The following is a 56,547-nucleotide window of genomic DNA, read 5'->3' on the forward strand; positions in this document are numbered from 1 at the left end:
GCGTGCGAGCTCCGCGTTCGTCAGCCCCATGGCGACGAGACGAGCCACGTCGAGCTGCCGGTTCGTGAGCCCCGAGGGGTTCCCGCGCGTGCTCGTGCGTGGCCGTGGCGGCACCCTGGTGAGCCCGCGTGCTCGCAGCGCCCCCCGGGCGCGGTCGGCCGTGGCGAGCGCCCCCATCGCGTCGAGCTCCCCGACTGCGTGCGCCGCCACGGCCTCGTCTGCTGAGCCCAGCGCCGCAAGCGCGGACTCGAACGGCGAGCCGAGCGCCGTCCAGCGCGCCGCGGCGTCGTCTGCGCGGCCGTCGAGCTCGATGGCGAACGGCTCGGCCGCGCGCAACGCCAGGACGGGCCGGCCGAGACGGGCGAGCCAGACGGCCAGGTCACCGGTCGCCCACTCGACTCCCGGCAGGTCGCCGATCTCGGCGATGAGCGCATTCGCGTCGTCGAGCCGCGCGTCGTCGCGATCGAGCAGCCACGCCTGCTCGGCGACCGCCGACATCACCTGGAGCGTCGCGAACGGCTCATCGAGCCGATGCGCGAGGTCCCACGCCAGCTCGAGATGACGATCGACGATCTCGCTCGAGCCCCCGCGGCGCATCAGGACGAGCGCCGCCACGACGTGGGGCCACAGGAGTGCCAGTGGAGCAGCTTCGACGTCGAGCACGGTGTGGGCGTCCTCGAGCGCGGCCTCCCAGCGCCCGCGGAGGAAGTGCAGACGGGCCCTCACGCCGGTCTGCCACTGGTTGCAGATCGGGATGTCGCGATCGACGGTGAACGGCAGCGCGCGGGACAGCAGCTCCCCGGCTTCGCGGAACCGGCGGTGGTCCACGTCGATCGCGGCGAGGTTGGAGTTGCCGGTGGAGGCCGCCTCGTCGAAGCCGAGGACGCGCGCCTCGTCGACCCGGTCGAGCAGCAGCTCCCTCGCCGCGAGCGAGCCGCCGAGCACGTCGGACGCTGCGCCGAGGATCTCGGACCTCAACCGCACCTCGTCGTCGTGGCGTTCCCTCGCCACCTCGCTCGCCACGCGGCCGCTCGCGGTGGCGGCACCCACGTCGTTGCGCCGGAACTCGAGGTACATCCGGGTCGCCCACGCCGACGCGTAGCGAGGGGAGTCCACGTCCTCGACCGCGATGCCGATGTGGCGCTCGGCCTGCCGACGATCGGCCGCGTAGTACTCGAAGATCGCCTGCCGGGCGTGCGCCGCAGCGACGCGGGGGTGATCGTCGATCGCGCTCCACACCGACCTCGCGTCGGTGATCGCCTCGATGGCGTCGTCGAGGTCGCTGACCATGTACTCCTCCCAGCTCAGTCGCTCGAGGAGGTCGGCGCGTGCAGCGGGCTCGCCCGAGAAGTGCTCGATGGCGAGCCGGAGGAACGCCACGGCCTCCGTGTGCGAGCCGGCTCGGCTGGCTTCGGCGGCAGCGGCGTCGGCGTAGCGGGAGGTGCGCTCCCGATCGCCGGCGGCGCGGGCATGGTGGGTCAGCACGGCGAGGTCGCCCGACCCCTGGCGCTCGAGGGCGTCGAGCATGCGAGCGTGCAGGGGTGCGGATGCCGCGAGGGGGATCGCGTCATCGACCGCGAGGCGGGCGAGGTCGTGACGGTAGCCGACGCCGCGCCGCGACCGGCTCAGCAACCCGGTCGCCTCGAGACGCCGCAACCGCGGCACGTCGATCCCGAGGATCGGCAGGAGTCGGTCGTCGACGGCGTCGGGCGCGGTGGCGATGAGCCGGAGCACCTCGAGGTCGTCCTCGGCGAGGGTGCCCGTACTGGCCAGCACCGCGTCACGCACCGATGCGGGCAGACCCTCCTCGGGGTGGCGCACGATCTCGGTGACGTAGAAGGGGTTGCCCCCGGTGCGCGCGAGCACGGATGCCGCGTCGAGGCCGGTCTCGCGGACGAGCGTGCGGATCGCCCCGATCGTGAGAGAGGGCACGGCGATCGTCGACGCGCTCTCGTGCCTGGCGATATCGCCGAGCAGCGGTCGCATCGAATGGGCGGCGCCGATCTCATCGGTGCGAGCGGTGAGCACGAGCAGGATCGGCGCCGACTCGATGCGTCGCACGAGGAAGCGCAGCACGTCGACCGAGGCTTCGTCGATCCAGTGGGCGTCCTCGATCACGACGACGGTCGGTTGCGCCCCGATCGCCTCGAGGAGCCCTGCGCCGAGTTCGGCGAGCGTGGCGAACCCGGTGACGTCGAGGTCGACCCCGAGTTCGTCGATCACATCGCGCACCGGACCGAGCGGCCGCGGGGTCTCGAGCGGATCGCAGAGCCCGCGCACGACCCTCGTCGCCTCTCCTGCGGTCGCCGCTCGCAGCAGGGCCGACTTGCCGGCCCCCGCCTCGCCGGTGATCAGGACGACGCCGCCCTCTCCGCGACTGCGGCGGATGGCCTCGCGGAGCTGCTCGAGTTGCGGCTCCCGTTCCAGGAGTTCCACACTCGGAGCATACGAGGGGTCGGGGTGGCCGTGGAAGAGTCTCGTCACGGCCACCCCCTCGACGCAGATCGTGCTCAGCGGACCACGAGCTCTGCCGTGTGCGAGCCGAACTCGTTGACCACCTCGGATACGGTGTCGGCGGGGAACCCGCCGCGTCGCGCGTGCTCGAGGATGGTCTCAGCATCCTCGGCTTCGTGGACGCAGTAGATCTTGTCGCCGGCCACGTAGCTGTTGACCCACGTGTACGGTACGCCGAGCGAGTCGACGGCGGCGTTCGACGTCGCGGCGATCTCCGCCAACTGCGCCGTGGTGAGCCCGCTCGCCCCGGGGATCTCGCGTTCGATGATGAATCGCTTCATGATGGTGCTCCTGCTTCTCGTCTCGCCGGTGGCGGGCGCCGCCGACGACCTTCAGGATCCGTTCCCGGCGGTGTCCACGACATCGGGCGCCACGCCCCATGTTCCGACGGGATCGCGACCGCGCGTGACATCCGTCGAGGCGTCGCCACACCCGGAGCGGCCCCGTCCCTAGACTGGGCGCGTGCTCCCTGCCGTCATCGTGCTCGCGATCGCGCCCGCGTTCCTCATCCTCGCGCTGGGGATCGTCGCGCGCGCCGTCGCCGCACAGCGGGTGACCGCGCCGATCGTGCAGTACGCGCCCGAACGCGGCGCCACGGTGCTGCGCGACGCGCTGCTCGTGGACGCCGACCGGCGGGCGGCATCCGCGTCACTGATCGACCTGGCGGTCAAGCGCAAGGTGCGGCTGCTCGCGGGCTCGAAGCGCGAGCCCATCGACGTCGAGATGGCCCCGAACGTCGCGCTCACGTCCGACGAGGTCGCGCTGCTCGAGGCGCTGTTCGGGCCCGAGCACACACCCGGCCGTGTGCGGCGGTTCTCGACCGACCGCCGCGCGCTCACCGGCCGCCTGCGCACCCTCGTGCAGCACACCGAGCACGCCCTCGCACGCGACGGGCTCGTGGCACCGAGCCGCACGACCTGGCCGGGCATGACGCTCACGATCCTCGCCTACCTCGGCATGCTCGTCGAGGTGCTGTTCATCGTCTTCGCGCTCGTCGACGGCGACTGGCCGGCGCTCATCGCCACCGTCATCGCCCTCGCGGCGACGATCGCGACGATCCTCGTCACCCCGTCGTCGTGGCGGCGATTCCTGCCACCCGCGCGACCGAAGCGCGAGCACCTCGAGGGGCTGCGCCAGTACCTCGTCCTCGCCGAGGCCGACCGGCTGCGGATGCTGCAGCCGCCGAGCGGCGCGGACCTCCGGACGACGGATGCCGCGACCGCGCCGAGCGACCCCGAAGCGGCCGACGCGCCCGACGCGCCCACGCCCCTCGCCCGCTTCCACCTGCACGAGCGCCTGCTCCCGTACGCCGTGCTGTTCGGGCTCGAGCGGGAGTGGATCGCGAAGCTGCGGCTCGAGCATGTCACCCTGGACCCGACGGACCTCGACACGCTCGCCGACGCCGTCGACGTGACCGCCGACATCGCCGACGCCCTCGACGCGGCCGGCGGCGCACTCGAGCTCAGCGCGGCCGTCGGCGACCTCGTCGACGCGGGTGGCTCGGCGCTCGACGGCATCAGCGGCATCTTCGAGGTGTTCAGCTCGTGATCGACGAGGCGCCCATCACGATCGACGTCGACGGCACGCCGGTCTCGGGGGTCTACTCGCGCCCCGCGGATGCCGCGGGCACGATCGTCGTGGCGCACGGCGCGGGCGCCGGCCTGGAGCATCCCTTCATGTCGGGATTCGCGCGCGCGATGCACGACGAGGGCTTCGCGACGCTGCGCTTCAACTTCCCGTACCGTGAGGCGAAGCGGCGCTTCCCCGACCGGCCGCCGGTGGCGATCGCCACGTGGCGCGCCGCGATGGATGCCGCGGCGGCGCGTGCCGGCGAGGGSGAGCCGATCTGGGCCTCGGGCAAGTCCTTCGGCGGCCGCATGGCGTCGATGGCCGTCGCGGACGGCATGGAAGCGGCAGGGCTGGTGTACCTCGGTTATCCGCTGCATCCGCCCGGCAAGCCCGAGAAGGCACGCGACGAGCACCTGCCCGGCATCACCGTGCCGATGCTGTTCCTGCAGGGGCGCAACGACCCGTTCGCGATCCCGAACGAGCAGCTCGACGAGCTCGTCGCCCGCATCGGGTCTTCCGCGACCCTCGAGTGGATCCAGGACGCGAACCACTCGTTCGAGGTGAAGGGCGCGAAGCGCCCCGCCGGCGCCATCGGCGCGTCGCTCGCGCCGCGCGTGGCCGCCTTCATCCGCGCGCACGCGTACTGAGGAACGTCAGATGTACGGCGTGGTCACGAAGTGCCCGTGAGGTCGTCGGCCGCCGCGCGACCGGCCTGCGCCGCTCGGGCGACGAAGTCGGCGATCGCCGTGAGCTCGGTGTCGGAGTAGCCGCCGAGCAGCCCGTCGAGCGCCGAGTTCATGCCGGCGTACAGGCGGAAGACCTCGCCGACGCGGTCGCGCACGGAACGCACGATGCTGCCTCGGCGGTCGGCGGGGTCGGGCTCGCGGGCGATCCAGCCCGCGCGCTCGAGGCGGTCGAGCACGCCGGTCATCGTGGCGGGATGCAGGCCGGCGCTGCGGGCCAGGGCACTGGGGCTCCGGGCGCCGAGGCGCACGAGCAGGTCGAGCACTTCGAGGTCCACGTCCTTCAGGCCCGATCGGGCGCCGACGCGGCGGTTGAGCGCGGCGAGCTCGCCGTTGAGGTCGCGCATCGCGTCCTTGACGGACTGCACCTGGCGGCGTCGCGTCGGGGCATCCGTTTGTTTGGATTCCATATTGTTCGACTTTCGTATAATATGAATTTCTGACAACAGCCTACGCCGGTCCGGCTCGAAGCGCGGCTCGGCACGAGGGAGGACCCATATGAGAATCGTGATCTTCGGAGCGAACGGCCCCAGCGGTCGGTTGCTGACGCGCCGCGCGCTCGACGAGGGGTACGAGGTCACCGCGTTCACACGGCATCCGCTCGACTTCCCCATCACCCACGACGCGCTCACGGTCGCGGGCGGCGACGTCGGCGATGAGACCGCCGTGAGCGACGCGGTACGCGGGCAGCACGTGGTGTTGTCGGCGCTCGGCGGCGTGTACACGCGGAAATCCGTGTCGGTGTACTCGGTCGGCGCCCGAAGCATCCTCGCCGCGATGCGGGAGCACGGCGTTCGCCGTGTGGCGTGCGTCAGCTCGAGCGCGACCGTGCCGAACCCCAACGCGAACGAGACGTTCTTCTTCGGCCGGGTGCTGCAGCCGTTCGTCACCAACGTGCTCGGCCGCACGCTCTACGCCGACATGGCGCGGATGGAGGCACTCGTCTCCACGAGCGACACCGACTGGACGATCGTTCGCCCATCGGGACTGTTCGACGCCGACGAGGTCAGCGAGTACGACGTGAGCGCCGAGCCGCTGCCCGGGCGCTTCACCGCCCGCATGGACCTCGCCGACCTCCTGCTCCGACAGGCGTACGACGACACCTTCATGCGGAGCCCGGCGTCGATCATCACCCGCGTCGGCGTACCGAGCGTCGCGCAGCTCATGCTGAAGGAGGCGTTCGGCAAGTAGGACGTCACCAGGAGACACCGGCGTATGGGGCCGGGTGCCTCAGACCGTGGTCCGAGTCAGCCGGCCGGGTCTGCCGTGGCAGCCTCGACCAAGGCGCGCGCCGACACCTTGGCGGCCTCCGGCGCCTCGGGATTCGCATCCAGCGCCCCGCTGGCCAGCCCGCCGTCGAGCAGCAGGGTGAGGGACCGCGCGAGCACATCGGGAGTTCGCGCGCCCGCCAGCTCCGACAGATCACGCACCCAGGCGAGCACGGCGGCCTTGTGTGCGACGGTGCGATCGTGCACGGGCGTGCCGGGGAGCGACTCGGCGGCGGCGTTGATGAACGCGCAACCGCGGTATCCCTCACGTCGGCAGGCGGCCGTGAGGGCGTCGAAGAGGCCGACGAGTTGGTCGGCCGGGTCAGACCCCGCGGCCTCGGCAGCCGCCTTCAGCTGGCCCGTCCACACGCCGTCGACCTTGTCGAGGTAGGCCACGACGAGGTCATCCTTGGCGGGGAAGTGCTTGTAGAACGTGGCCTTGGCCACGTCCGACTCGGCGATGATCAGGTCGACGCCCACCGCGCGAATCCCCTTGGCGTAGAACAGCCGGAACGCCGTGTCGAGGATGCGCTCTCTGGCGGCACTCGCCCGTGCGGGCGCCGGTGCTCCACCAGGGCTCGGCGACGTCGACGCGGACGCGGACGGAGAGATGACGCTCATGGGACCATTAAAACAGACAAGTCTGTCTGAAGTGACTTGAGGGTAGACCGATCTGTCTGCTATCGTGCGACTGGTGGTAGACAGATCTGTCTACTATGAGGAGATCCCTGACACGAGGAGCACCCCATCAAGATCGCGGTTCTCGGAACCGGCGTGGTCGGCCAGACCATCGCCCTCCGACTCTCACAATTCGGTCACACCGTCGTCGTCGGCACGCGCGACCCGCAGGCCTCGCTGGCGCGCACCGCGCCCGACGCCATGGGCCGGCCCGGCTTCGGCGACTGGTCGGCCGAGCACGATGCCATCGGCGTCGCCACATTCGCGGACGCGGCACAGGGTGCCGACCTCGTCGTCAACGCACTCTCCGGCGATGCAGCGGTTTCCGGTGTCGGCGCCGCCGGGGTGGCCGACGGCACCGTCGTACTCGACATCTCCAACCCGCTCGACTTCAGCCGGGGCATGCCGCCCAGCCTGTTCGTCAGCAACACCGATTCGCTCGGCGAGCAGATCCAGCGCACCTTCCCCACCCTGCGTGTCGTCAAGACGCTCAACACGATGAACGCATTCGTCATGGCCGACCCGAAGCTGGTCGCCGGCGGGGCGTTCACGACGTTCGTCTCAGGAGACGATGCCGACGCGAAGCAGGTGGTGATCGAACTGCTGGAGTCGATCGGCCACTCCGACGTCATCGACCTCGGCGACATCAGTACCGCACGGGGCACCAAGTCCCTCATGCCCGTCTGGCTCCGCCTGTACGGATCCCTGGGCACACCGATGTTCACCTTCAAGGTCGTGCGCTGACATGGCACCCGCGACGAACCAGCCGATGCAGGGCAAGAACGTACTCGTCACGGGCGGGACCGGCGGGATCGGGCTGGCCACGGCCACCGGTCTCGCCGGGCTCGGCGCCCGTGTCGGCATCGTCGGCCGCGACGCGGCCAGGGCGCAGGCGGCCGCCGAGGGCATTCGCGGCGCAGGCGGTCAGATCGACGTCTTCACCGCCGACCTGTCCTCGCAGCGCGAGGTGCACCGCCTCGCCGAGGAGGTGCTCGGCACTTACCCACGGCTCGACGTCCTGGTCAACAACGTCGGCGGCTACTGGGCGGCGCGCCACGCCACGGCGGACGGCCTCGAGCGCACGTTCGCGATCAACCACCTCGCGCCGTTCCTGCTCACGAACCTCCTGCTCGACCGGCTGCGCGCCAGCGCCCCGGCACGGGTGGTCACGGTCTCCTCAGGCGCGCAGGCGATGGGGCGGATCGACTTCGACGACCTCGAGGGCGAGCACGGATACAACGGGCAGCGCGCCTACAACCAGTCGAAGCTCGCGAACGTGATGTTCACCTACGAACTCGCGCGCCGCCTCGAGGGCACGGGTGTCACGGCCAACGCGCTGCACCCGGGCGTCGTGCGCACGGCGTTCGGCCACGAGGACTCCGGCCGATGGATGCGCGTGATGCTGCCGATCGTCCGGCCCTTCATGAAGAGCCCCGAGGCGGGTGCGCGCACCTCCATCCACCTCGCCGCGTCGCCCGAGGTCGAGGGGGTCAGCGGGCAGTACTTCGCGAATTCCAAGCCCACGACGTCGTCCGCGGCATCGCGCGACGCCGCAGCCGCGGCTCGATTGTGGGAGGTTTCCGAGCGCCTCGTCGGCCTCAGTGCTCACACGGCGGCGTGATCAGCACGAGGTCGACGCGAAGGAGGCGCGCCGGCATGGAGCAAGGAGCGGATGCCGCGACCGACCCGATCCTGGCCCACGTGACGCGCCGCGCCGCAGGCCGCGCTACCGCGCGCCTTTGACTGCGCGCCGCGCGGCCTGACGCCGCGCGAACGCCGCGTACCACCGGAACATCTGCGGCATGAGCCAATACGCCGCGATCGGAACGACGATGATCGTGAGCACGAACGCCCTGAGCACGGGATGCCAGTCCGGCGTCACAGGTCCGAGCAGTGTGCTGAAGATGGCGACGAGGGGGAAGATCGTGAGCCATACGATGAGCGCGGTCACGTGGATGCTGGGCCTCGGCGGCGCAGGCGGATCGGGGACCGTCTCGGGCGGATGCGTCGGCGTGTCCGCGTTCGGTGCTGGCGGGTCGTGCTCAGGAGGTATCGCCGTCATCTCTTCGACTCCGCATCGGGGTGAGGCCACCGGCGGCGGACGCAACGTGCGGACGCCGGGCCCTCTCCATTCTGCACCCGCGATCAACTGACGAGCTCGCAGCCCCGACCCGCGAGCGTCGTGTACACGGCGTGATCAGACGAGAGCGGATGCCGCGGGTCCCCCCGGACGGCGACATCCGCTCCCGGGTCGGTGGACGTGCGCCCGCGAGTCGTGGTGAGCACGGAGTCCTGCGTGTGCGCCGACTGCCGCGCCCGTCGGTCAGTGTATGCGCGGCACGGGTCGGCCGATGGGACGGAAGTCCCTTGGAACCGTAAGAATTCTCGGGGTCGGCGCGCAGGCGTGGCGCGTACGCTGTGCCCATGCCCGAGACGAGCGGCCGCGCGCGCGGGTGGGTGCTGCCCGCGGTCACGGGCGTGGCATCCGTCGCGTTCGGGGTGGGCATCGGGGAGCTCGCCGCCGCCGTGCTGGCGCCCGCGTCGGGCCCGTTCGTCGTCGTCGGATCGCTGCTCATCGATCTCGCGCCACCGTGGGCGAAGGATGCCGCGATCGCGCTGTTCGGCACCGCCGACAAGGCCGCGCTGCTCGTCGGCATCGGCCTGGTGCTCGTCGCCGTCGCAGGCGCCGCCGGCGTGCTCGAGGCGAGAAGGCCGCCGTGGGGTCGCGTGCTCGTGGGACTCCTGGGAGTGGTCGGCGCCATCGCCGCGTCGACTCGGGCGAACGCCTCGATGCTCGCGATCGCGCCGTCGGCGATCGCGGCGATCGGGGCGGTCGTGGCGCTGCAGCTCCTCGTGCGGCGGCTTCCGGGGACGGATGCGGCGGCGGCCACTCGACCGGCGGGCGCCACTCGACCGGCGGGCGCCACTCGACCGGCAGGCGCCACTCGACCGGCAGGCGCCACACGACCGGCAGGCGCCACACGACCCGCGGGGGAGGTCGACCGACGTCGCTTCCTCGGCTGGGCGGGCGGCGCCGCAGCCATCGGGGCGATCGCCGCCTTGGGGGGTAACGCCCTGCAGGCGGGCTCGCGCGCCGTCACCGCGATCCGCGAGACGATCACGCTCCCGAGGCCCACGGCGAGCGCGACGGTTCCCGCATCCGCTGAACTCGGCATCGCCGGCGTCGCCCCGGTCGTCACGCCGAACGCGCAGTTCTACCGCATCGACACCGCGCTCGCGGTGCCGGCCGTCGACCCGGCCGGATGGAGCCTCCGCATCCACGGCATGGTCGAGCGCGAGGTGTCGATCACCTGGGACGAGCTCATCGCCCTCCCCCTCGAGGAGTCCGTGACGACGCTCGCGTGCGTGTCGAACGAGGTCGGCGGCGGCCTCATCGGGAACGCGGTCTGGCTCGGCTACCCGATTCGCGAACTGCTCGCGCGCGCGGTTCCGTCTGCCGACGCCGACATGGTGCTCTCGCGGAGCGTCGACGGCTTCACCGCGTCGACGCCGCTCGCGGTGCTCGAGGACGACCGCAACGCGATCCTCGCGATCGGCATGAACGGCGACCCGCTGCCGCCGGAGCACGGATTCCCGGTGCGCATGGTCGTACCCGGCCTGTATGGTTACGTCTCTGCGACGAAGTGGGTGGTCGACCTCGAGGTGACGCGATTCGACGCGGCAGCCGCATACTGGACCACTCGCGGCTGGAGCGAGCGCGGGCCGATCAAGCTGCAGTCCCGCATCGACGTGCCTCGCAGTGGGCAATCGCTGCAGGCGGGTCCGGTCACCGTCGCCGGCGTGGCGTGGCACCAGCACGTCGGCATCGAGGCGGTCGACGTGCAGGTCGACGACGGACCGTGGCAGCCCGCGACGCTCGCGACGGCGATCTCGATCGACACCTGGGTGCAATGGCGGTACGACTGGGATGCCCCTGCGGGCACGCACACGCTTCGGGTGCGCGCCACGGGAGCCGACGGCGAGGTGCAGACCTCCGAGGTGCAGGGCGTGGTGCCCGACGGCGCCACCGGCCTGCACGAGCGCGCGGTGCAGCTGGGCTGAGCGGATGCCGCGATCGCACGGGGCGGTTACGCGAGTAATCGGCGACTCGTCCTCCATATTCGGAAGGACGCGCCTGTTCTGAACCGACTGTCGAGACATTCCTGCTGACGGGCCTGCCGCTCGTTGAATACGAGGGATGTTCTCTCCGCATATCGCCGGTACTTCGGTACTTCGGCACTTCGGCACCCGGAATGCCGAGAGACACCACTTCCGCGCCGACGGCGTGGGCACGGGCCGGTCAGGGAAGGTGCATACGTGGTCGAGAAGCCGATCAAGGTGGATGAGCACACCGACCGCCTGGTCACAGATCTCGCGTACTTCCTGCGGTGCTCGAAGAAGTCGATCGTGCGAGAGGCGGTGGCAGACTTCGCAGAGACGCGCCTCACCAAATCGAGGCCCGCTCCCGGCGGGGTCGGCGAATATGCTCCCGGCGGGGTCGGCGAAGGGGAGGAGAAGGGTCAGCGAGTTCGGGGAGATGAGGCGCTGGAGGACGACGCGATGGAGGACGGCGCGTACGAACAGGGCGTGTTACGCGCTCGAACCATTCGATCGGCTCGCCCTTCGGCGTACCGAGCTGCTGCGCCAGTTCGCCCAACACGGCGGCACGAATGTGCGTGTGCTCGAGCGAGTCGATGAGTCAACGACCGATGAGATCGTGCTCCTCGCGGATACCGATCCGGTCGCCGGGGGTGCGGCGATCCCCGTCCTCGAGGAGATCGCATGTCGCCTGCTGAGAACGCGCGCGACAGTCGTGTCGATGACCGCCCTCCGGATGTTCGGTTCCGGCCGCCTCCAGCCCGCGCTCGCGCAGTCTCGGCCACTCTGACTGCCGGAACGCGAGCACCGACCCGACGTCAATCCGGCAGACGCCGCCCGCGCCGCACCACGATCGGCGATCCGGTCGCGACGAACGCAGACGTCGGCGGCGCGGCGAGCACCTCGCCGAACGCGGGCCCGTAGAGTGACGCCAGATCCCCCTCGACGAGACGGTCACCGACCGGATGCACCCGCCAGCGCGGATGCTCCACCTCGTACTCCACCGTGCCTCCGTCGCGCTGCGCGGCGTACCCCCAGTAGTGCTCGGTGATGAACTCCTCCTCGGAGCCCTCGACGATCTCCCTTGCCGGGCCGCTCACGACGCACCGCATGAGGAACGGCCCGCCCTCGGCAGTCCAGCGGTACTCGACGACGCCGCCCGTCGGGATCGCCCCGTCGACGACGTCGACCCGGTGCTCCATCGGCACGGCGACGTAGCGTTCCTGGTAGAGCGCCCGGGCGGCCGCGGCGATGGCCCACCGGGGCACGAGCTCCTTCACGAACACGACGCCGCGGCGAACGCCGTCGTTCGCGACGCGCCGCACGTAGAAGCGCAGGTTCACCTCCTCGAAATGCCGGTGGAACGGCACAGGCACGCCGTGCACCCGCGTGTCCCGGAACATGAAGCCGACGAGGCTCACCTGGGGCGTGCCGGCGTGGGCATCGAGTTCGGTGCCGCTCGGCACCAGCGGCTCGAGCAGCTCGGCCGGGCAGGCGAAGTTGAGCATGGCCAGGTCGGTCCACCCGCCGGTGAGGAACCGGCCGGGCCGATCCGTCGCGCGCCCGTGGTCGTGCACCTGCTCACGCTAGCGCGGGACCTTCGACCCTCGCCGCCTTCGGATGCCGCGTGCAGAGTGTAGGCGTCGAAGGAGGTCGTCATGTCCACGTATCCACCCGCCGCACCGAACGCCGGACCCCCGGTCCCGTCCCCGCCGAGCGTGCCGCCCGAGCGATCGTTCATCGCGACCTGGATGTTCTCGTTGCTGCTCGGCTTCTTCGGGGTCGACCGGTTCTATCTCGGAAAGGTCGGCACCGGCATCGTGAAGCTGCTGACCTTCGGCGGACTCGGGATCTGGTGGCTCATCGACCTGATCCTCACGCTTGCGGGCTTGCAGCGTGACAAGGAGGGGCGCCTGCTCCCGGACTTCGAGCAGTACCGGATGATCGCGTGGATCATCACGGCCGCCGCCTTCGGGCTCTGGATCCTCACGGCGGCGATCTCGCGCGTCTACGTCTACGTGCCCCAGCAGTTCGGCCCGATGCTGCCGTGGTGGCAGGGGCAGTGATCGACTGGCTGCGCTCTCAGACCGCGGTGTAGCCCCCATCGACGAGGTGGTAGCTGCCGGTGATGAAGCTCGCCGCATCGCTCGCGAGGAACGCCACGAGCGCCGCGACCTCCTCGGACTCGCCGAGCCGTCCGATCGGGTGCTTGCCGGCGAGGAACTGCATGGCGGCCTCATCGAGGTTCGCGTCGAGCAGCGGCGTCTTGATGAAGCCGGGGCCGACCGAGTTCACGCGAACCCCCTGGTCGGCGTACTCGATCGCCGCGTTCTTCGTGAGACCGACCAGGCCGTGCTTCGCGCTCACGTACGCGGCCGAGTTCGCGAACCCGACGCTGCCGAGGATCGACGCGACGTTCACGACCGCACCACCCCCGTTCGCGGCGATCGCGGGCAATTGCGCCTTGAGGTTGTGGAAGATCGAGCTCAGGTTGACGCCGATGACCGTGTCCCAGCTGTCGTCGGGGTAGTCGCCGATGAGCGCGGACGCACCGCCGATGCCGGCGTTGTTCACCGCGATCCTCAGCGGCGCGAGCGCGTTCGCCTGGTCGATGGACGACGCGATCCACGCGGCATCCGTGACGTCGCCGACGGATGCCTCGGCGGTGTCGCCGGCCGCCAGGATCTCGGCGACGACGGCCTCGGCGTGCCCGGCGTCGAGGTCGTTCACGATGACGGATGCCCCGTTCGCAGCCAGCAGCCGGGCGATCGCGCGGCCGATGCCGCTGCCCGCCCCCGTGACGATCGCCGAGCGTCCTCCCACGTCGTAGGTGGCCATGGCTCCGTTCCTCCCCGGGCGGGCACGGAGCCGGGAACCCCTCTCGGGCGGCCCATCCGGGACCAGCCTACGGACGGCGTCTGGGAGCGCGGTCAGGGGTTGACGAACGTGAGGGAGTACGGTTCGCGCCGCGGTGGGAGGCTGGGATCGGCGACCGGTCAGCTCGTCGCGGCATCCGGATCGCCGAACCGTGCGACCAGCGACAACGCGATCTCACGGTGGCGGAGCAGGAAGGCGCGCTCGTCGAGCTTCTTGTGTCGCAGCCACGAGGTGACCTCGTCGTTGCACTTGCTCGCGTTGCACGAGCCGCACGCGGGCACGACGTTCTCGAGCGTGTAGCGCCCGCCGCGCGAGATCGGCAGCACGCAGTCGCGCTGGAGGGCGCGATCGGCGGCGCCGCAGTAGGCGCAGCCGCTCCAGGCGTCGGTGAGCGCGGTCCACTGCTCGTCTGTGAGGTCGTGCGTGACCCGCGCCATGCGGCGCTTGCGCCGTCGCGCGTACACGGCCGTGCGGGTTCGACTGACCGCCATGGCGCCAGACTAGACGGCGTCCGCGCGGGAGTCCGGCCGCCCGGCCGGTGACGACCCGACCGGCTCAGAGCCGCGGCGTGCGCGGCGGCTCCGTGCGACGCGCACCGGTCGCCTCGAATGCCGCGCCGAGGGCGAGCAGGGCCGTGTCGTCGTAGGCGCGTCCGGCGAACGTGAGGCCCACCGGCATCCGGATGTCGCTCATCAACCCCATCGGCACCGTGACGGTGGGGATGCCGAGGTGCCGCGGCACGAGGTTGCCGTTCGCGACCCACACGCCATTGCGCCAGCCGAGGTCGGCGGATGCTGCGTTCACGTCCATGTCGGCGGGGCCGACGTCGGCGACCGCGGGGAATACGACGGCGTCGAGCCCGAGGTCGTCCATCCATTGCTCGAGGTCGATGCGGCGGGTCTCCTCGAGCCCGCGCAAGCCGCCCTCGAGGCCGGGGATGTCGGTGACGGATGCCACGGGGTGCTCCCGCACGTGCGCCGGGTACTCGGCGATGTCGTCGTCGAACCCGGTGTAGTGGTCGGGTAGGGCGCCCTCGGGCGGCGGGAAGATGCGCGAGCCGTCGACGTCGGCCAGCGAGTGCAGGGCCGGGTCGCCGTTCGCGTCGAGGAAGTCGTTCCACGACCACGCCGACAGGTCGACGATCTCGCGGTGCAGGTACTCGGGGCTCACGAGCCCGCGGGTCGCGATGGTCGGTGCGCCCGGGCGGTCGCCTTCGTAGTTCGTGACGACCGGGAAGTCGACCTCGACCACCTCGGCGCCGGCCGCCTCGAGGTCCCGGCGCGCCGCCGCCCACAGGTCGATGACCGACGGACGGGTGTCGATGCGCTGCCCGGTGGGTCCGCCGATGCCCGGCGTGCGGCCGGGCTCGGCCGTGCCGGCCTCGGGGTCGTCGTTCACGTACATGCGCGGGACACCGACGCGAGTGCCGGCAAGCGCGGCTCGGGCGGCGGCGGCATCCGTCGGGCGCAGTGCCGGGTAGGCGGCGGGCCGCAGGTCGGACGCCTTCGGGATCTCCACCCACGGCTGCACCCGCCAGAAGTCGCCGCGGGTCTCGGCGTCGTCGGCGACGATGACGTCGAGCACCTCGAGCAGGTCGGCCATCGTGCGGGTGTGCGGCACGACGACGTCCATCGTGGGCACGAGCGGCCAGTTGCCGCGCACCGAGATGACACCCCTCGAGGGGGTGTACGCGCAGAGCGCGTTGTTCGACGCGGGCGCGCGGCCCGACGACCAGGTCTCCTCGCCGAGTCCGAACGCGGCGAACGATGCCGCTGTCGCGGTGCCCGAGCCGTTCGACGAGCCCGAGCCGAACGCGGCCGTGAGGTAGTCGGCGTTGTACGGGCTCTCGGCGCGGCCGTAGACGCCGCGCTGCATGCCGCCGTTCGCCATGGGCGGCATGTTCGTGAGGCCGATGAGCACGGCGCCCGCGGCGCGCAGCCGCTCGATCGTGAACGCGTCGCGCTGGGCGACCAGCTGCTCGAACACGGGACTCCCGGCCGCCGCCGTGAGCCCGCGAGCGAGGTAACTGTCCTTGGCGGTGTACGGGATGCCGTCGAGCGGGCCGAACGTCTCCCCGCGGGCTCGCCGCTCGTCAGATGCGCGCGCGTCGGCGAGCGCCTCGGGGTTCATGACGACGAGCGCGTTGAGCGCGGTCGGCGTGCCCGGGCGGTCGTACGCCTCGATGCGGTCGAGGTAGGCGCGCGTGAGCTCCTCGCTCGTGACGCGACCCTCCTCGAGCGCGGCGCGCAGGTCCGCGATGGACGCCTCGACCACGTCGAAGCGTTCTGCGGGTTGAGAAGGGCGCGCAGCGCCCGTCTCGAAACCCGCTGAGGCGGCGGCCGGGTTTCGAGACGCGGTGCCTTCGGCCCCGCTCCTCAACCCGCGGAGATTGCGGCTCATCGTGCCGCCTCCGGCTTCGGCTGCTGCTGCGTGATGCAGTGGATGCCGCCGCCACGGGCGAGGATCGGCCGCGCGTCGACGGTCACCACGCGGCGGCCGGGGTACGCCTCCCCGAGGATCGAAGCGGCGCGCGCGTCGGCCTCCGGCTCGCCGTAGCCGCACGCGATGACACCGCCGTTCACCACGAGGTGGTTCACGTAGCTCCAATCGACGAAGCCCTCGTCGTCGCGCAGGGTGTCGGGCGCGGGCAGCTCGATGACCTCGAAGCGGCGGCCCGCGGCATCCGTCTGCGTCTCGAGGAAGGCGCGCAGGTCGCGCGACACCTCGAAGTCGGGGTGCACTTCGTCGCGCTGCGTGTGCAGCAGGATGCGGCCCGGCGACGGGATCGTCGCGACCATGTCGACGTGGCCTCGCGTGCCGAAGTCCTCGTAGTCGCGGGTGAGGCCGCGGGGCAGCCACACGGTGTGCGTGGTGCCGATGGTGCGGGCGAACTCGTCCTCGATGCGGCGGGTGTCGGCGTAGGGGTTGCGGCCCGGGTCGAGCTGCACGGTGAGGGTCGCCAGCACGGTGCCCTCGCCGTCGACGTGGATCGCGCCGCCCTCGTTCACGAGCACGGAGCTGACGAGCTCGGCGCCGGCGCGATCGGCGACGATCCGGGCGATCTCGCGGTCGTGCTGCCAGCTCGCCCACTTGGGAGCACCCCACCCGTTGAACACCCAGTCGACCGCGCCGAGCACGCCGGGCCGCTCGTCGTCGACCACGAAGGTGGGCCCGAAGTCGCGCATCCAGAAGTCGTCGAGCGGCGCCTCGACCTGCTCGATGTCGGCCGACAGCATGCGCCGGGCGCGGTCGCGCTCCGACGGGTCGAGCACCATGGTGACCGGCTCGAACTCGGCCACGGCGTGCGCGACGGCAGTCCATGCCTCGTAGGCCTCCTCGGCCGACGCGGGGTCGTCGCCGAGCGTGAGGTTCGGCCGCGGGAACGCCATCCAGGTGCGCTCGTGCGTGGCGGTCTCGGCGGGCATGCGCCAGGTCATGCGGGCACCTCCGTGGTCGCGGGGTCGGATGCCGCGGCATCCGCTGCTTCGATATGGTCTCGCATCGGCGCGGCCGGCCGCAGCATCCGGTCGCGGTACGGCGAGGTCGTGAGCCAGAGGACGGCGTAGAGCGCACCGGCGAGGAACGGCCCGGCGACGGCTGAGAGGTCGGCGCCGCCGAGCGCGGCCGCGATGGGGCCGACGTAGAGCGTCGTGTTGGCCATCAGCACCGAGAGCGTGGTGCCGACCACCATCGTGATCACGCCGGGCCAGAACACGCCGCCGCGGTACCAGAACGGGCCGCCGCGGCGCTCGTCGCTGAGCGCGACGCCGTCGTAGCGGTTGCGGCGCAGGAGGATGTCGACCGCGTAGATCGCGACGAGCGGGCCGAGCACGGTGACGCTGAGCTCGAGCGCGGCGTTCAGCGTGTCGAGGAAGCTCGGCGCGAGGTACACGAACCAGCCGGCGGCGAGGGTCGCGAGCACGCCCGTGATGACCACCGTCGCGGCACGGGAGACCCGGATGCCGAGGCCCTGCGCGTAGAGGCCGGTCGAGTAGGCGACGAGCACGTTGTTCGTGATGCTGCCGAGCACGACGATCGCGAGGAAGATCGGCGTGAACCATCCGGGGACGATCTCGCCGATGGTCAGCTGCGGGTCGGTCATGTCGATGGCGGTGGCGGCGACCACGCCGAGCGAGCCGATGAGCACCGCGGGGATGAAGCCGCCGAGCGCGGTCCACCAGGCGACCGCGCGCTTCGGGGTGTCGGCGGGCAGGTACCGGGCGTAGTCGGCGCCGGTGCCCCAGGAGAGCGGGCCCGAGGCGACGATCGCGTAGCCGAGCAGCACCATGGCCCAGTGGTCGCCCTCGGGAAGCGGCGCCGGCTGGTACGAGAAGTCGGCCGCCTGGAACACGAAGACCGCGAGCACGATGAACGCGACTGCGAGTGCGGCGGAGAAGAACGGCGAGAGCTTCGTGATGGTCGCGTGCCCGTACACGCTCAGCACGAAGCTGAGCCCGGCGACCACCACGAGCACGACCCAGCCGAGGCCGCCCGACACGTCGATGCCGATGAGGCCGAGCAGGGCGTTCGCCGCGAGGGTCGCGACGGCGATGTTGATGATCTCGTAGAACAGGCCGATCGCGACACCGAGCCCGCCGCCGAAGACGCGGTTGCCGCGGATGCCGAACATCGCCCGCATCACGGTGACGCTCGGGGTGCCCGACGCGGGTCCGCTGACCGCGAGCCAGCCGACGGCGGCCCACCACAGGTTGCCGACCACGGTGATCGCGAGCGCCTCCCAGATCGAGAGCCCGAGCAGCACGAGCACGCCGCCGAGCACGAAGTAGAGGTAGACGACGTTCGCGCTCATCCAGACCCAGAACAGCTCGCGGGGGCGGCCGTGGCGCTCGGCGTCGGGGATGACGTCGACGCCGTGGGTCTCGATGCGGCCGGCGCGGTCGGATGCCGCGACGGGCGTGGGCGGCGACGCTGCCGCTCCGGGGGTGGGGGTGTGGTTGCTCATCGTTGAGGACTCTCCGGTTCGATCACTCGACGCGATCTCTGGACACGGCCGAGGACTCGACCTACTATTGATCACACGATCAATAAGATGCAGCGACGCTACCTACACCGAGGTCACGATGTCAAGACCCCCACGCAAGAAGGCCGCCCGCAAGTCGCCGGCCGAGCGCGCCGCCGAGATCGTGGATGCCGCGCGCGCGGTCGCCCTCGAGCAGGGGCTCTACGCCGTGACCCTGCGCAGCATCGCCGCGCGCATCGACGTGGCACCCGCGCTCGTGGCGCACTACGAGCCCAACATGGACGCGCTCGTCGCGAGCACCTTCGGCACGATCGTCTCGGCCGAGCTCGCGGAGGTCGGCGAGCTGGTCGGCGCGCTGCCGACGCCGCGCGAGCGGCTCGCGCTGCTCCTCGAGACGCTGCTCGACGGCACCCGCGACGACGTCACCGTGGTCTGGGTCGAGGCGTGGGCCCTCGGCCGCCGAAACGAGGTGCTCGCCGCGACCGTGCGCGACGAGATGGACGACTGGCGGGCCTACGTGCAGGGCATCGTCGAGGCCGGCGTCGCGGCCGGGGAGTTCGAGACCGACGACGCGGCATCCGTGGCCTGGCAGCTGCTCGGCATGATCGACGGCCTCAACGCGCACGCGCTCGTGCGCTGGGAGGACGCCACCGACCGCGGCTCCCGCATCGGCCACGCCGTCGAGGGCATGCTCGGGCTCGGTCGCGGAGCCCTCGCCGCGCGGTGACCCGACCGTCCGGTGACGGCGGGTGATGGCAGGCTGCGAGCATGCACTTCACGACGGAAGCCCGTCGAGCGAGGCTCGTCGCCCGCCAGCACCTCGACGGCACCGCAGCCGATCCGCTGCATGCGGCGACCGACCTGGTCGTGCTGCACGCGACCGATCCCGCGACCGTCTACCTCTCGGTGCTCGCCCGGTGCCCTGACGCTGCACTCGGAGACATCTCGCGGAGCATGTACGACGATCGGCGGCTCGTCAGGATGCTCGCGATGCGGCGCACGCTCTTCGTCGTGCCCGTCGAGTTCGCGCCCGTGGTGCACCACGCCGCGGGGCTCGGCATCGCCGCGAAGCAGCGGCAGCTGCTGGTCAAGCAGCTGCGGACCATCCCGACCGACCCGCCCGTGCCCGACGAGGTCGAAGGCTGGCTCGACGACGTCGAGTCGTCGGTCGAGCGTGTACTCACGGCACGTGGCGAGGCGCTCGCGAATGACCTGTCCTCCGACGAGCCGCGCCTTCGCACCTCCTTCCTGCCGACGACCGACAAGGCGTGGGACGTCAAGCGCACCATCACCTCCCAGGTGCTCACCGTCATGGCCGCAGAGGGGCGGATCGTTCGCAGCGCGCCGCGCGGCGGGTGGCTCGTGCGGCAGCACGCCTGGCAACCCTCGACCTCGTGGTGGCCCGAGGGCATGCCCGAGGTGCCCGATGCCGCCGCACGACTCGTCGAGCGCTACCTGAGACGGTTCGGTCCCGCGACCGCAGCCGACGTGCAGTGGTGGACGGGCTGGACTGCGGGAGCCACGCGTGCCGCGCTCGCCGCGCTCGACACCGTCGACGTCGGGTGCGGGCTCGTGCTCGCCGACGACGCCGAACCCGAAGAACCCCGGCCGCCGACCGCGGTGCTCCTCCCGGCCCTGGATCCGACGCCCATGGGCTGGAAGGAGCGCGGATGGTTCCTCCCAGAGGATCCGGCGCCGTTCTACGACCGATCCGGCAACGTCGGTCCGACCGTCTGGTGGGGCGGCGAGGTCGTCGGCGGCTGGGCGATCCGCCCCGACGGTGGCATCGCGACCCGGTTCGTCGTCGAACGCGGCGCCGATGCGGAGCGGGCGGTGACGGATGCCGCCGGCGCCCTCCAGGCCCGGCTCGAGGGCGCCGCCGTCGTCCCATCGTTCCCGACCCCGCTGGAGAAGGAGTTGCGCACCACATGACACCGCACCGGGCCGAGTCCCGGCGGGCGGCGTCGCGGACGCCGCCGCGGATGCGTCGGCCGGATGTCAGCGGCGGCGGCTACGGTGAAGACCGGGACGACGGAAGGGAGCCGCAATGTACCTGGTCGACGGCACCGTCGTCACGAGCGCGAGCGACCTGAAGAAGGCGTCGGAGTGCGAGTTCGCCTTCCTCCGCGAACTCGACGTCAAGCTCGGCCGCGATACGCTGTTCGAGCCGGTCGCCGACGCGATGCTCGAACGCGCCGGGCGCCTGGGCGACCAGCACGAGCTGCGCGTGCTCGAGGCCTATCGTGAGCGGTTGGGCGACGGCGTCGTCGAGATCACCCGGCCCGACCTGCGCGATGCCGATGCACTCGACGCGGCCGTCGGGGCCACACGCGACGCGTTCGAGGCGGGCGCCGCCGTGGTGTTCCAGGCCACGTTCATCGACGAGGGGTTCATCGGCTTCGCCGACTTCATCGTGCGACAGCCCGACGGGCGCTACCTCGTGCAGGACTCGAAGCTCGCCCGACGCGCCCGCGTCACCGCGCTCCTCCAGCTCGCCGCCTACGCGGAGCAGCTCGCGCGCATGGGCGTGCCGTGCGCCGACACCGTCGAGCTCCTGCTCGGCGACGGGTCCACGAGCGTCCACCGCCTCGACGACATCGCTCCCGTCTACGGCCTGCGGCGCGCTCGGCTCCAGCAGATCGTCGCCGAGCGGCTCGCCGACGACGGCCCCGTCTCGTGGGGCGACCCGCGCTACGCCCTCGACGGCCGGTGCCCCACGTGCGACCTCGAGGTGCAGGCGCACCGCGACGTGCTGCTCGTCGCCGGCCTGCGGATCACCCAGCGCGCGGCCCTCTTCGAAGCGGGCATCGAGACGATCGACGCGTTCGCAGCGTCAGAGGGCCACGTGCCCGGCATCCTCGACGCCACGATCGAGAATCTCCGCATCCAGGCACGGCTTCAACTCGAGGCCGAGGCGGCAGCGGCGGATGCGGATGCCGCTGGCGAGCGCTCTCCCGACGATCCGCCGCTCCCTCCGCCCGTGGTCGTGCGCGACGCGGCGTCGCTCGCGGCGATCCCCGAGCCCGACCCCGGCGACCTGTTCTTCGACTTCGAGGGCGATCCGCTCTACACCGAGGGCGCGGCGAACGACTGGGGCCTCGACTACCTCTTCGGCATGGTCGACACCGACGAGCGGTTCACCCCGCTGTGGGCGCACAGCTTCGCCGAGGAGCGGGTCGCGCTCGAGCAGTTCCTCGCGCTCGTCGCGGCACGCAGGGCCGCGCACCCGAACATGCACATCTACCACTACGCGAGCTACGAGCGCACGCACCTGCTCACGATCGCCGCACGGCACGGCGTGGGCGAGGCGGCGGTCGACCAGCTGCTCGCCGACGGCGTGCTCGTCGACCTCTACCCGATCGTGAAGCGCGCGGTGCGGGTGGGCAGCCGCTCGTACTCGATCAAGAAGCTCGAGCCGCTCTACATGGGCACCGAGCTGCGCGAGGCCGAGGTGAAGTCGGGCGGCGACTCGATCCTCGAGTACGTACGTGCGCGCGAGCTGCTCGCCACCGGCGAGGTCGACCCCGTCACCGGGCTGGCCGGCGCGGCGGCGGCGCAGCACGTGCTCGACGACCTCGCCGACTACAACCGCTACGACTGCGTCTCCACGCTGCGGCTGCGCGACTGGCTGCTCGGCATCGCCCGCGAAGCCGGCGTCGAGCCGGTGCCCGAGTCGCTCCTCGTCGAGGCCGCCAAGGCCGCGGGCAAGGTGTACGAGGCCTCTCCGCTCGCGGTCGAGCTGCAGCGCCTCGCCGGTCCGCCCGACGACCCCGAGCGCGACGCCGACCACACGGCGCTCGCCCTTGCGGCGGCCGCGATCGACTACCACGACCGCGAGGCGAAGAGCTTCTGGTGGTCGCACTTCTTCCGCGTCGAGCAACCGCTCGAGTCGTGGGAGGACCACCGCGACGTGCTCGTCGTCGACCCCGCGGCATCCGCCATGGTGCAGCGCTGGTACCGCGAAGACCAGCATCGCGTCGACCGACGCGAACTGCTCCTGCGCGGGCGCATCGCACCGGGTTCGCGGTTCGGCGTCGGGGCCGAGCTGTTCGTGCTCTACGACTCCCCCGCGCCGTTCCCGCGGCAGGGACTCCGCCCCGGCTCGCGCACCCAGAACTCCGTGCGCGTGCTCGAGGTGCTCGACGACGGGCTCGTGGTGGAGGAGCGCTCGGTCGCCGGATTCACCTGGTCGGAGCTGCCGATGGCCGTCGTGCCGGGCACGCCGCCGCCCGCCGGCCGACAGCGGGAGGCGATCGACGAGTGGGCGCAGGAGCTTGCGAGCCTCTACCCGTTCGCGTGGCCGAAGAACCCCACCATCGATGTGCTGCGGCGCACGCCGCCTCGCGTCCGCCCCGAGGTCGACGGGCTCGCACCGCTCACCGCCGAGCACGACTACGTGCGCGGGGTGATCGCCTCGCTGCGCTCGCTCGACGACTCCTACCTCGCTGTGCAGGGGCCGCCCGGCACCGGCAAGACCTACGTCGCGTCGCACACGATCGCCGAGCTGGTCGCGCGCCATGGCTGGCGCATCGGCGTGGTCGCGCAGTCGCACGCCGTCGTCGAGAACGTGCTCGACTCGGTCGTGCGCACCGCCGGCCTGGCGCCCGACCTCGTGGCCAAGGCGCCGAAGGACCCGCGCGAACCGGGCGACCACGAGTACACGATCATCGCGAAAGACGGGGTGGCCGAGTACACGGCCGCGCACGCGGCATCCGGCTTCGTCATCGGCGGCACCGCCTGGGACTTCGCGAACGCCGACCGCGTGCCGCGCCGCTCGCTCGACCTGCTCGTCATCGACGAGGCCGGCCAGTTCTCGCTCGCCGCGACGATCGCCTCCGCGGTCGCCGCCCGCAACCTGCTGCTCCTCGGCGACCCGCAGCAACTGCCGCAGGTGAGCCAGGGCAACCACCCCGAGCCTGTCGACGAGTCGGCCCTCGGCTGGGTCGCCGACGGGCACGACGTGCTGCCCGCCGAGTACGGCTACTTCCTCGCCGAGAGCCGGCGGATGCATCCGGCCGTCGCCGAGCCGGTGTCGCACCTGTCCTACGACGGCGAGCTGCACTCGCACCCGGTCGCGTCGCTGCGCTCGCTCGACGGCGTGGCGCCGGGGCTCACCCCGGTGCCGATCGAGCACTTCGGAAACGCCACCGCCTCGCCCGAGGAGGCGCTCGCGGTGGTCGGCCTCGTGAGCGAGCTGCTGGGTCGCGCCTGGGTCGACGCGACGGATGCCGCGGCCACCGCCCGGCCGCTCGGCCAACGCGACCTCATCGTCGTCACGCCGTACAACGCGCAGCTCAGCGAGGTGCGTGCCGCACTCGACGCCGCCGGCTACTCCGACGTGCCCGTCGGCACGGTCGACAAGTTCCAGGGCCAGGAGGCGGCGGTCGCGATCGTGTCGCTCGCCGCATCGTCGGCGGCGGCCGCGCCACGCGGCGTGGAGTTCCTGCTGCTGCAGAACCGCCTCAACGTCGCGATCTCGCGCGCGAAGTGGGCCGCCTACCTGATCTACTCCCCCGGCCTCGTCGACACGCTGCCGCGCACGCCCGAGGGGGTCGCGCAGCTCAGCGCGTTCGTGCGCCTCGTCGGCGCCGACCTGGCGTCGCGGGCCGAACCGGCCGTGACCGGCGCGGCGCAGTAGCGCAATCGCGTCCGAGGGTGGGCGCGGTGTTCGTGGGCCGTTGCGGCCGCGCGTGCCCGCCGCGGCGGGCGCATCATCCGCGGACCAACCTGCCCACCGTCATGTGTCGCGTCACGAAAGCAGGGACCCCCGCGCCGAGCCGGTTCCCAGTTCCTGTTCTCGACGCCACGACGGCGTGTCGTCCTGTTCTCGGAACGCAGGACGACGGGCATCCGACGGCCTCGGCCGGTGATCAGCCCGTGAGCGCCTCGATCGCCTTCGCGATGCGACGCTGCCGGGTGTCCGCGGCCTTCGCGGACTCCACCGCGCTGACATGCGCCTTCTTGTGGCTGGGCGGCAGCCGCTCCCACGCCGCACGCGCGCCCGGCGCCGCATCGATCGCCGCCGCGAGGTCTTCGGGCACCTCGACCGTGCGCGGTGCCGTGTCGACGTCGACGTCGACGACGATCGGGTCGCCGCCCTCGATGCCCGTCGCCGCCCGCTTGTCGGAGCTGAACGGGATGAGGTACCTCCCGCCCATCACGGCCACCGTGCTGCGGTACTCGTAGCCGTTGACGTTCACCGTGACCGGTGGCTTCCTCCCGGCGCCGAGCGCCTCGATCACCTCGGGCGGCACCTCGATGCCGGTGTTGTTGCCCGACAGGGACATCGTCGTCTCGAACCGCATGGGCCCGAGTCTGCCACCGCCGCCTGAAGCTGGGAATACCGCACAGGCTCGATGCGTAAGTTATCGGCGTGACTTCCCCTGCATCGTCATCCGACCTGTTCCCTGCCCGCATCACGATGTTCGGCGCTGCCTGGTGCGGCGACTGCCGCCGCTCCAAGGCGCTGCTCGACCGCCGCGGCGTCGACTACGACTACGTCGACCTCGAGACCGTCGTCGACGGCGCCGACCGCTCGAAGGCCATCAGCGGACGCACCCGGATCCCCGTCGTGGTGTTCCCCGACGGCACCCACTTCACCGAGCCGACCGACGCCGAGCTCGGCGCGAAGCTCGACGAGGCGCTCGCCGCGTAACACGCTCGGGCCAGGACCACACCGCCCCTCACCGCATCGGGCCACGGTTCCGTGCGTCACGCCACGAATCGCAGCAGCACCCACAGCAGCGCCGACCCGTTCAGCGCGATTCCGGCGATCCACGCGCCCGACGCGAGTCCCGACGTGCGCCGTGCCGCCACCGCCCCGAGGACGGCGAGCACCAGCCCGATCCCGGCGAGCAGCAGCGTGATGGGCCCGTCGAGCACCACGGACGACAGCACGGCCACGACGCCGACGGCAAGGGACGCGGCGCCGAGACTGCCCGTGACGCCCGTCTGAGCCGTCGCCTGCGGAGGCGGCGCCGTCGGGCCCCACGCCGCGCCGTCCCACCAGCGTGTCGACCCCGGCCGATCAGGATCGGCGTACCAGCCCTCCGGTGTGTTCGTCATGCCCGCATCCTCCCAGAGCGCAGCTTCGTCCCGGATCGCGATTCGGCAACGATCCCACCCGCGCATGCGACCGCGCGCGAACACGCCCGGGGGGAGCGCGCTCGCGCGCGGAGTCTCGACGCGCGGAGTCTCAGGCAGCGCAGCGCCCGTCAGTCGGCGATCGCGGGCACGGCTCCCGTGACCACGAGCGGACGGTCGGATGCCGCACCCGCAGTCGCGCGCACAGCCGTCGCACCCGCGGCATCCGTCGCACCCGCGGCATCCGTCGCCTCGCCCTCGACCGCCGGCGCGCGCCGACCCCACACCGCGAACAGCACGAGCGCGACCGTGAGGAATACGGTGCCGCCGAGCAGCGCAGCTGCGACGCCGCGAGCCGCGCCGCCGCTCAAGGTGACGGCGGTGAAGACCGTCGTGAGCCCTGCGACGCCGATCGAGCCGCCGAGCTGCTGCATGCCCTGCAGCAGGCTCGACGCCTGCCCGGTCTCGCCGGCACGGGCCTGCGCCATCACGATCGACGTGATCGGTGCGAACGTGAGGCCGGCGCCGACGCCGAGCACGATGGCCGGGCCGAGGATGCCGGTGAGGAACGTGCTCGCCGCCCCGAGCTGCGCCATCCAGAGCATGCCGCCCGCGAGCCCTGCGAGCCCGGTGAGGGCGACGACCCGCTCGCCGAGTCGAGCCACCAGGCGCGGCGTGAACTGGTTGACGACGAGCATGGTGCCGACGAAGGGGAGCAGCGCGAGGCCGGTGCCGAGCGGGTCGTACCCGAGCACGTTCTGCGTGAAGAGGGTCGCGAAGTAGAAGAACCCGAACATGCCGGCGGGCACGAAGAGCATCGTCCAGAACGGCACGGCCGTTCGCGGCGAGCGGAAGTACGCGAGCTGCACGACTGGGCTGGCGTGCCGGCGCTCGATGAGCACGAGAGCGACGAGGGATGCCACCGCCACGGCGAACGCGGCGATCGTACGCGGGTCGCCCCAGCCGGACTCGGCGGCGACCGTGAACCCGTAGACGAGTGCGACCATCGCGACGGTCGACGTGACCGCGCCGCCGATGTCGAGGCGGGCATGGCTGCGCTCGGTCTCGCGGAGGAAGGCGAGCGCGCCCGCGACGATCACGAGCCCGATGGGCACGTTCACGAACATCACCCACTCCCAGCCGAGCGTGGTGGTGAGCACGCCGCCGAGAATGAGGCCGATGGCGCCGCCCGACCCCGCGGCGAGCACGAAGAGCGACATGGCGCGGTTACGCTGCTGGCCGGGCACGGTGTTCGCCATGAGCAGCACGAGCGTCGACGGGGCCGCGAGCGCGGCTCCGATGCCCTGCAGCACGCGGGCGGCGACGAGCATCTCGGGGGTGACGGCGAAACCGCCGAGCGCGGATGCCGCGATGAACACGAGCGTGCCGACGACGAGCGCGCGTCGCGCCCCGATCATCGAGCCGATGCGGCCGCTGAGCAGGATGAGCCCGGCGAAGGCGAGCGCGTAGGCGGTGACCACCCAGGACAGCGTCGCCGCGCTGAAACCGAGCTCGGCCTGGATGTGGGGGAGTGCGACGTTCACGATGCTGGCGTCGACCACGAGCATGAGCTGCGTGACGAACACGACGATGAGGCCGAGCAGGGTGCGCCCGGTGAGACGGTTGACGACGGTGGCGGCGGAGGGTGGTGCGGCGCTCATGCTGGTACTCCTGGTCTGGCTGGGGTAGTCTTCATATCCGGAGAGCGTCTCCTGTTTGCTCCAACGACAATACGGAGGCTGTCTCCGCTTTGTCAAGTGATTTCGCCGGAGACCCGCGGAGAGGTCCGGCGGACCTGTCGGAGGTATCGAGTGAACACGGAGGCAGCCGCACCGGTGCGGCCCATGCGGGCGGATGCGCGGCGCAACTACGAGGCGATCGTGCGGGTCGCCGGCGAGGCGTTCGCGGAGCACGGCACCCACGCCTCGCTCGACGACATCGCGTGTCGCGCGGGCGTCGGGGCGGGGACGCTCTACCGCCACTTCCCCAACCGCGACTGCCTGCTCGAGGCCGCGCTGGTCGAGAGCCGCCACGAGCTGAAGGACCTCGGCGAGCGCCTCCTCGACACGGATGACGCGGGCGCCGCGCTCGACGAGTGGATGCTGGCGCTCGCCCGCCATGCGAGCACCTGGGACGGCCTGGCGGACTCGATCGCCCAGTCCCTCAACAACGAGAAGTCCCCGCTCGGCGCATCGTGCGGCACCCTGGTCGACGCGACCGGTCGCCTCCTCGACCGCGCCAGGGCGCGCGGCGCGGTGACGGCGGATGCCTCGGCGCGCGAGCTCTTCGTCATGGCGGGCTCGCTGGCCTGGGCGGCCGACCGCGCGGCGCGAGGGAGCGGCGAGGACGAGCTGCCGCGCCTGCTCGCGCTGCTCATGCGCGGCCTCCACTAGCCCACGGTGCGGCGCCCTACTGCAGCGCGGGGATGACCTCCGACGCGTAGAGCTCGAGCCCGGAACGGTCGTACGCCGCCTCGGGGAAGTAGTGGATGGCGTAGGAGAGCCCGAGCTCGCGGCGCTCCGCGAGCTTCGAGACGACCTGCGCCGGCGTGCCCACCGCGGCGTTCGGCGAGTGGAACTCGGCGAGGTACTGCGCGGTCTTCTCAGGTCCGAGGGAGGGCGCGATGCGTGCCTCGATGGCCTCGAGCCGGCGCGCGACATCCGCAGCATCCTCGCCGATGACGGTGTTGAAGTCCGACGAGCGCGTGATCGCGTCGAAGTCGGTGCCGAGCGCCTCGCAGTGGCCGCGCAGCACGTCGCTCTTGTGCGCGAACTCCTCGAGCGTGCCGGCGAAGTTCGTGTACGACGCGTACTTCGCCGCGATCCTGAGGGTCACCTTCTCGCCGGCACCGGCGACCCAGATAGGAATGCCGCCCTCCTGGAGCGGCAGCGGCCGCACGATGGCGCCGTCGACCCGGTAGTGCTCGCCGTCGAGCGTCGCCGAACCGGTCGTCCACGCCTGGTGCATGATCTTCACGCCCTCGCGGAGCCGCGCCAGGCGCTCGGACACGGGCGGGAAGCCATAGCCGTAGGCGCGCCACTCGTGCTCGTACCAGCCGCCGCCGATGCCCATCTCGAGGCGCCCGCCCGAGATGACGTCGACCGTGGCGGCGACCTTCGCGAGGTACGCCGGGTTGCGGTAGCTCATGCAGGTGCACATCTGGCCGAGGCGCACGCGCGACGTCGTCGCAGCGTACGCCGACATGAGGGCCCACGCCTCGTGCGTCGCCTCGGTCTCGCTCGCCACGGGCACGGTGTGGAAGTGGTCGTAGACCCAGATCGACTCCCATGGGCCCGCGTCGGCGAACTCGGCGAGTCCTCGCATGGTCTCCCAGTGCGCAGCCGGTTCGATGCCGACGAGATCGTGACGCCAACCCTGGGGAACGAACATTCCGAAACGCATGAGCTCCAGCGTAGGGCGATCCGGCCGCCCGGGAATGCGCTTCCTCGGCCGAGCCTGTCCATGACGGATGGGGCACGCGCGGCCGCCGATCTCAGCGCCAGCACTGAGGACGGACTGCGCCATGCTGCATAGCGTCGGATCCATGACTGCGCCGAATCACTGCGATTTCTCCGCGGCCGACTTCCGGGCCACTGCCATCGAGACGTCCGACGGCCGCCTCATCAGCGTGACCGGTTCCGGCCTCTGCCCCACGAGCGGTTGGGAGCTGCGGCTCGTCGCCGCGAACCCAGGCGTCGTGCCCCACCCCGAGAGCCTGTGGCTCGAACTGCGCGAGGGGGCGCCCACCCGTGCCCCGCGCGTCGTCACCGAGACCGAGGTCGAGGTGCTCGTCGAAGACTCGCGAGCCGTCGAGATCGTCATCCGCTTCGCCTGGCGCGAGGGCTTCACGCTCCCGGTCGTGCCGGCCCGAGCGCCACGCGCCCGTGGCAGGGTCGGCCGACGAGCGGATGCCGCACGCGGCCGCCTCGCGGCATCCGTCGTCTGAGCGCAGCACCAAACTGCGCTACGCCGGCCCTCCGCCGGGCGACGCTGCGTCAGGCGGCCCTACGCCAGCGCGTACCTCAGCTCCGCCATCGCGGGGCCCGACCACACCGTGCCGTCGAGGTCGTCGCTGCGCACCGTGACGACCTTGCCGCCCTTCGCGATCACGAGCAGCGCGAGCTGCGGCAGCAGGTCGGCCGCGTGCGTACCGTCGTCCAGGTTCTCGCCAACGCCGTTGCCCGTGGCGAACTCGATCGCGCCCGACTCCTGGTCGAGCGTGCCGTTCACCGAGGTGGTGAAGTCGAACCACAGGGTCTCGACCGCGCCGTCGGCAGCGAGGCGGCCGATCGCGGCGAGGTCGCGCTCGACGCGCCCGGCGCTGCCCTCGGTCAGAACATGCAAGGCCGTCTCGGCCTCGTTGATGTTGAGCGTCGCCAGCTGCAGGCGCAACGCTTCGTCGATCCCGGCAGCACCGAGCCGATCGGGCGCCCCCGGCAGCGCGACGATGCGCCGGTGGTTGTGCGCGCGCTCGATGAACTGGCTCAGCGTCGGCTCGGCGGCGAACACGAAGAGCGGCACGCGCTCTTCGGGGTCGTAGGCTTGCAGCTCCTGCCGCACCACATCGGCGACCCGCTTGGCGTAGAGGTCGAGCAGCGTCTTGCGGCCCTCGTCGCCCATGAGCCGACTCGCGCCGCCCTGGCTCGCAATGCCGCGGTTGTGGCCGCGAGGACGGTCCTCACCGGGCTCCCGATGTGTGGCTTCGTCGAGGTTCGCGGTGCCGGCCTGGTCGACGGCCAGCTTCGCGGCCCGGTCGGTCGGCGTCGCGTGCCACAGGCTCCACTCGTGCGCCGAGATGGCGACGGCGTAGGCCTCCTGATCCTGGCTGGGCGCACGTAGCAACTGGCCGAGCGTGAAGTGCGACCCGACGTGCACGGCGTCGTCGAGCCGGTTCGGCAGCACGAACACCTCACTGAACCCGGGCGCGACGAAGATCGCGAGCGCGCGGGCGAGGCCCGCCCAGAGCCCCTCGTCGCCGACGATCGCGTCGCGTTCATGGCGCAGGTCGCTGAGCTCGTGATTCGAGGCGCCGGATGCCTTGACCTGCTCGATCGCCTCGTCGAAGGCGCTCTTCACGGCCACCTCAGCGCGTTCGCGCTCGGTCACCACGGGCGAGGTCGAGGCGTAGATCGTGATGGCCGGATGATGCGGACCCGCCAGCGCGGAGAAGTCCGTCGTGGTGGGCAGCTCGTAATGGACCGTCATGCGTTCCTCCCACAGGATCTCGCGACAGCGGTGTCGCTCGCCTCCAGCCTATGAAGGCAGGGGCGCGAGCGACACCCCCCGTCAGCGACCCACGGGGTGGTTCGAGCGGATGACGCCCGCCGGGTCCACCGCGTTCTTCACGGCGCGCAGTCGGTGCACCCGGTCGCCGAACAGCCGCTCGGCGGGCCGCTCGTGCTCGGCGAAGTTGAGGTAGTCGACCGGCGCGCGCCACGGCTCCACGCGGGAGAGGAGTCGGCCGAGGGATGCCGCAAGCGCCTCGCCTGCGCCCGGCATCGCGATGCCCACGCCGAACACGAGGTAGCCCGCCTCGAAGCCGGCCACGACGCCCGGCTCGGGCGTGCCGCGCTCCGCGGCGGAGGCGCGCGCGGCCTCGGGGGCGAGGCCGCCCCCGAGGTGGCGGATCTCGGCCGAGAGCAGTGCGGTCGCGGCATCCGGGCCCGCCGCGGCGACGAATGCGCGCACCGCGGCGGGCGGCAGTTCTGCGAGCAGCATGCCGTCGCCGTTGCCCGGCGTCGGGCCGGGCGGGTCCATGTGGAGCTGCAGCAGCTCGGCGACCGGCTGCGGGTGCACGGAGACGATGTCGGGCGCGAGCGCCCGCAGCGGGGCGAGCAGCTCGTCGGCACGCTCGGGGGTCTCCTGGATCACCGCCTCGACGACGACGAACGACTTGCCGGAGAGGAACGGCGGCAACTCGGGCATCGGTGGGAAGCGGAGCAGGCGCCCGATCGAGGTCACGCTGTCGGGCACGGTCGCGGTCCACGCGGCCCAGGCCTGCAGCACCTCCTCGGCGCGCTCCAGCGGGAAGAAGAGCGTGCCGGCCACGACCTCGGTGATCGGGAAGAGACGGAACTCGAGCGCGGTCACCACGCCGAAGTCGCCGCCTCCGCCGCGCACCGCCCAGAACAACTCGGGGTCGTGCTCGGCGTCCACCCGGCGGCGCACGCCGTCGGCCGTGACGAGCTCGACGGCGAGCACTTGGTTCGCAGCGAGGCCGTGCGAGCGGGCCAGCCAGCTGATGCCGCCGCCAAGGGTGTAGCCGACCACGCCGACGTCGTGCGATGTGCCGGCGAGCGCGGCGAGGCCGTGCGGCGCGACCGCCGCGACGACGTCGGCCCAGAGCGCGCCGGGCTCGACGCGGGCGATGTGCAGGTCGGGGTCGACCTGCACGCCGCGCAGCTCGGAGGTGCGCAGCAGCAGCGCGTCGGCGAGGCCGTCGGCGGCGAGCGGACCCGCGTTGTGGCCGGTCGCCTGCGGCGCGACGGCGAGGCCGAGTCCCTTCGCGGTGCGCACGGTCTGCACGATGTCGTTCACGCTCGCGGCGACCACGACGGCGACGGGCCGCTGGTCGACGGCGAGGTTCCATGCGGCGCGAGCGTCGTCCCACCCCGGGTCGCCCGGGATGTGCACGCGGCCGGCGATCCGGTCGTCCAGCAGCGCCAGCGCCTCGCGGAGCGAGAGCGTGGTGACGTCGTCGTGATGCGGGCGCGCCTCGGTGATGTCGGTGACGGGTGCGAGTGCGGCAGCGCCCGGGTGGTCGGCTCGAGCGTCATCGTTGGCGGCGGCGCTGGACACAGGGGTGTTCACGGATGATTCCTTTCGGGTGTCTCGCTCGCGGGCCCGGACCCCTCGCATCGGAGGCGGACGGCCGCGGGGGATCCCGGCGGCGCGCACGAACGCGATCTCCATCTCATGACGGACGGCCCGCGGGCGCGTCAGGGGGTCCCCTCCGAGTGCCTCAGGGTTAACCCCCGATCGCGGAATAGGCCGAAGGGCCGCTCCGTTTCCCCCATCGATGACTGACACGCTCCGCCTCTCCGTGCTCGACCTCGTTCCCGTGCGGAGCGGCCAGACGAGTGCGGGGGCGGTCGCGGCATCCGTGCGCCTCGCGCAGCTCGCCGACCGACTCGGGTACACGCGCTACTGGTTCGCCGAGCACCACAACATGCCGGCCGTCGCGTCGACGACGCCGCCGGTGCTGATCGCGGCGACCGCGGCGCAGACCCAACGCATCCGGGTCGGCTCGGGCGGCGTGATGCTGCCCAACCATGCGCCGCTCGTCGTCGCGGAGCAGTTCGCCGCGCTCGAGGCGCTCGCGCCAGGGCGTATCGACCTCGGCATCGGCCGCGCGCCGGGCAGCGACCCCGTGATCACGCAGCTGCTGCGCGTATCGGGTCCAACGGCAGATGTCGACCGGTTCCCCGACCACATCGCCGACATCCTCTCGCTGCTCTCCCCCGACGGCGCCTCACTGCGCCTGACGAGCGGCCGCGAGTACGCGATCACCGCCACGCCCGCCGCCACTGAGGTGCCGACGTTGTGGCTCCTCGGCTCGAGCGACTACTCCGCGAAGCTCGCCGCGGAGCTCGGACTCCCGTACGTCTTTGCGAACCACTTCTCGGGCGACGGCCTCGAGCGCGCACTCGAGCTCTACCGCACCGAGTACCGGCCCAGCGAGGCGCATCCTGCGCCCGAGACCTTCCTCACCGTGAACACGTCGGTCGCGCCGACCGTCGAGGAGGCGCGGGCCCGCGCCCTGCCGCAGCTGCGGTCGATGGCCCGCCTGCGCACGAACCGCCCGATGCGCCCCCTCGAGACGGTGGAGGAGGCGGCCGCGGCTCCCGCAGACTCGATCGCCGACGAGGTCATCGCCGCCATGGAGAAGCGGTGGATCATCGCGGATGCCGCAGGCGCGGCCACCGAGCTGCGCCGCCTCGCCGCTCGCCACGGCATCGACGAGGTGATGGTCGCGCCGATCGCGGGCGCGCGGGAGTCGGAGCCGTCGGATGCCGCCCCCGGCCGCGAGCAGACCCTCGAGCTGCTCGCCGGCGAGCTGCATCACGCGGGTTGAGGAGCCGCGCAGCGGCGTCTCGAAACCCCGCTCCCCGTACATCGGGTTTCGAGACGCGTCCGCATTTCGAGACAGCCGCTGGCGCGGCTTCCTCAATCCGGGCGCTCCTCAACCCGCGGGACGCGTCCGGCTCCCCCGGCGCTCCTCAACCCGCGGGCTTCGCGCTTCAGGCGTGCTTCAGCGGCATCCGCCATGATGGACGCAGCGGAGGGAGGCCGCGATGCGCCTGCTGGTCGTCGAAGACGGAGCGCGTCTCGCCGAGGGCCTGAAGCGCGGCCTCGAGGCGGAGGGATTCGCCGTCGACGTGGCGCTGAACGGCACCGACGGGCTCTGGCTCGCACGCGAGAACCACTACGCGGTGGTGCTCCTCGACATCATGCTGCCCGGGCTGAACGGCTACCTGGTGTGCCGCACGCTGCGCGAGGAAGGCGACTGGACGCCGGTGCTCATGCTCACCGCGAAGAACGGCGAGTGGGACCAGGTCGAGGCGCTCGACACGGGCGCCGACGACTACCTGACCAAGCCGTTCTCCTTCGCGGTGCTGCTCGCGCGGGTGCGCGCGCTCATCCGCCGCGGCGCCGCGCCGCGGCCGGCCGTCCTCGAGGCAGGCGACCTCAGCCTCGACCCCGCCACGCGCGAGGTCCGGCGGGCGGATGCCGCGATCGAGCTCACAACACGGGAGTTCGCCGTGCTCGAGTTCCTCATGCGCCGGGCCGGCGAAGTCGTGGCCAAGGCCGAGATCCTCGACGGGGTGTGGGACTTCGACTTCGACGGCGACCCCAACATCGTGGAGGTCTACATCGGGCACCTGCGCAACAAGGTGGACCGGCCGTTCGGGCGGGAGAGCATCCAGACGCTGCGCGGCGCGGGGTACCGGCTGGCGGCCGACGGTGGCTGACGCGAGCTCTGGCGGGGCACGCCGACGCGGTGCGGGCGTTCGCACGCGCATCACGCTCGGGGCGACCGTCGTCGTCGCCGTTGCGCTCGTACTCGGGGCGATCGTCTTCTGGGCGACGCTCCGGCTCTCGCTCCTGGACGGCCTCGCCGCCTCGGCGGAACAGGATGCCGGGGTGGTCTCGTCGCAACTCGAGGAGGGCGGACCCGCTTCGCTCGGCGAGCTCGACGACGACCGCTTCGTGCAGGTCGTCGACGACTCGGGCGCGGTCGTCGCGGCGAGCGAGAACGCGCCGGCATCGCCCATGGCGACGCAAGAGGACGACGACCCGGGCACGGTCCACGTCGACGGCGAGGCCTTCGTGACGGCGGTGGACGACGCCGACGGCGGCTTCATCGTGATCGCCGGCCGCAGCACCGAGCCGACCGACGAGACGCTCGCGACCGTCGCGGGCCTCCTCGCCGTCGCCGTGCCGCTCCTCATCGTGCTCGTCGCGATCACCACGTGGCTCGTCGTCGGCCGCGCCCTCTCCCCTGTGGAGCAGATGCGCCGCCAGGTCGACGCGGTCACGGCGACCACCCTCGCCGAACGCCTCGACGAGCCCGACGCCGACGATGAGATCGGCCGCCTCGCGCACACCATGAACGGCATGCTCGATCGCCTCGAAGTGTCGCAGGCGACGCAGCGGCGGTTCATCTCGGATGCCTCGCACGAGCTGAGGTCGCCGCTCGCCGCCCTCCGCCAGTACGCCGAGGTCGCCCGCGACCACCCCGAGCGCATCAGCAAGGAGGAGCTCGGCGACGTCGTCCTCGACGAGGGCGGCCGGCTCGAGCGTCTCGTGCAGGGCATGCTCGTGCTCGCCCGCGCCGATGAGGGAGCCCTCCGCCTCGAGCTGGCCGACGTGGACCTCGACGACCTGCTCCTCGAGGAGGCCCGGCGGGTGAGGGCCTCGGGCCGTCTCTCGGTCGACACGAGCGGCATCGCGGCGGCACGGGTGCGCGGCGACCTCGCCCTCCTGCGCCAGCTCGTGCGGAACCTCGTCGACAACGCCGCGCGACACGCCCACGCCGCGATCGCCTTCACCGCCGGGCATGGTGCCGACGGGGCATCCGCGACGCTGACGGTCTGCGACGACGGCGACGGCATCCCGGTGGCCGACCGCGAGCGGGTGTTCGACCGTTTCGTGCGGCTCGACGACGCACGCGCCAGCGACACCGGCGGAAGCGGCCTCGGGCTCGCGATCGTGCGCGAGATCGCAATCGCGCACGGCGGGTCCGCCCGGATCGAGGATGCGGCAGGGCTCGGCGGCGCGTGCGTGCGCGTCACCCTCCCCTCGGGCGACTGACGCATCGGATCGAGTCGCTTCAGGCTGGGTTCAGCGGCGGAGGCGCATCCTGTTCTCGAGAGCTTGGAGGAGGACACCATGAAGAAGCGCACGATCTGGATCAGCTCGGCCGCGGCCGGTGCGGCGCTCGTCCTCGGCGGCACCGCCATCGCGTTCGCGACCACCGACGGCTTCGCGCCGGGTGGCGAGCCGCCCGAGACCTCCGACGATGGGGGCCACCTCACGGGCTCCGACCTCGACGCGGCGAGCGCCGCGGCCCTCGAGGCGGCCGGGCCCGGCACCGTGGTCGAGGCTGAGGTCGGCGATGACGGACAGAGCGCCTACGAGGTCGAGGTGCGCCTCGACACCGGCGAGTCCGTCGAGGTCAGGCTCGACGCGAGCTTCGGCGTCATCGACGTCACCGGCGAGGACGACGGAGGCGCAGGCGACGACGGTTCTGGCAGCGACGACTGAAGAGCATGACGGCTGACGCCGACGCCCGGCCAACCGTCCGAGCGCCGGCGCTCTCGTCTGCCTCGTCGGGCCAGCGCCAGCGTCGGGGAAGTCCCGCCCCGTAAAGACTCCGGCACTGATGCCGAGTTGGCATCAGTGCCGGAGTCCCGGCGAACGACGCCTGGGCGGACGCCGATCGGGCGGATCGCCATGGAGTCGGCCCTATCCCCATGGATACGGCTGTCGTCCGGCGCGCGGAAGGCCCTGGAAGTTTTCGCGGCCGAGAAGATCGCTGCCGCGCCTTCGCAGGAATCGTCCACGTTCCCCATAGGAAGCGCAGGGGAAGCCCACAGCACCCGGCTTGCGGCATCCGGCTTGATGGTTGCACACCCCATCAGATTCGGAGCCTCCACCCGTGGACCAGATCCCCTTCATCGCCGCCGACCTCGTCGGAGTCGCCCTGCTCGTCTTCGGGCTGTACTTCCCGAGGCACCGAAGGCGCGACCTCGTCGTCGCCTACCTCACGGTGAACGTCGGCGTGCTCGCCGTCGCGCTCGTGCTGGGCTCCGCGACGATCGGCGCGGGTCTCGGACTGGGCCTCTTCGGGGTGCTGTCGATCATCCGGCTGCGCTCGCGGGAGATCGAGCAGCACGAGGTCGCCTACTACTTCGCCGCGCTCGCCCTCGGCCTCCTCGGCGGTCTCGGCTCCTCCCTCGGATGGCTCACGATCGCGCTCATGGCACTCGTGCTCGCGGTGCTCGCCATCGGCGACCACCCGGCGCTCTTCCGCCGCTACCGCCAGCAGACGGTCGTGCTCGACCGGGCGATCGCCGACGAGGGTGAGCTCACGGCGCATCTCGAGGCGCTCCTCGGCGGCCGCGTGCACGCCGCGCGCATCGAGCAGCTCGACCTCGTCGACGACACCACGACCGTCGGGGTGCGCTACGAGGTGCCCCGGCCAGGTCGAGGCGTGCGAGCCGCGAACGCCACGGCGGGCGCCGTGCCCGCATCGATAACCGAGGGCACCGTGCCGGTCGCCGAGTACGAGCGGGTCGCACGATGAGGGCGGATGCCGCGGCATCCGTCGCCCTCGCCCCGCTCGCCGCCCTCGACCCGATCGGCCTCGACGAGCTCAACGCCCGCGCCGAACTGCAGACCCGCGTGGACCGCAAGTACATGCTGCCGATCACCGCACTGCCCGCCGTGCTCGCGCGACTGCCCGTGGGGACGCTCGTGCTCGAGATCGACGGGAACCGTGCGAGCACCTACGAGTCGGTCTACTTCGACACCCCCGAGCTCACGAGCTTCCTGCTCGCCGCGCGCGCCCGCCGCCGTCGCTTCAAGATCCGCACCCGTTCGTACCTCGACACGGACGCGAGCTTCCTCGAGGTGAAGACCCGCGGCGGGCGAGCGGTCACCGTGAAGGACCGCATCCCGGTGGACCCGGATTCGACCGACGCGCTCACCGGAGAGGCCCGCACCTACGCCGAGGAACTGCTCGACGACGCCGGCATCGCCGACCTCCGCGGCGTGCACCTCGTGCCGACGCTGACGACCTCGTACCGCCGCGCGACGCTGCTCGTGCCCGTCGACGGCGACCGGGCGGAGAGCCGCGCGACGATCGACGTCGACCTCGCCTGGCTGGATCGTGGACACGGCGGACGCTTCCCCACGACGCTCACGACACCCGGATCGGTCATCGTCGAGACGAAGTCGGGCTCGAGCGCGGGCGCCGTCGACCGGGCGCTCTGGGCCGCCGGGCACCGGCCCGCGCGGGTCTCGAAGTACGCGACGGGACTCGCGGCCATGCGCCCCGGCCTGCCCGCCAATCGCTGGGCACGCGTGCTGCACCGCCACTTCACGGCCGCGCCCATCATTCCGGCCTTCCCGACGGTGACCACTCCGACCATCCCCTTCACCCACGCTTCCTGAGAGGAACGACATGACTCCCCAGCACCCCGACCAGACCCCTGACACGACCGCGGCGCGACCGCGCCGCCCCTGGCTCGCGGCAGCGCGCTTCGCGCCGATCGCGCTCGCCGGCACCCTCCTCTTCGCGGGCTGCTCGGCCGCGGCGACGGCCGCCGACACCACGAGCAACGACTCGACCGTCGAACTGGCGTCTGCCGACGCCGTCGAACCCGGCGCGACGGCCGCCGAGGTCATGGCCGAGAACGAGGCGGTGCCCGGCGAGGACTCCGACAACACGTGGGACGAGGCATCCGTCATCGACATCGCGCTCGACGGCGACACGGCCACCGCCACCGGCACGGACGGCGAGAGCGCCGACGGCGTGACCGTCGACGGCGACACCGTGACCATCACCGCGGCCGGCACGTACCGGCTGAGCGGCACCCTCGCGGGCCAGGTCGTCGTCGACACCGCCGACACGGAGCTCGTGCGCATCATCCTCGACGACGCCTCGATCTCGAGCGACTCGACCGCCGCGATCGCCGTCACCGCCGCCGAGCGCGTGCAGGTCGTGCTCGCCGACGGCAGCGAGAACACCCTCTCCGACACGTCGGCCTACGCCGACGGCGCCGACGTCAACGCCGCGCTCTTCAGCGCCGCGGACCTGGTCATCAGCGGCGACGGCTCGCTCACCGTGCACGGCAACGGCAACGACGGCATCGCGTCGAAGGACGGACTCGTCATCTCGGGCGGCACGATCACGGTCGATGCCGTCGACGACGGCATCCGGGGCAAGGACGAAGTCGTCATCGAGGGCGGCACGGTCGACGTGACGGCCGGCGGCGACGGGCTGAAGGCCGACGACAACGAGAACGCCGACCGCGGGTACATCGCGATCGCCGGCGGCGACGTCACGATCGACGCGGCCGGCGACGGGCTCGACGCCGCGACCGACGTCGTGGTGTGGGGCGGCACGCTCGACGTGACGGCCGGCGGCGGCGCCGGGGCATCCGTCGCCGACGACGTCTCGGCGAAGGGCCTCAGCGGCTCGGTCTACGTCGTGGTCGACGGAGGGTCGGTCACCGTCGACGCCGCAGAGGACGCCGTGCACGCGGACAACACCGCGCACGTCGCGAACGGCACGCTCTCGCTCGCGAGCGGTGACGACGGCATCCACGCGGAGGTGGCGCTCACCGTCTCGGGTGGAGCGGTCGACGTCACCGAGTCCTACGAAGGGCTCGAGGCGGCGGCCATCACCATCAGCGGAGGCACGAGCACCGTCGTGGCGAGCGACGACGGCGTGAACGCCGGCAGCACGCTCGAGATCTCGGGCGGCGAGACCACCATCGACGCCGACGGCGACGGCATCGACGTGAACGGCTCGGTGTCGATCTCGGGCGGCACCACCGTGGTGAACGGGCCCGTCGAGCAGATGAACGGCGCGCTCGACGTCGACAGCACGTTCGACATCACGGGCGGCGAGCTCCTCGCCGCCGGGTCGAGCGGGATGGCGATGGCACCCTCCTCGGATGCCGCGCAGGCCTCGGTGCTGGTCACCTTCACGCAGTCCGTGGCCGCGGGCACCGTGCTCGAGGTGACGGCGGACGACGGCACGGTCGTCGCGACCTTCACCACCACGAAGTCGGCGGAGTCGCTCGCGGTGTCGACCTCGGCGCTCGTGAACGGGCAGACGTACACGGTCTCCGCCGGCGGCACGACGCTCGGTACGGCGGTGGCCGGCGAGCAGGTCTCGGGAATGGGCGGCGGGGGCCAGGGCGGTCCCGGTGGCGGCGACCAGCCGCCGATGGGCTAGGGCGAGACATGGCGATGCCCCGGGCTGCGGCCCGGGGCATCCGTCTGTCTGCTGCTTCGCTCGGTTCGATTCGCTCAGGCGGCGAGGCCGAGCCGGCGCAGGTCCTCGGTCGAGGCGCGGTACTCGTCGCCCTCGGCGATGGTCGTCTCGCGCGGCACTCGGGCGCCGTTCTGCACGCGCGCGCCGTCGCCGACGGTCGCGTAGGGGCCGATCACGGCGTTGCGGCCGATGACGGCACGACGGCCGACGTGCGCGTTCACGCCCACCACGGCCCGCTCCGCGACGATCGCGTCGCGGTCGACCCAGCCTCCGGGGCCGATCTGGGCCCCGCGCTGCACCTCGGCACCGGGGTCGACGTAGGCGGTCGGGTCGACGAACGCAGTCGGGTCGACTTTCGCGGTCGTGGCCACCAGGCCTCGACCGTTCACGTGCTTGCGGTAGCGACGCAGGACTCCGGCTTCGTCTTCGAACTCGACGTAACTGATGCCCACGTTCTCCTCCTTCCGACGTGGTGGCTCCACGTCCGGACATTGATACAACATCCGGGCTGATCTGGGCATTCCCGAGTCTCGGCTTCCAACCTGACCGCTCGTCGGGTGCCAGCTCGGTGCCAGCCCTGAAACCCGCTCGGGCCAGCACCGAACGCGGCGCGGATCGCTTGTCGAGGGTTCCTCGCGCCCGCTAGCTTGCTCTCGGTGCACGGCTTCGGCCGGCATGGCCTCGCGGCATCCCGCGCCGGCCGGACCCCACCCGGAAGAACTCGAATCGCATGTCCACCCACCTGCTCTGCGCGAGCCCCATCCAGGGCCATGTCGCGCCCCTCATCGCCATCGCCCGCGACCTCGTCGGCCGTGGCCACGACGTCACCGTGCTCACCGGATCCCGGTTCCGCGACGCCGTCGTGGCCACCGGGGCGGATCACCGCGCCCTCGGCGGCATCGCCGACTTCGACGACCGCGAGATCCAGGACCACCTGCCCGACCGCGACAGGCACCGCGGCATCGGCAAGCTTCAGTACGACATCCAGACCATCTTCATCAAACCGGTGCCCGACCAGTTCCGAGCCGTCGAGGCGGCCGTCGCCGACCTCGCGCCCGACGCGATCCTCGTCGACTCGGCCTTCGCCGGCATCCTGCCGCTCCTGCTCGACGACCCCGTGTCGCGGCCGGCCGTGCTCGCCGCCGGCGTCATTCCGCTCAGCCAGTCGAGCAAGGATGTCGCGCCGTACGGCCTCGGCCTGAAGCCCATTCCGGGCGCGCTCGGCCGCCTGCGCAACCGCGTGCTCAACGCGCTCGTGCAGCGCGTGCTGTTCCGCGACACCCAGAAGCTCGCGAACGAGACCTTGCGCTCGCTCGGCCGCCCTGAGCTCGACGCGTTCGTGCTCGACCTCTCGCGCCTCTTCGACCGGTTCCTCCAGCTCTCGCCCTCCGAGTTCGAGTACCCGCGCAGCGACCTCTCGGCGAATCTCCGCTTCGTCGGCACGGTGCTGCCGCCCGCCCCGGCGGCCGGCGACCTGCCCGAGTGGTGGGCCGAGCTCGACGGCGAGCGCCCTGTCGTGCACGTCACCCAGGGCACGATCGACAACAAGGACCTCGGCCGACTCGTGCGTCCGACGCTCGATGCCCTCGCTCATCGTGACGTGCTCGTGGTGGTGGCCACCGGCGGACGCCAGGTCGAGGAGCTCGGCGAGCTGCCGGCCAACGCGCGCGCCGCCGAGTTCCTGCCGTACGACCTGCTCATGCCCAAGACTGACGTGTTCGTCACGAACGCAGGCTTCGGCGGCACGCAGTACGCGCTCAGCCACGGCGTGCCGATCGTCGCGGCCGGCGACACCGAGGACAAGCCCGAGGTGTCGATGCGGGCCGAGTGGGCAGGCGTCGGGGTCAACCTGAAGAGCGGCACGCCGACCGCCGACGCGATCGGCACGGGCGTCGACCGCGTGCTCGCCGACCGCGGCTACCGCGACCGGGCGCGTGCGCTCGCCGCCCGCATCCGCGAGTACGACACGTTCGACGCGATCGAGGCGGAGCTCGAGGCGGCGTCGCTCGCGGCCGCGCTCCGGCTGGAGTCGCCCGCCGGCTGAGCGACGACGGAGGAGGGGGATGCCTCAGTATCCAGCGTTCCTGGTCAACTCGTCGACGCGGACGTCGGGTGGCCGACCTTCAGCCCCGCCCGTCGATGCTCGTTAGGCTGGCGTGAGCCGACGCTGTCGGCGCTGACTCCGCCGACACCCGCCGGCCTCGACCTCGGGATCCGCTTGATGACCGTCGCTCCACTGCTCGAGCTCGATGCCGTGCGCATCCGGTACCAGGGCGGTGGGCGCGCCACACCCGACGGCGTCTCCCTCGACATCCGCCCAGGCGAGGTCGTGCTCGTCCTCGGCCCGTCGGGCTGTGGCAAGTCGACGCTGGCGCTCGCCCTCGACGGCCTCGTGCCGCACGCGATCGCGGCGGAGCTCGACGGCACCGTCCACGTCGCGGGCGCCGATACGCGCGAGCGCAGCGTGGCCGAACTCAGCGAGCACGTGGCCATGGTCTTCCAGGACCCAGACGCCCAGATCGTCACCGGCACCCTGCTCGATGAGGTCGCGTTCGGGCCCGAGAACCGCCTCGTGCCGGCCGCCGAGGTGCTCGAGCGCGCCGAACGTGCCCTCAAGCTCGTGGGGCTGTGGGACCGGCGCGCCGACAACCCCGACGTGCTCTCGGGCGGTGGTCGGCAGCGGCTTGCGATCGCCTGCGCCCTCGCACTCGCCTCCCCCGTGCTCGTGCTCGACGAGCCCACGGCGAACCTCGATCCCGCGGGCATCGACGAGGTGTACGCGGTGCTGCGCGAGCTCGCGAACGAGCGCGACCATGCCATCGTGCTCATCGAGCACAACCTCGACGCCGCGGTGGACATCGTCGATCGCGTCCTCGTGCTCGATGCCGCCGGGCGGCTCGTCATCGACGGGCCCGTGCGCGACGTGCTGCGCGGGCGCGCGGGCGAACTCCTCGAGCTCGGCGTGTGGCTGCCCGTGTCGACGCTCGCCGCGATGCGCCTGCGCGCCGCGGGCGTGCCGATCGACCCGCTCCCGCTGACGCCCGCCGAGCTCGCCGCCGCGCTCGAGGCGATCGAGACCCTCCCGGCCCCTGCGCCCGATCCGGCATCCGTACCTGCCGCATCCGCGCCCGCCGTCACCGTGCGCGGGTGCTCGGTGCGCCGCGGCGGCCGCCGCGGGCCGGTCGTCGTGAACGAGGTGGACCTCGACGTGGCATCCGGCGACTTCCTCGCCGTCATCGGCACGAACGGCGCCGGCAAGACGACCCTGCTGCAGGCGATCGCGGGGGTGCTTCCAGCGCCGCAGGGCACGGTCGACGTGCTCGGCATGGACCCGTCGCGCGCCGATGCCCGCGACCGCGCCGGGCGGATCGGGTTCGTCTTCCAGAATCCCGAGCACCAGTTCGTCGCGCACACGGTCGCCGACGAGCTCGACCTCGGCCTGCGGTTGCAGGGCGTGGCGGAGCCCGAGCGACGCGACGAGGTCGAGCGGATGCTGCGGCGCTTCGACCTCGCGGAGCACGCCGACCGGCATCCGTTCCTCCTCTCCGGCGGACAGAAGCGGCGGCTCTCGGTGGGCACCGCGCTCGTCGCGGGCGCGCCCGTGCTCGCGCTGGACGAGCCCACGTTCGGGCAGGATCGCGCCCGCGCCGCTGAGCTGCTCGACATCCTGCGCGCACTCAACGAGGAGGGCACCACGGTGCTCGTCGTCACCCACGACCTGCAGCTCGTGGCCGACTACGCGAGCCGAGTCGCGGTCATGCAGGACGGCCGCCTGCTCGGCGTCGGGCCCACCGCGGAGGTGCTCGCGGGGCCGCTGATCGAGGCGGCCGGCCTGCGGCATCCGCCGCTCGCGCGCGCCACCCGCAGCCTCGTGCGACACCCCGAGTGGCAGTCCGTCACGCGGATGTCGCAACTCCCCGGCCGGACCGCCGCATGAGCACCGCGTCGGCCACGACGGTCGCCCGCAACCCGTACGCAGAGCAGACGCCGGCGCCCCCGGCGCGGTTCCTGCACGGCCTGAACCCGATCGCGAAGCTCGCCGCTCCGCTGCCCGTCATGATCGCCCTCCTCGTCACGCGGGGCGTCGCGATCCCTCTCGCGTTCACGGTCCTGGCGGTGGCGCTCCTGCTCATCGGCGCGCGGCTCTCGGGGCGGGCGATCGCGGTGCTGCTCATCGCCACGCCGGTCGGCGTGGCGCTCCTCGGGCTGAGCCTCGGGGTGTGGGTCGACCCTTCGCGAGTGGATGCCGCGAGCGCCGCGGCATCCGTGGTCCTCGTCGAGATCGGCGACTGGCGGTTCACGCTCGGCGCCTACCTGATCGGACTCGCCACGGCACTCCGGATCGCGGCGATCCTCATGCTCTCGCTCATCGCCGGGCTCACGACCACGGGCCCCGAGCTCGTGCGTGCCGCGGTGCAGAACCTCCGCGTGCCCTACCGCATCGGCTACACGGCCCTCGCGGCGCTGCGGTTCGTGCCTCGCTTCGGTCACGAGCTCGAGGTGATCCGTGCCGCCCACCGAGTGCGCGGCACCGACGGCGGACGCGGGCCCGTCGCCGCAGTGCGGCGCACGATCGGCTACGCCATCCCGTTGCTCGCGAGCGCAATCCGGCACGCGGAGCGCGTCGCGCTCGCCATGGACGCGCGGGCGTTCGGCGCCCATCCCACGCGCACCGAGCGCACGATCAGCCGCTGGCGGCCGCGCGACACGGTGTTCGTGCTGTGCTTCTGGTTCATCTCGGCCGCGATCTTCGCGTGGGCGCTCGCCGCAGGCGCGCGCTGAGGGACTACTGCGCGTCGGTCGCGGGCGCGGTGTCCTCGATCTCGACGAGGAACACGAGCGTCTGGCCCGCGAGCTCACCGCCCGAGGCATCCGTGCCGTAGGCGTACTGCGGCGGGATGGTGACGATCAGCTTCGTGCCGACCTTCTGGCCGACGAGCGCCGCGCCGAAGCCCTGGATCACCGCGTCGGTGGTGAACTGGGCCGGGTCGCCGCCGTAGCTCTGGTCGAAGACCTCGCCGGTGTCCCAGCTGGTGCCCTGGTAGTGCAGGGTGACGTTGTCGCCCGACTGCACCTCGGCGCCATCGCCCTCCTCGAGGACCTTCAGCTGGTACTCGGCGGGCGGCGGGGTGTCGGGCAGCGTCACGGTGGGCGCCTCGCCCTCGGCGCCGAACTTCACCTCGGGCACGTTCTCGGTCCACTCGGCGGGCTTCAGCGGCTCCTGCACATCGACGACGATGACCATGGTCTCGCCGGGCGCAACCCCGATGGTCTCGTTGCCCGTGTCGCCGTAGAGGGTCGAGGCCGGCGCCACCGTCACCGTGCGCGAGCCAGTCGGCACGCAGTCGATGCCGGCGAGGAACGCCTCGAACACCGTGTCGTCTCCCGCCTTGATCGTGGCCGGCTGCGAGAAGACCTGCTCACCCGTGGTACCCGAGAACGCGCTCACGATGGCGTTGACGTCATCGCCCGCGGTCGTCGTCTCGCCGTCGCCCTCGATGACGACCGTGCGCTCGAGCTCCTCGGCCGCCATGGGCGTGGTGAACGTGGCGGTCGGCGACGCGCCGAATTCGCCATCGACGGTCACGCCGTCACTGAGCGAGCCCGATGAGACGTCCATGCAATCCGCTGCGGATGGCGTCTCGGACGCATCGGGCGCGGAGCTGCTGGCGCAGCCCGCGAGGAGCAGTGCGGCGGCGGAGGCGAGCGCGACGGGCGCACCACGGCGCAGGGCACGATTCATGAGGGGGTGTCTCGTTTCGATAGGGAACGCGAACTCCCAGTCTGCCCGTTCTCGCTCTCGATTGCCTGAGACTTCGATTTCCACCAGATCAGGGCGAGAATGGGCACATGGGGGACACGACGACGGTACCCGATTTCGCGGGGGAGTTCGGCAGGGTGGCGGAATCGTTCGCGGAACTCGACGAGGTGCTCTGGAATCCGATCTCGACGGCCGCGGTGTCGCGGTCGCATCCGCAGTTCGATGAACGGGTGCTCGACGCGTGCTGCGGCGACGGGGCATCCGCGCTGCCCACGGCCGAGCTGGTGGGCGTCGGCGGCCACGTCGATGCGGTCGACATCGCCGAGCCCCTGATCGAGCTCGCGCGCAAGCGCGCCGGCGAACGGATGCCGCAGCTGCACCTGCACGTCGCCGACGTCACCGAGTGGGAGCCCCGCGGCTACGACCTCGTGCAGTGCGTGCTCGGGATCTTCTTCTTCCCCGACGTCGATGCGGACACCCGGCGGCTCATCGAGCGCGCGCGCCCGGGCGGACGCGTGGCGATCACGATCTGGGCGCGGGGCGCGTGGGAGCCCCTGCCCGAAGTGCTCGCGGGCGCGATGCCCGAGGGGAGCGAGGGGCTCGAGGAGCTCACGCAGCCGACGACCGAGCTCGCGGATACCGCGGGCACCCTCGCGCACTGGCTCACGGAGCTCGGCCTCATCGAGGTGCGCGCCGAGGCGGTGCAGCGGCACCTCGACCTGACGCCCGAACTCGCCTGGCTCATGGTGCGCGGCACGGGGCTCCGGGCCGTCATGTCGGGGCTCGACAACGCTGAGGTCGCGGGCGTGCGCGAGCGCTACCTCGCGGCGATCGAGGAGCGTGGCCTGCAGACCGTCGACGTGACGACCCTCATCGCGGTGGGTCGCCGGCCCGAGTGAGCGGGCCGAGGCTCACGGCGTGGCGCCGGTCGCGACCGGACGGTTCGCCTCGTTGGACCACTGGCTCCACGACCCCGGGAAGAGCGCTGCGTCCACGCCGGCGAGCGCGAGCGCCGCGACCTCGTGTGCAGCGGTGATGCCCGAGCCGCAGTAGGCGGCGGCCGGCGTGCCGGGCATGATGCCGACCGCGGCGAACCGCCGCCGCAGCTCTTCGGGTGCGAGGAACCGCCCATCGGCGTCGAGGTTGCCGGCGCTCGGCGCCGAGCGGGCACCTGGGATGTGACCGGCTCGCGGGTCGATCGGCTCGACCTCACCGCGATACCGCTTCGCGGCGCGCGCGTCGAGCAGCACGCCGCCGGCCGGGAACGTCGCGGCACCGTCGGCGTCGATCACGGGCATGGCCCCGAAGTGCGCGGTCGCATCGCCCTGCTCGGGCTCGGTGTCGCCCGTCTCGAGCGGATGCCCCGCCGCGATCCATCCTGCGAGCGCTCCATCGAGCATCCGCGCGTCGGCGAAGCCCGCGTGCCGCAGCAGCCACCACGCGCGCGCCGACGACTGGTTGCCCACATCGTCGGCGACGACGACGGTGTCGCCGTCGTGCAGGCCCCAGCGCCGCATCGCCACGGTGAAGGCCGCCTCCGAGGGCAGTGGATGCCGGCCCTGTCCTGTCACGTCGTGATCCGCGAGCTCGCGATCGAGGTCGACGTATACCGCGCCGGGGATGTGCCCTGAACGGAACGCCGGTCGCCCGTCAGGCTCGGCGAGGGTCCAGCGCACGTCGAGCACCACGGTGCGCGTGATCGCCCGGCCGGCACGCTCGTCGTCGAGGCGGCGGGCGAGCTCGTCGACGGTGATGAGGATCGGACCTGCGGGCACGATCAGTCCTTCCTCCGCTTCTGGATCTCGGGAACGTGCAACTCCGGGACGGCCCGCTTCATGAACCTGTCGAAGTCGGGGACCGTGAATGCCGCGTAACCGTGTTCCGGGGTGTAGAGCAGTCCCATGTCGATGAGCTCGGCGCGCGTCGGCCCGACCTGGGTGGATTCGCGTCCAAGCACCCGCGCGACATCCGAAGCCTTCTGCGGCTCCGAGCCGAGCTCGGCCATGGCCCGCATGTACGCGGTCTGCAGCGGCGTCGCCCGATCGAGCCGTACACGGAAGAACGAGCTGTCGAGCTTGGCCTCGTAGGCGTCCCGCGCGACCTTCACGTCATCGCGTCTCACGCGGTTCCCGCTAGCGACGCCCCACACCTGGTACCCGAGCTCCTGGATGAAGTACGGATAACCCTGCGTGATCTTCAGCGCCATGGTGACCGCGTCCTCGTCGTACGACACGCCTTCGACCAATGCGGGCTCGATCAGCGCCTTCCGCGCATCCTCACCTTCGAGCGATCCGATGGTCGGGAACTTGAACAGGCGTTCGGCGTACGACTTCGCCTCGCCGGCCAGCTCCGCGATCTGGGGCAGTCCGGCACCGACGAACGTGATCGGCAGGCGACGCTGCACCGTCTTGTGCACGGCCTGGATCAGCGCCTCGAGTTGGTTCCGCCCGAGGAACTGCACCTCATCGATGAGCAGGGCGACGCCGCGGTGCTGCTCCTCCGCCGCCTCCCCGAGCGCGACGAGGACATCGGTGAGGTCCATCGACAGGTCGCCGTGGTCGGCGGCTCCCTCAGCCGCGGGCACGTCCCACGACACACTGAACGTCCCCTTCTGATCCACGGAGACCGCGAACGCACTCAGTACTTCTGCCGCATACCGGGCGCGCTGTGTCCACCTGGCTCGTGGCGAGAGGCGGAGGAGCGCCGCCTTGAGCTGCGAGAACATCGCCTGCCGGAAGCGCGTGTCGTCGTGCTTCGACGCCTCGATCTCGACGACCTCCCATCCGGCGCGACGGGCGATCTCGCCGAACTTTCCGAGGAGCACCGTCTTGCCGACGCCGCGAAGGCCGGTGATGATCATCGACTGCTCGGCTCGACCCCGCTCGAGGCGTCGAAGCAGCACCGTGAATGCCTCGAGCTGGTCGTCACGACCGACGACGATCTCGGGGGCTGCACCGGCGTTCGGCGTGTAGGGGTTGCTGACGGCGTCCACGGAGAGAGTTTATGAGTTTTGGGACGCTTTAGGAAGATGGCATAAACCGCGCTAAATCCAACAACGCATGCCGGTGGACTGCCCGTTCGGAAGGCGGTGCGAACACGAGGAGGGCGGTCGGCGGCAAGAGCGGCGTGTCAGCGCTCGGCGACGATGAGGCCCTGCTGGACTGCGGTGGCACGCGCACCGAGAACGGCCCGCTCGTGGAGCACGTCGATCACGTCGGTTCCGGCATAGTCGAGGATCGTGTAGTCGGCGCACTCGATCCGCTCGGCAGGGGGACCGAGTTCGTCCTCGACGCTGGCCGCCCACGCCGGACTGCCCACGACGTACGTCGGCTCCGCGTCGTAGAAGTGCGCGAGATTCACGAGCCACGGGAAGGCGTACTGGTTCGGCTGGACCTGGAGGAGGTCCACATCGGGTGACCCGTAGGCCGCGAGATCGCGAGACTCCCAGAACTGGCCGAGCCCCGTGACGTCGCGCCCATCGACCCATTCCTCGAGGCAATCGGCACGCTGATACGGCTGGCTCGCTCGGTTCACGAGCGCCACGGCGGGAACGACGACGGCCACCGCGGCAACGGCGGCGACCACCGGGGCGAGCCAGCGGCGAGGGCTCTTCCCGAGGCTCGGTCGCCGTTCCAGGAATTGGACGACCAGCACCAGGACGGAAAGCAGCGGCGCGAAGTAGAACGGCTGGAGGTAGCGCGTCGACTCGGTTCCCGCCACCACGTTGAAGAGGTAGATGCCGATGGGCATTCCGACCCCGATGAGCGCCGTGATCACGGGTACCGGGCCGAGACGACGATTTCGAAGCACGACGATGAGCGCGACCACGGCGACAGCCAGGAGGATGGCGAGGAGCATGAACTCGAATGGACCCCGTCGGCCGTGCAGCAGCAGCGTCGCAGCCTCACGAGGGTAGTAGATCGCGGCGTCGAGCTGCTTCCCCGGATGGTTGTAGGGGAGGGCTGCCGGAGATGCGAACACACCCAACGGGATACGCGCGATCAGGCCGAGGGCGAGGCCGACGAGTGTCGGGCCCATGAGGAGGACGGCGTCCCGCCAGGGGAGGCGCTTCAGCAGGCTCGCGATCAGGGCGCCCGCGACGATCGGCGCCACACCCCAGAGGGCGTAGAGGGCGTTGGACGCGGTCGCGAGGGCCGTCAGGACAGCGATCGCCGCCATGACCGGGACCCGCCGCGCTTCGGTGCGAAGCAGGCCGAGCGTCAACCCGAGGACGCCGAAGAAGACCAGGACCGCGCCGTAGTAGTACGTCGGGAAGATGAGCAGCGACGCCAGCTGGAAGGACTCGCGCTCGGTGCCGGTCTCCAGCGACACGCAGAGCGCGAACAACGATGATCCCACGAGCGCGGCCCAGCGCGCGTGGATGCTCACCGGAGTCAGCCTCGCCGCGATCAGTCGGAGGAGCAGGTACAGGACCGACAGGGTCAGCACCGCGTTGACCATGACCGCACCCTCGGGTACTGGGATCGCCGCACGCAGGAGGAGGTAGGTCGGGATCTCGGGAAACACGAAGAGCACCGCCGACATCGCCCAGTGCGGTGCCTCACCGGCGAGGATCGATCGGTGCACCAGCTCCAGGAGGACGGAATCCCCGTCGTAGAACAGCACGGCCCCGCGCTCGGAGAAGACGACGGAGGCTACGGCGCCGACTGCGAAGGCGAGGGCGACGAGGAACGCCAGCAGTTCCGGCCAGAGCCGGGACCACGTCGCCGCTCGGGTCGACGCCTCCTGGGCTGCAGCATGATCCACGTCCTTCGCACACTCCGTCCATCAGCTCGAGGGCAACCGCGAAAGTATACAAGGCTTCGACTGCCCACCCGCATCGCCTCGCCCGTGGGTGGCGACATCGAGGAGCACGATCAGGCGGCGGCGCAGTAAGCGCACCGCCGCCCGGGCAGCGACCATCCCGAAGCCACGCGACTGGAACACCGCGAAGCCCTCGCGGTTCGCCCGCGCGTCGACCGTCGTCGACACCGCGGTGTCGGCTCGGGACTCACGGGCACACGGCGAGCTGCTCGACACCGGACCCGAGCGTCGTCTCACCTCCCAGGACGACGAGCCGGTCGACGTAGGAAGCCTTGAAGCCGTCCAACGCCGACGAACGGACGCAGTGCGCTGGAGTGAGGACGATCGACGCATGCTGGGTGACTGCGGCGGTCGCTGCGCCGAGCGCATCGGCGAACCCGGTGCCGGTCGCGAGGTACGCGGTCGCCTCCGCGCCGCTGCTGATCCGCCTGCTGAGTCGCTCGCTGGTGGCGTATCGATCCTGACCGGCGTCGCGCGGCCTCACGTACTCGACGGCACCGGAGGCGATGAGGTCCTGCTCGAGTTCGAATGACACCGATGGGAACCCTCCGATGATCTCCGTCGCCCTCGGGCGAAGCGCCGAGAGCAGCGCTTTCGACGCCGGGTCGAGCGTCTTCGCCGGGCCGTACACGAGAATCACCGGCGAGCTGACGGACCCTGCCAGAGGAGCGGCCGACAGGGCATCCGGGAAGTTCGTCCCGGTCGCGAGGTACGCGTCCGGGTGCGGTCCAGGGCCGAACGCATCCTGGACGATGAGACGCGACGTCTCGTATCGGTCTGAACCCCCGATCCTGCGGACTACGGGGGCAAGGGATCGCAGCTGGTCCATCACCTGATCGGAGACCGATTTCGCACTGCCCACGACGACGACCTCGGCCGGAGCGAGCCGCGCCACCTCGTCACGCACCACGTCAGGGAGGCGGGCGGGGTCCGTCAACAACAGCGCACCGCCTCGCTTGGACGCAGCAGGACCCGCGCTCAGTGCGTCCGGCCAGTTGGCGCCGCTGGCGATGTAGAGCACCGGCACGGAGTTGGGAAACGCTCGCCGCGTCGCCAGCACGGCGGTTTCATACCGGTCGCGGCCTGCGACGCGCGAGGTCGTGAACCGGAAGCTCTCGAGTTCGAGATCGAGCCCGGTGCGCGATTCACCCGAACTCAGCGTGACCGGGACGGCATGATCGACATCGTCGGCTCCCGACCAGAACACGTCGCCGGCGATGGGGCCGTCGATGTGCCAGTCCTCTCGTCCCTGGAACACATACGTCCCCGGGTACAGCGCATCGAAGGTGTACCGGCCGCCCTCGTCTTCGGCGAAGTCGGCCAGCTGGTACCGACCCGTGTCCGGATCGACGCGATACGCCGTCACCGACAGCCCCTGCTCGAGCCAGCCGCCCAGGTACCGGATCGAGCCGGTGGCCAGCGCACCCACGGGTTGCTCGATGCGGATGCCGGCGGTCGTCGCGGTGAACACCTGGGCGTGCCCCTCGTCGGGAGAGCCTCCAGCGAACGCCCCCGCATACGGCGACTGCTGGTGCGCAGCGACGACGTATCGGTTGCCGGCCGTCAAGCCGTCGAACGTGAACGGCGAGCCGGATTTCGTCTCCCAGTGGTCGTCGTCCAGTCCGTGAACGGAAACCTGGGCGTACCGCCGCTCCTCGAGCACGTGTCCGTCCGACCCCAGCGCGACCACCGTTCCAGAGAGCGACGTGTCGCCGACGGCTTCATCCTGAGCCTGGGCGGCGGCCGTCGTGATCAGGAGGGAGAACGTGGTCAGGAGCGCGGTCGCAAACGCCGTCATCGTTCGGGAATGCTTCACCATTCGCACGACTCCATGCGCGCGACGGCCGGTCCGAGCGAGGGCTCGCCGCCGAGCAGCACGACCCGGTCCCACTCCCTCGACTCGAGCATGCCCAAGAGACCAGCATGGACGCAGGTGGACGGAGTCAGATAGATCGGCGCTCCGTAGGCCGCGGCGGCGGTGGCGCCGGCGAGTGCGTCCGCGAAGCCGCTCGAGTTCGCGAAGTACGACAGCCCGAGGTACCGCGACGACAGATAGACGTTGTTGAGCCAGATATTGGTGTCGAACCGATCCACGCCACCGAAGCGGCGCACGGAGTCCACCATTCCGGCGACATCCTGCTCGATCCCATCGGAGATGGACGCCGTCGACCCGAGGATGGAGACCGTTCTCGGGGCCAGCGATTCCAGCGCGGTCCGCGTCGGTCCGTCGAGCCGATCAGTCCAGCCGCTCACGAGGAGCACCGGCACGCCGAGTCGCCCGGCGATCGGTCCCGCGGATAGCGCGTCAGGGAAGTTCGCGCCGGTCGCGAGGAACACCGTTTCGTACGGTCCAGGGCCGAACGCGTCAGCGACCAGCTTGCGGGAGGTGTCGAACCGGTCCACTCCCCCGATCCTTGTCACGTCTGGCACAAGCTCCTCGACCTGCGCCAGTACGCCGTCGGATACGGAGGCCGATGATCCGACGACGACCACACGCTGGGGGGCAAGGCGCTTGATCTCGTCGCGGGTCACGTCCGGCAGAGTCGTAGGGCCGGTGAGCAACAGCGATCCGCCGCGCGCGGACGCGGCCGGCCCGGCGCTGAGCGCGTCTGGCCAGTTCGCCCCGCTCGCAAGGTACAACACTGGAATGCCGGGTTCGAACGTCGCCTTCGAGATCTCGACGGACGTCGCGTACCGGTTTTCACCAGCGAGCCGGTACACCCACCACATCGCCTCCGGCAGGGTGAAGTCGATTTCGGTCACGGTCGCACCTGCCGCAATCTCGAGCGGCACAGCGTCCTCGAAGTGGTCGCCGTCGGGGTAGTACTCGTCGCTCAGCGCTCTCGGCGAGGCTCCCTGCGAACCGCGGAAGATGTATACGCCCGGGAACAGCCCCCCGAAACGGTAATCCCCGGTGTACGTGCCGTCGATCGCAATGGAATCGAAATCTCCGCGCGCCTCGTCATACCGCAACGCCTGCACGGTGAGCTCCCGGGACGGGCTCACCGGACCGATCGTGCCCGACACCGTCGCCAACGTGGGCAGCACGACCGCGAGTTCGTACGTCGTCTCCGTGAAGGACCTCGCGTCCTCACGATACGGCGTCGGCATCGCGCCGACGTAGACCGGTTGTTCTCCATACCCCAACTCGAGGTAGTACTCGCGACCCGGATGGAGGTCGTAGAAAGCGAACGTGCTGCCGTGGATTCTCGAGATGACGACGCCTGGCGCGTCCTCGGCCATGAGTCGGACCTCGCTCGAGCCCGTCCGCACGACCCCGTCCGGCGATTCCACGAACAGCGCGCCAGTGAGATGGATGAGTCCATTCTCGGCCCCGTGTCCCGGCCAGAAGACCGGCGGCAGCGTCGGCGCCGGGTCAACGGCGGACAAGGCGTCGGCCTGGGCGTCCGGAACCTGCACCTCGCCGGGTCCCGGCAGATCGGCGGCGTCGGCCTGCTCGGCCACCGGGAGCACGGGGGCGTCGCCGATCGGCTCCTCGGCGTATGCGGGGGTCGCGGTCATGGCCACCGCGAGGGCAAGGCTCACGAGCGCGGCGAAAGCTCGCCGCTGCGTGCATCGGGTCACGTCATCACTTTCGTCAGGGGCGAGTCGACTCGCTGCGACGCGGGACCCGTGGACGAAGAATATGGCACCGAACGTCTTGAAGTCGAGACGCTCAGCCGCGGCCCGTGAACTCCGGCTTGCGCTTCTGCTGGAATGCCGCGAAGCCCTCCCGGTAGTCCTCGGTGTCGCACAGCGCGGCCTGGGCGCGGTTCTCCTGATCCATCGACTGCCAGAGCCCGAGCCGGTCGTCACGCAGCGACGCGACGAGCGCCTTCGACGCGAGGAACGCCCGGGTTGCCCCGGATGCCGCGGCGCGGGCCGCCGCGCGGGCGGCATCCGTCACCTCGTCCGCCGGGAACACCTGCGAGAACAGCCCGGATGCCACGGCCTCCGTGCCGGACATCAGGCGGCCGGTCACGATGAGGTCCATGGTCTTGTGCGCGCCGAGGCGCTCGACGAACAGCGCGTGGCCGCCCGAGTCGAGCGTGGCGCCGAGGTTCGCGAACGGCGAGCCGATCTTGGCGGTGTCGGCGACGTACACGATGTCGCTTGCGATGAGGAGCCCGAGGCCGACGCCGAGGCACGCACCGTGAGCGACCGCGAACGTCGGCGCCGGGAACGCGGCCATGCGCTCGAGGAGCGGCTGCACGAGTCCTCCGAGGTAGCCGAGCACGTCGTCTTCGCGGGGGTCGACGCCCGAGATGTCGCGGCCGGCGCAGAAGGCGCGCCCTTCGCCCCGCAGCACCAGCGCGCGCACCCGCCCGCCTGCGGCGACCGCCTCGGCCTCGGTGTAGGCATCCGACAGTTCGGCGATGCCCGCCGGGTCGAGCGCGTTGAGCTTCTCAGGGGCGTTCAGCACGACCTCGGCGACGCCGTCGTGCACGCTCAGTTCGATCATGATGCTCCGTTCACCGGGTCGCCGTCGACCCGCTCGCAGGCTACCGGTGTCAGACGTCGTAGTCGACGACGACTCGGTCGGACTTCGGGTGCGACTGGCAGGTGAGCACATAGCCGCGCTCGAGCTCGTCGGGTTCCAGCGCGTAGTTCTCGGTCATCGCGACGCTGCCCTCGATGAGACGGGCGCGGCACGTGCCGCAGACGCCGCCCGCGCACGCGAACGGCACGTCGGGCCGCACGCGCAGCGCCGCGTTGAGGATCGACTCGTTCGCCGACACCGGGCTCTCGACCTTCGACGACTGCCCGTCGAGCGTGAACTCGATCGCCACGGTCGCCTCACCGCGTTCGACCACGACGGGGCGTCCGTGTCGAGGCTCGACGCGGTCGGCGTCGGTCGTGAACAGCTCGTAGCGCACATGCGAGGTGTCGACGTCCTTGGCCGCGAGCGTGTCGCGCGCGAGTTGCACGAGCTCGAACGGGCCGCAGAGGAACCACTCGTCCACCGTCTCGGGGCGGATCAGCACGTCGAGGATCTGCTCGAGCTTGGGCGCGTCGATGCGCCCCGAGAGGAGCGGGGCGGTGCGCTGCTCGCGCGAGAGCACGTGATGCAGCGCGAGCCGCGACGGGTAGCGGTCCTTCAGCTCGGCGAGCTCCTCGAGGAACATCACGTCGAGCGTCGACCGGTTCGTGTACACGAGCTCGAACTCGGATGTCGCGGAGCGCGCGAGCACCGTGTGGGCGAGCGCCATCAGCGGGGTGATGCCCGACCCTGCCGCGATGCCCACGACGTGCTTGCCGTCGAGCGCGTCGAGGGTCGAGGTGAACGTGCCCTGCGGGCTCATCACGTCGAGCGCGTCGCCCGGCGCGAGGTCGCTCGTCGCCCACGTCGAGAACTCGCCGCCGAGGTCGCGCTTGATCGCCACCGAGATGCTGCCCCGCTCGGGGGGGCGGCAGATCGAGTAGCTGCGACGCAGCTCCCGGCCGTCGAACTCCCTACGCAGCGCGACGTACTGCCCCGGCAGGTACGTGTACTCGTCGGCGAGCGCCTCGGGCACCGCGAACGTGACCTCGACGGCGTCCTTCGTGAGCGGCCGCACCTCGGCGACCTCGAGCGAATGGAAGCGGGCACGACGCCGCTTGGGCACGTGCTCGCCGCCGACGGTGCTCTGGAGGAAGGCGGA

Annotated in this window: 51 protein-coding genes (2 of these 51 cut by a window edge); 24 read left to right on the plus strand and 27 right to left on the minus strand. The window is 71.5% G+C overall.

Features of this window, described 5'->3' with window-relative positions:
- Together ASG80_RS15490 and ASG80_RS15495 are read right to left on the minus strand one after the other, a co-directional pair.
- Positions 1–2,436, minus strand: partial view of a helix-turn-helix transcriptional regulator gene (locus ASG80_RS15490; protein ID WP_082590537.1) — the 5' portion only. The gene continues 117 nt to the left of window position 1, outside the view; only the first 2,436 of its 2,553 coding nucleotides appear in the window; the start codon lies at positions 2,434–2,436; the stop codon falls past the left edge of the window.
- A gap of 74 nt (positions 2,437–2,510) precedes the next feature.
- The gene (locus tag ASG80_RS15495) at positions 2,511–2,795 is read right to left on the minus strand and encodes a DUF4242 domain-containing protein (protein ID WP_056732309.1); all 285 of its coding nucleotides are present in this window, start codon (positions 2,793–2,795) and stop codon (positions 2,511–2,513) included.
- Between the two features lie 181 nt (positions 2,796–2,976).
- Between ASG80_RS15495 and ASG80_RS15500 the strand changes: the two genes are divergently transcribed.
- Positions 2,977–4,062, plus strand: coding sequence for a DUF2207 domain-containing protein (locus tag ASG80_RS15500; protein WP_056732310.1), 1,086 nt, complete (start codon positions 2,977–2,979; stop codon positions 4,060–4,062).
- Positions 4,059–4,730 (plus strand): alpha/beta family hydrolase, encoded by a 672-nt coding sequence (locus ASG80_RS15505; protein WP_056732312.1) that lies wholly within the window; start codon positions 4,059–4,061, stop codon positions 4,728–4,730. Before ASG80_RS15500 ends, ASG80_RS15505 begins: the two co-directional genes overlap by 4 nt.
- Positions 4,731–4,753: 23 nt before the next feature.
- Here ASG80_RS15505 and ASG80_RS15510 read toward each other — a convergent pair whose 3' ends face one another.
- Positions 4,754–5,236 carry a MarR family transcriptional regulator gene (locus ASG80_RS15510; protein ID WP_056732314.1) on the minus strand — a complete coding sequence of 161 codons (483 nt, stop codon included), beginning with the start codon at positions 5,234–5,236 and terminating at the stop codon, positions 4,754–4,756.
- Positions 5,237–5,324: 88 nt separating this feature from the next.
- Between ASG80_RS15510 and ASG80_RS15515 the strand changes: the two genes are divergently transcribed.
- Positions 5,325–6,017, plus strand: coding sequence for an NAD(P)-dependent oxidoreductase (locus ASG80_RS15515; protein WP_056732316.1), 693 nt, complete (start codon positions 5,325–5,327; stop codon positions 6,015–6,017).
- 56 nt (positions 6,018–6,073) lie between these two features.
- Here ASG80_RS15515 and ASG80_RS15520 read toward each other — a convergent pair whose 3' ends face one another.
- Positions 6,074–6,715, minus strand: a complete 642-nt coding sequence (locus tag ASG80_RS15520; RefSeq protein ID WP_082590459.1) for a TetR/AcrR family transcriptional regulator — start codon at positions 6,713–6,715, stop codon at positions 6,074–6,076.
- A 132-nt stretch (positions 6,716–6,847) separates the two neighbouring features.
- On the opposite strand from ASG80_RS15520, the gene ASG80_RS15525 reads away from it, so the two are divergent.
- Positions 6,848–7,516, plus strand: coding sequence for an NADPH-dependent F420 reductase (locus tag ASG80_RS15525; protein ID WP_369816277.1), 669 nt, complete (start codon positions 6,848–6,850; stop codon positions 7,514–7,516).
- A gap of 1 nt (position 7,517) precedes the next feature.
- The gene (locus tag ASG80_RS15530; RefSeq protein WP_235508353.1) at positions 7,518–8,393 is read left to right on the plus strand and encodes an SDR family oxidoreductase; all 876 of its coding nucleotides are present in this window, start codon (positions 7,518–7,520) and stop codon (positions 8,391–8,393) included.
- 105 nt (positions 8,394–8,498) lie between these two features.
- Here ASG80_RS15530 and ASG80_RS24555 read toward each other — a convergent pair whose 3' ends face one another.
- Entirely contained in the window at positions 8,499–8,834 is a 336-nt protein-coding gene (locus ASG80_RS24555; RefSeq protein ID WP_082590461.1) for a hypothetical protein, read from the minus strand.
- A gap of 362 nt (positions 8,835–9,196) precedes the next feature.
- Here ASG80_RS24555 and ASG80_RS15540 point away from each other — a divergent pair, with 362 nt between their 5' ends.
- Complete coding sequence (locus ASG80_RS15540; RefSeq protein WP_056732320.1) at positions 9,197–10,834, plus strand: molybdopterin-dependent oxidoreductase; 1,638 nt, start codon at positions 9,197–9,199, stop codon at positions 10,832–10,834.
- Positions 10,835–11,688: 854 nt separating this feature from the next.
- Here ASG80_RS15540 and ASG80_RS15550 read toward each other — a convergent pair.
- Positions 11,689–12,447 (minus strand): YqjF family protein, encoded by a 759-nt coding sequence (locus ASG80_RS15550; protein WP_235508354.1) that lies wholly within the window; start codon positions 12,445–12,447, stop codon positions 11,689–11,691.
- Positions 12,448–12,528: 81 nt separating this feature from the next.
- Here ASG80_RS15550 and ASG80_RS23065 point away from each other — a divergent pair, with 81 nt between their 5' ends.
- The gene (locus ASG80_RS23065) at positions 12,529–12,936 is read left to right on the plus strand and encodes a TM2 domain-containing protein (RefSeq protein ID WP_082590463.1); all 408 of its coding nucleotides are present in this window, start codon (positions 12,529–12,531) and stop codon (positions 12,934–12,936) included.
- A gap of 16 nt (positions 12,937–12,952) precedes the next feature.
- Here ASG80_RS23065 and ASG80_RS15560 read toward each other — a convergent pair whose 3' ends face one another.
- The 5 genes from ASG80_RS15560 to ASG80_RS15580 form a co-directional block, all read right to left on the minus strand.
- A complete protein-coding gene (locus tag ASG80_RS15560; RefSeq protein WP_056732325.1) occupies positions 12,953–13,708 on the minus strand; it encodes an SDR family NAD(P)-dependent oxidoreductase in 756 nt (251 codons plus the stop codon).
- 158 nt (positions 13,709–13,866) lie between these two features.
- Positions 13,867–14,238 carry an HNH endonuclease gene (locus ASG80_RS15565; RefSeq protein ID WP_082590465.1) on the minus strand — a complete coding sequence of 124 codons (372 nt, stop codon included), beginning with the start codon at positions 14,236–14,238 and terminating at the stop codon, positions 13,867–13,869.
- 64 nt (positions 14,239–14,302) lie between these two features.
- On the minus strand, positions 14,303–16,147 hold the full coding sequence (locus ASG80_RS15570) for an amidase (protein ID WP_082590467.1): 1,845 nt from the start codon (positions 16,145–16,147) through the stop codon (positions 14,303–14,305).
- The gene (locus tag ASG80_RS15575; RefSeq protein ID WP_056732329.1) at positions 16,144–17,184 is read right to left on the minus strand and encodes an agmatine/peptidylarginine deiminase; all 1,041 of its coding nucleotides are present in this window, start codon (positions 17,182–17,184) and stop codon (positions 16,144–16,146) included. Before ASG80_RS15575 ends, ASG80_RS15570 begins: the two co-directional genes overlap by 4 nt.
- Positions 17,181–18,710, minus strand: coding sequence for a cytosine permease (locus tag ASG80_RS15580; protein ID WP_082590469.1), 1,530 nt, complete (start codon positions 18,708–18,710; stop codon positions 17,181–17,183). Before ASG80_RS15580 ends, ASG80_RS15575 begins: the two co-directional genes overlap by 4 nt.
- A gap of 118 nt (positions 18,711–18,828) precedes the next feature.
- On the opposite strand from ASG80_RS15580, the gene ASG80_RS15585 reads away from it, so the two are divergent.
- The 3 genes from ASG80_RS15585 (at position 18,829) to ASG80_RS15595 (ending at position 24,366) form a co-directional block, all read left to right on the plus strand.
- Positions 18,829–19,455, plus strand: coding sequence for a TetR/AcrR family transcriptional regulator (locus ASG80_RS15585; RefSeq protein WP_056732332.1), 627 nt, complete (start codon positions 18,829–18,831; stop codon positions 19,453–19,455).
- 41 nt (positions 19,456–19,496) lie between these two features.
- Entirely contained in the window at positions 19,497–20,660 is a 1,164-nt protein-coding gene (locus ASG80_RS15590; RefSeq protein WP_056732334.1) for a winged helix DNA-binding domain-containing protein, read from the plus strand.
- A gap of 115 nt (positions 20,661–20,775) precedes the next feature.
- Positions 20,776–24,366: a bifunctional RecB family nuclease/DEAD/DEAH box helicase gene (locus ASG80_RS15595; protein ID WP_056732336.1), complete on the plus strand. Its 3,591-nt coding sequence runs from the start codon at positions 20,776–20,778 to the stop codon at positions 24,364–24,366.
- A gap of 232 nt (positions 24,367–24,598) precedes the next feature.
- On the opposite strand, the gene ASG80_RS15600 is transcribed toward ASG80_RS15595, so the two are convergent.
- Positions 24,599–25,033: a YdeI/OmpD-associated family protein gene (locus ASG80_RS15600; RefSeq protein WP_056732338.1), complete on the minus strand. Its 435-nt coding sequence runs from the start codon at positions 25,031–25,033 to the stop codon at positions 24,599–24,601.
- A 68-nt stretch (positions 25,034–25,101) separates the two neighbouring features.
- Between ASG80_RS15600 and ASG80_RS15605 the strand changes: the two genes are divergently transcribed.
- Entirely contained in the window at positions 25,102–25,383 is a 282-nt protein-coding gene (locus ASG80_RS15605; RefSeq protein WP_056732340.1) for a glutaredoxin domain-containing protein, read from the plus strand.
- Positions 25,384–25,439: 56 nt separating this feature from the next.
- Here ASG80_RS15605 and ASG80_RS15610 read toward each other — a convergent pair whose 3' ends face one another.
- A complete protein-coding gene (locus ASG80_RS15610) occupies positions 25,440–25,793 on the minus strand; it encodes a DUF2510 domain-containing protein (RefSeq protein ID WP_162256641.1) in 354 nt (117 codons plus the stop codon).
- Between the two features lie 149 nt (positions 25,794–25,942).
- Positions 25,943–27,472 carry a DHA2 family efflux MFS transporter permease subunit gene (locus ASG80_RS15615; protein ID WP_056732343.1) on the minus strand — a complete coding sequence of 510 codons (1,530 nt, stop codon included), beginning with the start codon at positions 27,470–27,472 and terminating at the stop codon, positions 25,943–25,945.
- Between the two features lie 150 nt (positions 27,473–27,622).
- On the opposite strand from ASG80_RS15615, the gene ASG80_RS15620 reads away from it, so the two are divergent.
- Positions 27,623–28,204: a TetR/AcrR family transcriptional regulator gene (locus ASG80_RS15620; RefSeq protein WP_156401885.1), complete on the plus strand. Its 582-nt coding sequence runs from the start codon at positions 27,623–27,625 to the stop codon at positions 28,202–28,204.
- Between the two features lie 16 nt (positions 28,205–28,220).
- Here ASG80_RS15620 and ASG80_RS15625 read toward each other — a convergent pair whose 3' ends face one another.
- On the minus strand, positions 28,221–29,213 hold the full coding sequence (locus tag ASG80_RS15625; RefSeq protein WP_056732348.1) for an LLM class F420-dependent oxidoreductase: 993 nt from the start codon (positions 29,211–29,213) through the stop codon (positions 28,221–28,223).
- Positions 29,214–29,355: 142 nt separating this feature from the next.
- Between ASG80_RS15625 and ASG80_RS15630 the strand changes: the two genes are divergently transcribed.
- The gene (locus ASG80_RS15630) at positions 29,356–29,757 is read left to right on the plus strand and encodes a hypothetical protein (protein ID WP_056732350.1); all 402 of its coding nucleotides are present in this window, start codon (positions 29,356–29,358) and stop codon (positions 29,755–29,757) included.
- A 59-nt stretch (positions 29,758–29,816) separates the two neighbouring features.
- Here ASG80_RS15630 and ASG80_RS15635 read toward each other — a convergent pair whose 3' ends face one another.
- On the minus strand, positions 29,817–31,016 hold the full coding sequence (locus tag ASG80_RS15635) for a hypothetical protein (RefSeq protein WP_056732352.1): 1,200 nt from the start codon (positions 31,014–31,016) through the stop codon (positions 29,817–29,819).
- 81 nt (positions 31,017–31,097) lie between these two features.
- Positions 31,098–32,621 (minus strand): FAD-binding oxidoreductase, encoded by a 1,524-nt coding sequence (locus ASG80_RS15640; protein ID WP_235508355.1) that lies wholly within the window; start codon positions 32,619–32,621, stop codon positions 31,098–31,100.
- Between the two features lie 208 nt (positions 32,622–32,829).
- On the opposite strand from ASG80_RS15640, the gene ASG80_RS15645 reads away from it, so the two are divergent.
- From ASG80_RS15645 to ASG80_RS15675, 7 genes are all read left to right on the plus strand, one after another.
- Positions 32,830–33,885, plus strand: coding sequence for an LLM class flavin-dependent oxidoreductase (locus ASG80_RS15645; RefSeq protein ID WP_056732354.1), 1,056 nt, complete (start codon positions 32,830–32,832; stop codon positions 33,883–33,885).
- Positions 33,886–34,105: 220 nt separating this feature from the next.
- Entirely contained in the window at positions 34,106–34,783 is a 678-nt protein-coding gene (locus tag ASG80_RS15650; RefSeq protein ID WP_056732356.1) for a response regulator transcription factor, read from the plus strand.
- Complete coding sequence (locus ASG80_RS15655; RefSeq protein ID WP_056732359.1) at positions 34,776–36,125, plus strand: ATP-binding protein; 1,350 nt, start codon at positions 34,776–34,778, stop codon at positions 36,123–36,125. The genes ASG80_RS15650 and ASG80_RS15655 overlap by 8 nt, the downstream gene beginning before the upstream one ends.
- 78 nt (positions 36,126–36,203) lie before the next feature.
- Positions 36,204–36,578, plus strand: a complete 375-nt coding sequence (locus ASG80_RS15660; RefSeq protein ID WP_056732361.1) for a PepSY domain-containing protein — start codon at positions 36,204–36,206, stop codon at positions 36,576–36,578.
- A 394-nt stretch (positions 36,579–36,972) separates the two neighbouring features.
- Positions 36,973–37,620, plus strand: a complete 648-nt coding sequence (locus ASG80_RS15665; RefSeq protein ID WP_056732363.1) for a DUF4956 domain-containing protein — start codon at positions 36,973–36,975, stop codon at positions 37,618–37,620.
- Positions 37,617–38,489, plus strand: a complete 873-nt coding sequence (locus tag ASG80_RS15670) for a polyphosphate polymerase domain-containing protein (RefSeq protein WP_056732365.1) — start codon at positions 37,617–37,619, stop codon at positions 38,487–38,489. Before ASG80_RS15665 ends, ASG80_RS15670 begins: the two co-directional genes overlap by 4 nt.
- Before the next feature lie 10 nt (positions 38,490–38,499).
- Positions 38,500–40,281 carry a carbohydrate-binding domain-containing protein gene (locus ASG80_RS15675; RefSeq protein ID WP_082590472.1) on the plus strand — a complete coding sequence of 594 codons (1,782 nt, stop codon included), beginning with the start codon at positions 38,500–38,502 and terminating at the stop codon, positions 40,279–40,281.
- Positions 40,282–40,355: 74 nt separating this feature from the next.
- Here ASG80_RS15675 and ASG80_RS23945 read toward each other — a convergent pair whose 3' ends face one another.
- Positions 40,356–40,772: a hypothetical protein gene (locus ASG80_RS23945; protein ID WP_056732367.1), complete on the minus strand. Its 417-nt coding sequence runs from the start codon at positions 40,770–40,772 to the stop codon at positions 40,356–40,358.
- A 278-nt stretch (positions 40,773–41,050) separates the two neighbouring features.
- On the opposite strand from ASG80_RS23945, the gene ASG80_RS15685 reads away from it, so the two are divergent.
- The 3 genes from ASG80_RS15685 to ASG80_RS15695 all read left to right on the plus strand — a co-directional run bounded on the left by ASG80_RS15685 (position 41,051) and on the right by ASG80_RS15695 (position 45,102).
- A complete protein-coding gene (locus ASG80_RS15685) occupies positions 41,051–42,364 on the plus strand; it encodes a glycosyltransferase (protein WP_056732369.1) in 1,314 nt (437 codons plus the stop codon).
- Between the two features lie 177 nt (positions 42,365–42,541).
- A complete protein-coding gene (locus ASG80_RS15690; RefSeq protein ID WP_056732371.1) occupies positions 42,542–44,257 on the plus strand; it encodes an ABC transporter ATP-binding protein in 1,716 nt (571 codons plus the stop codon).
- A complete protein-coding gene (locus tag ASG80_RS15695) occupies positions 44,254–45,102 on the plus strand; it encodes an energy-coupling factor transporter transmembrane protein EcfT (protein ID WP_082590475.1) in 849 nt (282 codons plus the stop codon). Before ASG80_RS15690 ends, ASG80_RS15695 begins: the two co-directional genes overlap by 4 nt.
- A gap of 4 nt (positions 45,103–45,106) precedes the next feature.
- Here ASG80_RS15695 and ASG80_RS15700 read toward each other — a convergent pair whose 3' ends face one another.
- A complete protein-coding gene (locus tag ASG80_RS15700) occupies positions 45,107–46,063 on the minus strand; it encodes an FKBP-type peptidyl-prolyl cis-trans isomerase (protein WP_056732373.1) in 957 nt (318 codons plus the stop codon).
- 107 nt (positions 46,064–46,170) lie between these two features.
- On the opposite strand from ASG80_RS15700, the gene ASG80_RS15705 reads away from it, so the two are divergent.
- Positions 46,171–46,980: a class I SAM-dependent methyltransferase gene (locus ASG80_RS15705; RefSeq protein ID WP_056732374.1), complete on the plus strand. Its 810-nt coding sequence runs from the start codon at positions 46,171–46,173 to the stop codon at positions 46,978–46,980.
- Positions 46,981–46,992: 12 nt separating this feature from the next.
- Here the strand turns inward: ASG80_RS15705 and ASG80_RS15710 are convergent, their stop codons facing one another.
- From ASG80_RS15710 to paaE, 8 genes are all read right to left on the minus strand, one after another.
- A complete protein-coding gene (locus ASG80_RS15710) occupies positions 46,993–47,856 on the minus strand; it encodes a sulfurtransferase (RefSeq protein ID WP_255355602.1) in 864 nt (287 codons plus the stop codon).
- A 2-nt stretch (positions 47,857–47,858) separates the two neighbouring features.
- Positions 47,859–49,073: an ATP-binding protein gene (locus ASG80_RS15715; protein WP_056732376.1), complete on the minus strand. Its 1,215-nt coding sequence runs from the start codon at positions 49,071–49,073 to the stop codon at positions 47,859–47,861.
- 137 nt (positions 49,074–49,210) lie between these two features.
- On the minus strand, positions 49,211–50,848 hold the full coding sequence (locus tag ASG80_RS15720) for a hypothetical protein (protein ID WP_056732377.1): 1,638 nt from the start codon (positions 50,846–50,848) through the stop codon (positions 49,211–49,213).
- A 21-nt stretch (positions 50,849–50,869) separates the two neighbouring features.
- The gene (locus ASG80_RS15725; RefSeq protein WP_056732378.1) at positions 50,870–51,073 is read right to left on the minus strand and encodes a hypothetical protein; all 204 of its coding nucleotides are present in this window, start codon (positions 51,071–51,073) and stop codon (positions 50,870–50,872) included.
- A 19-nt stretch (positions 51,074–51,092) separates the two neighbouring features.
- Entirely contained in the window at positions 51,093–52,703 is a 1,611-nt protein-coding gene (locus ASG80_RS15730; RefSeq protein ID WP_162256642.1) for a cell wall-binding repeat-containing protein, read from the minus strand.
- 14 nt (positions 52,704–52,717) lie between these two features.
- Positions 52,718–54,490: a cell wall-binding repeat-containing protein gene (locus ASG80_RS15735; protein ID WP_056732381.1), complete on the minus strand. Its 1,773-nt coding sequence runs from the start codon at positions 54,488–54,490 to the stop codon at positions 52,718–52,720.
- A gap of 91 nt (positions 54,491–54,581) precedes the next feature.
- Positions 54,582–55,367, minus strand: coding sequence for an enoyl-CoA hydratase/isomerase family protein (locus ASG80_RS15740; RefSeq protein ID WP_056732382.1), 786 nt, complete (start codon positions 55,365–55,367; stop codon positions 54,582–54,584).
- A 49-nt stretch (positions 55,368–55,416) separates the two neighbouring features.
- Positions 55,417–56,547, minus strand: partial view of a 1,2-phenylacetyl-CoA epoxidase subunit PaaE gene (gene paaE, locus ASG80_RS15745; protein WP_056732871.1) — the 3' portion only. It continues 6 nt past the right edge of the window; only the last 1,131 of its 1,137 coding nucleotides appear in the window; its start codon lies off the right edge, out of view — the gene reads right to left on this strand; the stop codon is at positions 55,417–55,419.

Origin of the sequence: Agromyces sp. Soil535 (genome assembly GCF_001428255.1) — a bacterium.
In the GTDB taxonomy this organism is placed as follows: Bacteria; Actinomycetota; Actinomycetes; order Actinomycetales; family Microbacteriaceae; genus Agromyces.

Bases quoted from the DNA above. Each gene is read 5' to 3' on its own strand.
- ASG80_RS15495 (WP_056732309.1), bottom strand. From the start codon at position 2,795: ATGAAGCGATTCATCATCGAACGCGAGATCCCCGGGGCGAGCGGGCTC.
- ASG80_RS15510 (WP_056732314.1), bottom strand. From the start codon at position 5,236: ATGGAATCCAAACAAACGGATGCCCCGACGCGACGCCGCCAGGTGCAG.
- ASG80_RS15515 (WP_056732316.1), top strand. From the start codon at position 5,325: ATGAGAATCGTGATCTTCGGAGCGAACGGCCCCAGCGGTCGGTTGCTG.
- ASG80_RS15520 (WP_082590459.1), bottom strand. From the start codon at position 6,715: ATGAGCGTCATCTCTCCGTCCGCGTCCGCGTCGACGTCGCCGAGCCCT.
- ASG80_RS15530 (WP_235508353.1), top strand. From the start codon at position 7,518: ATGGCACCCGCGACGAACCAGCCGATGCAGGGCAAGAACGTACTCGTC.
- ASG80_RS24555 (WP_082590461.1), bottom strand. From the start codon at position 8,834: ATGACGGCGATACCTCCTGAGCACGACCCGCCAGCACCGAACGCGGAC.
- ASG80_RS15540 (WP_056732320.1), top strand. From the start codon at position 9,197: ATGCCCGAGACGAGCGGCCGCGCGCGCGGGTGGGTGCTGCCCGCGGTC.
- ASG80_RS23065 (WP_082590463.1), top strand. From the start codon at position 12,529: ATGTCCACGTATCCACCCGCCGCACCGAACGCCGGACCCCCGGTCCCG.
- ASG80_RS15560 (WP_056732325.1), bottom strand. From the start codon at position 13,708: ATGGCCACCTACGACGTGGGAGGACGCTCGGCGATCGTCACGGGGGCG.
- ASG80_RS15565 (WP_082590465.1), bottom strand. From the start codon at position 14,238: ATGGCGGTCAGTCGAACCCGCACGGCCGTGTACGCGCGACGGCGCAAG.
- ASG80_RS15570 (WP_082590467.1), bottom strand. From the start codon at position 16,147: ATGAGCCGCAATCTCCGCGGGTTGAGGAGCGGGGCCGAAGGCACCGCG.
- ASG80_RS15575 (WP_056732329.1), bottom strand. From the start codon at position 17,184: ATGACCTGGCGCATGCCCGCCGAGACCGCCACGCACGAGCGCACCTGG.
- ASG80_RS15580 (WP_082590469.1), bottom strand. From the start codon at position 18,710: ATGAGCAACCACACCCCCACCCCCGGAGCGGCAGCGTCGCCGCCCACG.
- ASG80_RS15585 (WP_056732332.1), top strand. From the start codon at position 18,829: ATGTCAAGACCCCCACGCAAGAAGGCCGCCCGCAAGTCGCCGGCCGAG.
- ASG80_RS15590 (WP_056732334.1), top strand. From the start codon at position 19,497: ATGCACTTCACGACGGAAGCCCGTCGAGCGAGGCTCGTCGCCCGCCAG.
- ASG80_RS15595 (WP_056732336.1), top strand. From the start codon at position 20,776: ATGTACCTGGTCGACGGCACCGTCGTCACGAGCGCGAGCGACCTGAAG.
- ASG80_RS15600 (WP_056732338.1), bottom strand. From the start codon at position 25,033: ATGCGGTTCGAGACGACGATGTCCCTGTCGGGCAACAACACCGGCATC.
- ASG80_RS15610 (WP_162256641.1), bottom strand. From the start codon at position 25,793: ATGACGAACACACCGGAGGGCTGGTACGCCGATCCTGATCGGCCGGGG.
- ASG80_RS15615 (WP_056732343.1), bottom strand. From the start codon at position 27,472: ATGAGCGCCGCACCACCCTCCGCCGCCACCGTCGTCAACCGTCTCACC.
- ASG80_RS15625 (WP_056732348.1), bottom strand. From the start codon at position 29,213: ATGCGTTTCGGAATGTTCGTTCCCCAGGGTTGGCGTCACGATCTCGTC.
- ASG80_RS15630 (WP_056732350.1), top strand. From the start codon at position 29,356: ATGACTGCGCCGAATCACTGCGATTTCTCCGCGGCCGACTTCCGGGCC.
- ASG80_RS15635 (WP_056732352.1), bottom strand. From the start codon at position 31,016: ATGACGGTCCATTACGAGCTGCCCACCACGACGGACTTCTCCGCGCTG.
- ASG80_RS15645 (WP_056732354.1), top strand. From the start codon at position 32,830: ATGACTGACACGCTCCGCCTCTCCGTGCTCGACCTCGTTCCCGTGCGG.
- ASG80_RS15650 (WP_056732356.1), top strand. From the start codon at position 34,106: ATGCGCCTGCTGGTCGTCGAAGACGGAGCGCGTCTCGCCGAGGGCCTG.
- ASG80_RS15660 (WP_056732361.1), top strand. From the start codon at position 36,204: ATGAAGAAGCGCACGATCTGGATCAGCTCGGCCGCGGCCGGTGCGGCG.
- ASG80_RS15670 (WP_056732365.1), top strand. From the start codon at position 37,617: ATGAGGGCGGATGCCGCGGCATCCGTCGCCCTCGCCCCGCTCGCCGCC.
- ASG80_RS15675 (WP_082590472.1), top strand. From the start codon at position 38,500: ATGACTCCCCAGCACCCCGACCAGACCCCTGACACGACCGCGGCGCGA.
- ASG80_RS15685 (WP_056732369.1), top strand. From the start codon at position 41,051: ATGTCCACCCACCTGCTCTGCGCGAGCCCCATCCAGGGCCATGTCGCG.
- ASG80_RS15690 (WP_056732371.1), top strand. From the start codon at position 42,542: ATGACCGTCGCTCCACTGCTCGAGCTCGATGCCGTGCGCATCCGGTAC.
- ASG80_RS15695 (WP_082590475.1), top strand. From the start codon at position 44,254: ATGAGCACCGCGTCGGCCACGACGGTCGCCCGCAACCCGTACGCAGAG.
- ASG80_RS15700 (WP_056732373.1), bottom strand. From the start codon at position 46,063: ATGAATCGTGCCCTGCGCCGTGGTGCGCCCGTCGCGCTCGCCTCCGCC.
- ASG80_RS15705 (WP_056732374.1), top strand. From the start codon at position 46,171: ATGGGGGACACGACGACGGTACCCGATTTCGCGGGGGAGTTCGGCAGG.
- ASG80_RS15730 (WP_162256642.1), bottom strand. From the start codon at position 52,703: ATGACGGCGTTTGCGACCGCGCTCCTGACCACGTTCTCCCTCCTGATC.
- ASG80_RS15740 (WP_056732382.1), bottom strand. From the start codon at position 55,367: ATGATCGAACTGAGCGTGCACGACGGCGTCGCCGAGGTCGTGCTGAAC.